The sequence below is a fragment of the Pseudarthrobacter linnaei genome (assembly GCF_055412825.1).
Genome location: NZ_JBVAYX010000013.1, coordinates 1 through 57,671 on the forward strand (window position 1 = coordinate 1; position 57,671 = coordinate 57,671).

Annotated in this window: 50 protein-coding genes and 1 tRNA gene (1 of these 51 running past the window's edge); 35 read left to right on the plus strand and 16 right to left on the minus strand. The window is 67.1% G+C overall.

The features are described from left to right. Positions 1–1,120 (minus strand): IS30 family transposase (locus tag ACZYZ3_RS12555; RefSeq protein ID WP_463964228.1); only part of this gene is annotated, 1,120 nt, incomplete at its 3' end. Between the two features lie 501 nt (positions 1,121–1,621). Between ACZYZ3_RS12555 and ACZYZ3_RS12560 the strand changes: the two genes are divergently transcribed. The 4 genes from ACZYZ3_RS12560 (at position 1,622) to ACZYZ3_RS12575 (ending at position 9,055) form a co-directional block, all read left to right on the plus strand. Then, a complete protein-coding gene (locus ACZYZ3_RS12560; protein ID WP_463964150.1) occupies positions 1,622–2,485 on the plus strand; it encodes an SURF1 family protein in 864 nt (287 codons plus the stop codon). Continuing rightward, positions 2,482–2,994, plus strand: a complete 513-nt coding sequence (locus tag ACZYZ3_RS12565) for a DUF3817 domain-containing protein (RefSeq protein WP_463964151.1) — start codon at positions 2,482–2,484, stop codon at positions 2,992–2,994. The genes ACZYZ3_RS12560 and ACZYZ3_RS12565 overlap by 4 nt, the downstream gene beginning before the upstream one ends. Positions 2,995–3,102: 108 nt before the next feature. After that, entirely contained in the window at positions 3,103–4,692 is a 1,590-nt protein-coding gene (guaA, locus tag ACZYZ3_RS12570; RefSeq protein ID WP_463964152.1) for a glutamine-hydrolyzing GMP synthase, read from the plus strand. Between the two features lie 283 nt (positions 4,693–4,975). Continuing rightward, complete coding sequence (locus tag ACZYZ3_RS12575) at positions 4,976–9,055, plus strand: AAA family ATPase (protein ID WP_463964153.1); 4,080 nt, start codon at positions 4,976–4,978, stop codon at positions 9,053–9,055. A gap of 79 nt (positions 9,056–9,134) precedes the next feature. On the opposite strand, the gene ACZYZ3_RS12580 is transcribed toward ACZYZ3_RS12575, so the two are convergent. From ACZYZ3_RS12580 to ACZYZ3_RS12590, 3 genes are all read right to left on the minus strand, one after another. Continuing rightward, positions 9,135–9,965 carry an RcpC/CpaB family pilus assembly protein gene (locus tag ACZYZ3_RS12580; RefSeq protein ID WP_463964154.1) on the minus strand — a complete coding sequence of 277 codons (831 nt, stop codon included), beginning with the start codon at positions 9,963–9,965 and terminating at the stop codon, positions 9,135–9,137. A gap of 109 nt (positions 9,966–10,074) precedes the next feature. After that, positions 10,075–10,326, minus strand: a complete 252-nt coding sequence (locus ACZYZ3_RS12585) for an FmdB family zinc ribbon protein (RefSeq protein WP_463964155.1) — start codon at positions 10,324–10,326, stop codon at positions 10,075–10,077. Positions 10,327–10,472: 146 nt separating this feature from the next. After that, a complete protein-coding gene (locus ACZYZ3_RS12590; protein ID WP_463964156.1) occupies positions 10,473–11,132 on the minus strand; it encodes a 5-formyltetrahydrofolate cyclo-ligase in 660 nt (219 codons plus the stop codon). A 99-nt stretch (positions 11,133–11,231) separates the two neighbouring features. On the opposite strand from ACZYZ3_RS12590, the gene galU reads away from it, so the two are divergent. The 3 genes from galU (at position 11,232) to ACZYZ3_RS12605 (ending at position 13,878) form a co-directional block, all read left to right on the plus strand. Continuing rightward, complete coding sequence (gene galU / locus ACZYZ3_RS12595; protein ID WP_463964157.1) at positions 11,232–12,149, plus strand: UTP--glucose-1-phosphate uridylyltransferase GalU; 918 nt, start codon at positions 11,232–11,234, stop codon at positions 12,147–12,149. Then, complete coding sequence (locus tag ACZYZ3_RS12600; protein WP_463964158.1) at positions 12,101–12,775, plus strand: GNAT family N-acetyltransferase; 675 nt, start codon at positions 12,101–12,103, stop codon at positions 12,773–12,775. Before galU ends, ACZYZ3_RS12600 begins: the two co-directional genes overlap by 49 nt. Positions 12,776–12,891: 116 nt before the next feature. After that, a complete protein-coding gene (locus ACZYZ3_RS12605) occupies positions 12,892–13,878 on the plus strand; it encodes a hypothetical protein (RefSeq protein ID WP_463964159.1) in 987 nt (328 codons plus the stop codon). Between the two features lie 186 nt (positions 13,879–14,064). Here ACZYZ3_RS12605 and ACZYZ3_RS12610 read toward each other — a convergent pair whose 3' ends face one another. Continuing rightward, the gene (locus tag ACZYZ3_RS12610) at positions 14,065–14,247 is read right to left on the minus strand and encodes a DUF3592 domain-containing protein (protein ID WP_463964160.1); all 183 of its coding nucleotides are present in this window, start codon (positions 14,245–14,247) and stop codon (positions 14,065–14,067) included. A 216-nt stretch (positions 14,248–14,463) separates the two neighbouring features. Continuing rightward, positions 14,464–14,781 carry a hypothetical protein gene (locus ACZYZ3_RS12615; RefSeq protein WP_463964161.1) on the minus strand — a complete coding sequence of 106 codons (318 nt, stop codon included), beginning with the start codon at positions 14,779–14,781 and terminating at the stop codon, positions 14,464–14,466. A gap of 393 nt (positions 14,782–15,174) precedes the next feature. Here ACZYZ3_RS12615 and ACZYZ3_RS12620 point away from each other — a divergent pair. From ACZYZ3_RS12620 to ACZYZ3_RS12630, 3 genes are all read left to right on the plus strand, one after another. Beyond that, positions 15,175–15,247: transfer RNA gene (locus tag ACZYZ3_RS12620), tRNA-Ala, on the plus strand. Positions 15,248–15,469: 222 nt separating this feature from the next. Further along, positions 15,470–16,012, plus strand: coding sequence for a PadR family transcriptional regulator (locus ACZYZ3_RS12625; RefSeq protein ID WP_463964229.1), 543 nt, complete (start codon positions 15,470–15,472; stop codon positions 16,010–16,012). 5 nt (positions 16,013–16,017) lie between these two features. After that, positions 16,018–17,730: an ABC1 kinase family protein gene (locus tag ACZYZ3_RS12630; protein ID WP_463964162.1), complete on the plus strand. Its 1,713-nt coding sequence runs from the start codon at positions 16,018–16,020 to the stop codon at positions 17,728–17,730. Positions 17,731–17,755: 25 nt separating this feature from the next. Here the strand turns inward: ACZYZ3_RS12630 and ACZYZ3_RS12635 are convergent, their stop codons facing one another. Further along, positions 17,756–18,940, minus strand: coding sequence for a metallophosphoesterase family protein (locus ACZYZ3_RS12635; protein WP_463964163.1), 1,185 nt, complete (start codon positions 18,938–18,940; stop codon positions 17,756–17,758). Between the two features lie 193 nt (positions 18,941–19,133). On the opposite strand from ACZYZ3_RS12635, the gene ACZYZ3_RS12640 reads away from it, so the two are divergent. The 4 genes from ACZYZ3_RS12640 to ACZYZ3_RS12655 all read left to right on the plus strand — a co-directional run bounded on the left by ACZYZ3_RS12640 (position 19,134) and on the right by ACZYZ3_RS12655 (position 22,904). After that, entirely contained in the window at positions 19,134–19,601 is a 468-nt protein-coding gene (locus tag ACZYZ3_RS12640; protein ID WP_463964164.1) for a GatB/YqeY domain-containing protein, read from the plus strand. 179 nt (positions 19,602–19,780) lie between these two features. Then, the gene (locus ACZYZ3_RS12645) at positions 19,781–20,884 is read left to right on the plus strand and encodes a methyltransferase (protein ID WP_463964165.1); all 1,104 of its coding nucleotides are present in this window, start codon (positions 19,781–19,783) and stop codon (positions 20,882–20,884) included. A 58-nt stretch (positions 20,885–20,942) separates the two neighbouring features. Continuing rightward, complete coding sequence (locus ACZYZ3_RS12650) at positions 20,943–22,535, plus strand: ABC-F family ATP-binding cassette domain-containing protein (protein ID WP_463964166.1); 1,593 nt, start codon at positions 20,943–20,945, stop codon at positions 22,533–22,535. 54 nt (positions 22,536–22,589) lie between these two features. Next, entirely contained in the window at positions 22,590–22,904 is a 315-nt protein-coding gene (locus tag ACZYZ3_RS12655) for a hypothetical protein (protein WP_463964167.1), read from the plus strand. Positions 22,905–22,923: 19 nt separating this feature from the next. On the opposite strand, the gene ACZYZ3_RS12660 is transcribed toward ACZYZ3_RS12655, so the two are convergent. From ACZYZ3_RS12660 to ACZYZ3_RS12670, 3 genes are all read right to left on the minus strand, one after another. Further along, the gene (locus ACZYZ3_RS12660; protein ID WP_463964168.1) at positions 22,924–24,627 is read right to left on the minus strand and encodes an ABC1 kinase family protein; all 1,704 of its coding nucleotides are present in this window, start codon (positions 24,625–24,627) and stop codon (positions 22,924–22,926) included. Positions 24,628–24,668: 41 nt separating this feature from the next. Beyond that, the gene (gene corA, locus ACZYZ3_RS12665; protein WP_463964169.1) at positions 24,669–25,664 is read right to left on the minus strand and encodes a magnesium/cobalt transporter CorA; all 996 of its coding nucleotides are present in this window, start codon (positions 25,662–25,664) and stop codon (positions 24,669–24,671) included. Between the two features lie 73 nt (positions 25,665–25,737). Further along, positions 25,738–26,235, minus strand: a complete 498-nt coding sequence (locus tag ACZYZ3_RS12670) for an Lrp/AsnC family transcriptional regulator (protein ID WP_463964170.1) — start codon at positions 26,233–26,235, stop codon at positions 25,738–25,740. Positions 26,236–26,410: 175 nt separating this feature from the next. On the opposite strand from ACZYZ3_RS12670, the gene ACZYZ3_RS12675 reads away from it, so the two are divergent. Further along, positions 26,411–27,649, plus strand: coding sequence for an MFS transporter (locus ACZYZ3_RS12675; RefSeq protein ID WP_463964171.1), 1,239 nt, complete (start codon positions 26,411–26,413; stop codon positions 27,647–27,649). A gap of 76 nt (positions 27,650–27,725) precedes the next feature. On the opposite strand, the gene ACZYZ3_RS12680 is transcribed toward ACZYZ3_RS12675, so the two are convergent. After that, positions 27,726–28,232 carry an Lrp/AsnC family transcriptional regulator gene (locus tag ACZYZ3_RS12680; RefSeq protein ID WP_463964172.1) on the minus strand — a complete coding sequence of 169 codons (507 nt, stop codon included), beginning with the start codon at positions 28,230–28,232 and terminating at the stop codon, positions 27,726–27,728. 132 nt (positions 28,233–28,364) lie between these two features. On the opposite strand from ACZYZ3_RS12680, the gene ACZYZ3_RS12685 reads away from it, so the two are divergent. Next, entirely contained in the window at positions 28,365–29,528 is a 1,164-nt protein-coding gene (locus tag ACZYZ3_RS12685) for a trans-sulfuration enzyme family protein (RefSeq protein WP_463964173.1), read from the plus strand. Between the two features lie 46 nt (positions 29,529–29,574). On the opposite strand, the gene ACZYZ3_RS12690 is transcribed toward ACZYZ3_RS12685, so the two are convergent. After that, a complete protein-coding gene (locus tag ACZYZ3_RS12690; protein WP_463964174.1) occupies positions 29,575–30,870 on the minus strand; it encodes an MFS transporter in 1,296 nt (431 codons plus the stop codon). 90 nt (positions 30,871–30,960) lie between these two features. On the opposite strand from ACZYZ3_RS12690, the gene ACZYZ3_RS12695 reads away from it, so the two are divergent. Continuing rightward, positions 30,961–31,944 (plus strand): LysR family transcriptional regulator, encoded by a 984-nt coding sequence (locus ACZYZ3_RS12695; RefSeq protein ID WP_463964175.1) that lies wholly within the window; start codon positions 30,961–30,963, stop codon positions 31,942–31,944. A 204-nt stretch (positions 31,945–32,148) separates the two neighbouring features. On the opposite strand, the gene ACZYZ3_RS12700 is transcribed toward ACZYZ3_RS12695, so the two are convergent. Further along, complete coding sequence (locus ACZYZ3_RS12700; RefSeq protein WP_463964176.1) at positions 32,149–33,207, minus strand: nitronate monooxygenase; 1,059 nt, start codon at positions 33,205–33,207, stop codon at positions 32,149–32,151. Positions 33,208–33,244: 37 nt separating this feature from the next. Between ACZYZ3_RS12700 and ACZYZ3_RS12705 the strand changes: the two genes are divergently transcribed. The 9 genes from ACZYZ3_RS12705 to ACZYZ3_RS12745 all read left to right on the plus strand — a co-directional run bounded on the left by ACZYZ3_RS12705 (position 33,245) and on the right by ACZYZ3_RS12745 (position 42,354). Then, positions 33,245–34,177: an N-acetylglucosamine kinase gene (locus tag ACZYZ3_RS12705; RefSeq protein WP_463964177.1), complete on the plus strand. Its 933-nt coding sequence runs from the start codon at positions 33,245–33,247 to the stop codon at positions 34,175–34,177. 46 nt (positions 34,178–34,223) lie between these two features. Beyond that, positions 34,224–34,676 (plus strand): NUDIX hydrolase, encoded by a 453-nt coding sequence (locus ACZYZ3_RS12710; protein ID WP_463964178.1) that lies wholly within the window; start codon positions 34,224–34,226, stop codon positions 34,674–34,676. A 311-nt stretch (positions 34,677–34,987) separates the two neighbouring features. Beyond that, complete coding sequence (gene rsgA / locus ACZYZ3_RS12715) at positions 34,988–36,142, plus strand: ribosome small subunit-dependent GTPase A (protein ID WP_463964230.1); 1,155 nt, start codon at positions 34,988–34,990, stop codon at positions 36,140–36,142. Between the two features lie 333 nt (positions 36,143–36,475). Further along, positions 36,476–37,570 carry an ATP-binding cassette domain-containing protein gene (locus tag ACZYZ3_RS12720; RefSeq protein WP_463964179.1) on the plus strand — a complete coding sequence of 365 codons (1,095 nt, stop codon included), beginning with the start codon at positions 36,476–36,478 and terminating at the stop codon, positions 37,568–37,570. Continuing rightward, the gene (locus ACZYZ3_RS12725; protein WP_463964180.1) at positions 37,570–38,325 is read left to right on the plus strand and encodes an ABC transporter permease; all 756 of its coding nucleotides are present in this window, start codon (positions 37,570–37,572) and stop codon (positions 38,323–38,325) included. The genes ACZYZ3_RS12720 and ACZYZ3_RS12725 overlap by 1 nt, the downstream gene beginning before the upstream one ends. Next, on the plus strand, positions 38,322–39,065 hold the full coding sequence (locus ACZYZ3_RS12730; RefSeq protein ID WP_463964181.1) for an ABC transporter permease: 744 nt from the start codon (positions 38,322–38,324) through the stop codon (positions 39,063–39,065). The genes ACZYZ3_RS12725 and ACZYZ3_RS12730 overlap by 4 nt, the downstream gene beginning before the upstream one ends. After that, positions 39,062–40,024 (plus strand): ABC transporter substrate-binding protein, encoded by a 963-nt coding sequence (locus ACZYZ3_RS12735; RefSeq protein WP_463964182.1) that lies wholly within the window; start codon positions 39,062–39,064, stop codon positions 40,022–40,024. The genes ACZYZ3_RS12730 and ACZYZ3_RS12735 overlap by 4 nt, the downstream gene beginning before the upstream one ends. A 177-nt stretch (positions 40,025–40,201) precedes the next feature. Next, positions 40,202–41,422: a pyridoxal phosphate-dependent aminotransferase gene (locus ACZYZ3_RS12740; RefSeq protein ID WP_463964183.1), complete on the plus strand. Its 1,221-nt coding sequence runs from the start codon at positions 40,202–40,204 to the stop codon at positions 41,420–41,422. 77 nt (positions 41,423–41,499) lie between these two features. Further along, positions 41,500–42,354, plus strand: coding sequence for a PPK2 family polyphosphate kinase (locus ACZYZ3_RS12745; protein WP_463964184.1), 855 nt, complete (start codon positions 41,500–41,502; stop codon positions 42,352–42,354). Between the two features lie 15 nt (positions 42,355–42,369). On the opposite strand, the gene ACZYZ3_RS12750 is transcribed toward ACZYZ3_RS12745, so the two are convergent. Further along, positions 42,370–42,600, minus strand: a complete 231-nt coding sequence (locus ACZYZ3_RS12750; RefSeq protein WP_307460264.1) for an exodeoxyribonuclease VII small subunit — start codon at positions 42,598–42,600, stop codon at positions 42,370–42,372. 55 nt (positions 42,601–42,655) lie between these two features. Further along, a complete protein-coding gene (gene xseA, locus ACZYZ3_RS12755; protein ID WP_463964185.1) occupies positions 42,656–43,942 on the minus strand; it encodes an exodeoxyribonuclease VII large subunit in 1,287 nt (428 codons plus the stop codon). A 234-nt stretch (positions 43,943–44,176) separates the two neighbouring features. Between xseA and ACZYZ3_RS12760 the strand changes: the two genes are divergently transcribed. Both ACZYZ3_RS12760 and ACZYZ3_RS12765 read left to right on the plus strand, forming a co-directional pair. After that, positions 44,177–45,019: a hypothetical protein gene (locus ACZYZ3_RS12760; protein WP_463964186.1), complete on the plus strand. Its 843-nt coding sequence runs from the start codon at positions 44,177–44,179 to the stop codon at positions 45,017–45,019. Positions 45,020–45,114: 95 nt separating this feature from the next. Further along, on the plus strand, positions 45,115–46,206 hold the full coding sequence (locus ACZYZ3_RS12765) for a 4-hydroxy-3-methylbut-2-enyl diphosphate reductase (RefSeq protein WP_463964187.1): 1,092 nt from the start codon (positions 45,115–45,117) through the stop codon (positions 46,204–46,206). Between the two features lie 40 nt (positions 46,207–46,246). On the opposite strand, the gene ACZYZ3_RS12770 is transcribed toward ACZYZ3_RS12765, so the two are convergent. Beyond that, the gene (locus ACZYZ3_RS12770; RefSeq protein ID WP_463964188.1) at positions 46,247–47,542 is read right to left on the minus strand and encodes a DNA recombination protein RmuC; all 1,296 of its coding nucleotides are present in this window, start codon (positions 47,540–47,542) and stop codon (positions 46,247–46,249) included. A 152-nt stretch (positions 47,543–47,694) separates the two neighbouring features. On the opposite strand from ACZYZ3_RS12770, the gene ychF reads away from it, so the two are divergent. From ychF to ACZYZ3_RS12805, 7 genes are all read left to right on the plus strand, one after another. Then, entirely contained in the window at positions 47,695–48,780 is a 1,086-nt protein-coding gene (gene ychF / locus ACZYZ3_RS12775; protein ID WP_463964189.1) for a redox-regulated ATPase YchF, read from the plus strand. 328 nt (positions 48,781–49,108) lie between these two features. After that, on the plus strand, positions 49,109–49,762 hold the full coding sequence (locus ACZYZ3_RS12780) for an SDR family NAD(P)-dependent oxidoreductase (protein ID WP_463964190.1): 654 nt from the start codon (positions 49,109–49,111) through the stop codon (positions 49,760–49,762). A 439-nt stretch (positions 49,763–50,201) separates the two neighbouring features. After that, complete coding sequence (locus tag ACZYZ3_RS12785) at positions 50,202–51,011, plus strand: hypothetical protein (protein ID WP_463964191.1); 810 nt, start codon at positions 50,202–50,204, stop codon at positions 51,009–51,011. A 519-nt stretch (positions 51,012–51,530) separates the two neighbouring features. Further along, positions 51,531–53,144: a cryptochrome/photolyase family protein gene (locus ACZYZ3_RS12790; protein ID WP_463964192.1), complete on the plus strand. Its 1,614-nt coding sequence runs from the start codon at positions 51,531–51,533 to the stop codon at positions 53,142–53,144. A 367-nt stretch (positions 53,145–53,511) separates the two neighbouring features. Then, positions 53,512–55,293 carry an ABC transporter family substrate-binding protein gene (locus tag ACZYZ3_RS12795; RefSeq protein WP_463964193.1) on the plus strand — a complete coding sequence of 594 codons (1,782 nt, stop codon included), beginning with the start codon at positions 53,512–53,514 and terminating at the stop codon, positions 55,291–55,293. Between the two features lie 180 nt (positions 55,294–55,473). Further along, on the plus strand, positions 55,474–57,015 hold the full coding sequence (locus ACZYZ3_RS12800) for an ABC transporter permease (RefSeq protein ID WP_463964194.1): 1,542 nt from the start codon (positions 55,474–55,476) through the stop codon (positions 57,013–57,015). Continuing rightward, positions 57,012–57,671, plus strand: the 5' portion of a protein-coding gene (locus ACZYZ3_RS12805) for an ABC transporter permease (protein ID WP_463964195.1). It continues 438 nt past the right edge of the window; only the first 660 of its 1,098 coding nucleotides appear in the window; the start codon lies at positions 57,012–57,014; its stop codon lies off the right edge, out of view. The genes ACZYZ3_RS12800 and ACZYZ3_RS12805 overlap by 4 nt, the downstream gene beginning before the upstream one ends.

A 57,671-nucleotide genomic window follows, 5' to 3' on the forward strand; every position in this document is an offset into this window, starting at 1 on the left:
ATTCTCGGGAGTCACCTCTTCGCTGCCGACACCCACCCTTCCGGATCAGCCCTTCCCGGGCCACCTCCATACTCACAGTGTTCTCGTTGGAGCCGCGTTGCCAGGGGCTGGCTGGGTCGCAGAAGTAGACCTGCATGTCGGTGGCCAGGGTGAAGGACTTGTGGGCGGCCATTTCGGCCCCTTGGTCCCAGGTCAGGGAACCTCTCAGGTGGGCCGGCAGGGTAGTCATGGTCTTGATGAGCCCGTCCCGGACGGTTTCGGCGGTGTGGTCCCCGGGTAGGTGGACGAGCATCACGTAGCGGGTGGTGCGTTCGACCAGGGTTCCGATCGCGGACTGGTTGTAGGCGCCGGTGATGAGATCCCCCTCCCAATGGCCGGGCACTGCGCGGTCCTCTATCTCGGGTGGACGCTCGGAGATCATGACCATCGGGTCCACGAACCGGGGGCGGCGTTCCTCCCCGGTGTTGTGGGGTTTTCGGCGGGTCCGGCCGGTGCGCAGGGCTGCCTGTATTTCGCGTTTCAGTCCGCCTCTCGCCTGAACGTAGAGGGCTTGATAGATCGTCTCTGGACTCACACGCATCTCCGGTTGGTCGGGGAACTTTTTGACCAGGGTGTGGCTGATCTGTTCCGGTGACCAGCGTATGAGCAGCTTGGCCTTTACGTAGTCGCGCAGTTCCGACTCGCCAGCGAGCTTGGCGGTTTTGGGTCGTGGCCGCCGGGCAGCGGCTTTCCGATGCGCTCCGTGGGGCAGATAGCCCAGCAGGGCATCGGCATTTCGGCCCAGCTCGCGGCTGATCGTTGAAGCCGAACGGCCAAGGGCGCTGGCGATCGCCCTCATCGATGAACCCGTGGCTTTCAGGTCCGAAATCATCTCCCGCTCCTGCACGCTGAGAAACCGCGGATCGAGGAGCTTCTCCAGTGCCGATACCGATGCCGGAGGGGCGGGGACCGTTCCGGTCGTGTGGGCGGGCGAGGTCATAGTGGTCACACCACGTTTGTAATTGACCAGCCGCCCATCAGGGTAAATGCGTCGGCCGTTGGACTTACGGATCCCGTAATCCCACTCCTCGGCTGTCCTGGGATGCACTCCGGTGGCCACGGCCGCCTCCCGCCGACTCAAGCCCTTATTGCGCAACCGGAAGTACTCATCCCGTCCCCGGTGAGGACCTGCCCCCGGTTTCCCGTGGCTCTTCAGCCCGGCTTTACGCACCCAGCCGGCGCAAGTGGCCTCGTTAAACCCGAGTTCCCTAGCCGCGTCCCGGGTGCCTTTGAGCCGGTCGAACACGACAAAGAACTGATCTTTCTGCTCCGGCGTGTATTTCCTCGGTCCAACAGCTTCTTTCGTTAAAGACGACACGGTCGTTGCAACTCCCAAAAATTCTGGGTGTTGCAACGACCGCTAGAACCCAAGCCCCGCTGCCCCACTCTGGGGGCAGGCCCTTTCGTGTCGACTCCGTCGCCACGTAGGGACCCCGCTGCCCCACTCTGGGGGCAGGCCCTTTCGTGTCGACTCCGTCGCCACGTNCCTTTCGTGTCGACTCCGTCGCCACGTCGGGACCCCGCTGCCCACTCTGTTCACCCCGTTTCGTTGTTCTACACACGGACGAAGTACGGTTAAGGGGTGCTGAAAACTGCCCTCAAACCCCGATGGATCGCCGGACTGGTGTTTGCGATCGTCGTGTCAGGGGTGTTTGTGCTGCTCAGCCAGTGGCAGTTCGGCCGCTCGACCCAGCCTGAGCTGACGGTCTCCGCCACGACCGAGGAACCCAAATCCCTCACCGGGGTGCTCCAGCCCGGCGATTTCTTTCCCGGATCAGTCGCTGACCAGGTCGTCACCGCCACCGGCAGCTACGACCCGCAGAAGCAGGTCCTCGTCCCGGGCCGGCTGAACGACGGCGCCACGGGCTACTGGATCGTTTCGGCCCTGGCCGTGGACGGCGCCGCCGTCCTGACCGGAGCCGGCGCTTCGCCGCTAACCTGGATCCCCGTGGCCCGCGGCTGGGTTGCCGACCCCGCGGACGCACCCGCGCCGCCGTCGGGCACCATTGAACTCACCGGACGGCTGCTGCCCTCCGAAGCCCCGCTGACCGGAACCGACGCCGGCCCCGGCCGGGCCAGCGCCGTCTCCGTCGCGGAGCTCATCAACATCTGGGAAGTCAGCAGCTACCCCGGCTTCGTCGCCGCGAGCTCCGAAGCCGCCGGCGGCAGCGATGTCAGCGCCGCGGCTTCCAGCGGCGAGGTCAAGCCGCTGAATATCGGACCGCAGCCTCCGGCCGAAAAGGTCAACTGGCTGAACCTGTTCTACGCCGCGGAGTGGGTCGTGTTCGCCGGCTTCGCGCTGTTCATCTGGTGGCGCCTGGTGAAAGATGACTACCGCCGCGGACTCGAGGACGCCCTCGACGAGGAGCACGAAGCCGCCGCGCGGGAGCTCCCCGAAGCGGACCCCCACGCACCGCACCCCACCGAAACGAAAGTGCAATCATGATCGAGCCCCAGCCGGCCGTCCAGCCGCAGCAGTCCAACGTCCCGGGAAGCGGACGCGGCAAGAAGCGCCGGTTTGGCGGCACCGAGGCCCAGATCCTTTCGGCGTTGAAGTTCTACAAGGTGCTCGCGTACATGACCGGGGCCATGCTGCTCCTGCTCTGCGCCGAACTGATCGCCCGGTACGCCTTTGGCCAGTACCTTTTCGCCGGCGGCACCAACGCCGTCACCGGTGAGCCGTTCGGCTTCGGCTTCGCCGACGCCGAGCCCCCCGGAGTCGTCGGCGGCGTGAACCTCTCCGTCGCGGTCCTGATCGTGCACGGCTGGATGTACGTCGTGTACCTTATGTCCAACTTCCGCCTGTGGTCCCTGATGCGTTGGCCGTTTGCGAAGATGATCGTCCTGGCGCTCGGCGGCGTCGTGCCTTTCCTGTCTTTCTTCGTGGAGAAGAGCATCCACGCCGAGGTGGAGGCCGAACTGGCCGCGAACCCGCAGGCGCCGCAGCGCTACTGAGCGGACGGCGTTGGGCCCCGTGTGAGTTCGCTTACCCGGCGGCCGTTCCCGGGCCCGCACCGGCCTCTCAATGTGCGGGCGGACGGCGCCGCAAAGTAAGCTAGTACGGTGACTACTCCCTCTGCATCCCAGACGTCCCACAAGCCCGTACTGGTTGTTGACTACGGTGCCCAGTACGCGCAGCTGATCGCCCGCCGCGTCCGGGAAGCGAATGTGTATTCGGAAGTGGTTCCGCATACCTACAGCACCGAGCAGCTCCTGGCCAAGAACCCCGCCGCGATCATCCTCTCCGGCGGCCCCGCGAGCGTCTACGCCGACGGCGCGCCCAGCGTCGGCGCCGAGCTGTTTGAAGCCGGGATCCCGGTCTTCGGCATCTGCTACGGCTTCCAGGCCATGGCCAACGCCCTCGGCGGCAAAGTGGCCCAGACGGGGCTCCGCGAGTACGGAGCCACCGAGACCACCACCATCGGCGAAGGCCGTTCCATCCTGAGCGGCATGCCCCAGCACCAGAGCACCTGGATGAGCCACGGTGATTCGGTGCACGAGGCCCCGGAGGGCTTCGAGGTCCTCGCGACGACGGCCGGAGCCGAAGTCGCGGCCTTCGCCAACGAGGAAAAGCGCCTCTATGGCGTGCAGTGGCACCCGGAGGTGAAGCACTCAGCCTACGGCCAGCAGGTGCTGGAGAACTTCCTGTTCAAGGGCGCGCGGCTGGAACCGAACTGGACCGCAGGCAACATCCTCGAGGAGCAGGTCGACCGGATCCGCGAGCAGGTCGGCGACGCCCGGGTCATCTGCGGCCTCTCCGGCGGCGTTGACTCCGCCGTCGCCGCCGCCCTGGTCCAGCGCGCCGTCGGCGAGCAGCTGACCTGTGTGTTCGTGGACCACGGCCTGCTGCGCGAAGGCGAAGCCGAACAGGTCGAACGCGACTTCGTGGCCGCCACCGGCGTCAAGCTCTACGTTGCCAACGAGCAGGAGCGCTTCCAGTCGGCCCTGGCCGGCGTCAGTGACCCCGAGACCAAGCGCAAGATCATCGGCCGCGAATTCATCCGCGCCTTCGAGGAAGCCGAACTGGCGATCATCGCCGAGGCGGCCGCGCACGGGGAGAAGATCAAGTTCCTCGTGCAGGGCACCCTATACCCCGACGTCGTCGAATCCGGCGGCGGCGAAGGCGCAGCAAACATCAAGAGCCACCACAACGTGGGCGGACTGCCGGAAGACCTGCAGTTCGAACTCGTCGAACCGCTGCGCGCCCTGTTCAAGGACGAGGTCCGCGCCGTCGGCGCCCAGCTGGGCCTGCCGCAGGAAATCGTGGGACGCCAGCCGTTCCCCGGACCGGGCCTCGGCATCCGGATTGTCGGTGAAGTCACCAAGGAGCGGCTGGACCTGCTGCGCAAGGCGGACGCCATCGCGCGGGCGGAACTGACCGCCGCCGGGCTCGACAACGAGGTCTGGCAGATGCCGGTCGTCCTGCTGGCCGATGTCCGCAGCGTCGGCGTCCAGGGCGACGGCCGCACCTACGGCCACCCGATCGTGTTGCGCCCGGTCTCCTCCGAAGACGCCATGACGGCGGACTGGTCGAGGCTGCCCTACGATCTGCTGGCCAGGATCTCCAACCGCATCACCAACGAAGTGGACGGCGTGAACCGCGTCGTGCTTGACGTGACCAGCAAGCCGCCGGGAACCATTGAGTGGGAATAACCTGGTAACGGGTTAGTCGCAATGGCCGGTCTCCTGGGGAGGCCGGCCATTTCCCGTCTGTCGGGGTCTGTCCGGGGCTGCCGGGCGGGACTCCGGCGGCCGCCTTGGGGGCAGGCCGGCGAACCAGTGAATTCGGTCGAATTTGTGTCCCGGCAGTGTTGCGGAGCCTCGCCGGGGCCGGATCCGGGCTACCCTCGAATGCATGCCGGTATTGTTCAGGACGTCCCGCGCGAGCACGGAAAACGTGAGCAAAGTAAACGCGAGTACAGAAAAGAAGGCAGCAGTGTCAGTTGGTCAAGGCCACCCCGAGGGCTCCGAGGAGCTCAGGAAATGGCTGTCCGGGCTCAAGCCCGTCACCGGAGCAGACACCATGCTGCGCTTCACCAAGACGCCTGAGGGCTCCATCGACCTGACCCACGCGCATCCGTCCGGACTGGCGCAGTTGATGGCCGGCCGGCGCACCCGGCTCTCCACCCTGATCCGCGACCACCAGCAGTACGTCGTCGCCGCGAGGGCCTCGCGCAATCTGCGGTCCAAGATCTTCGAACTCGCCAATGACCGCGGGATCGACGCGGGCTACTTCTCGGCCGGCACAGTGGTCTGGACGTCCGCCGTCGGAGGCAAACCCCAGCGTGTGTCTGCCCCGGTCATGCTGGCCTCCATCTCCCTCACCGTTCGCCCGGGCGAGGACGACTACGAACTGCAGCTCACCGAACAGGCCAGGATCAACCCTGCCCTGGTCCGGCACCTGAAGACGACCCACGGGATCGTCTTCGACGTCAACGCCGTCACCCGCATGGCGTACAGCACCGCCCGGTTTGATCCCCAGCCAGTCCTCGACCGCCTAGGCACGCTCATCCAGCCCATCCACGGCGCCGAGGTCGAGCACAACCTCCTGGTCTCCACGTTTGCGGACCTGTCCGGGAGCCTCGAGGATCCTTGGATCAACGAGAACCATCCCCTCGTCGGGGCGCTGGGGCGCGCCGCAGCCGGCGGGACCGTGGAGGTTCCCGAGCTCACGGCCGGGCGCTTCCCGAGCACCGACGAGCGTGACCCCGCCGATGAGCTGCTTCTGCTCGACGCCGACGCCGACCAGCAGTACGTCCTCGACGCCGTCCGCGCCGGTGACTCGCTCGTGGTCAGCAGCCCGCCGGGCACCGGCCAGACCCAGACGGCGATCAACACCATTGGTGCCCTCGTCGATCAGGGCAAGACCGTCCTCGTGGTGGGGGACCGGCGGGCCAGCCTGGGCGAGATCTCCGCAGAGCTGGACACCCTCGGGCTGGACTCCACGCTGTTCCAAATCGCCGGCAACACCACCCCGCTGCAGCTCAAGGGCCAGCTGGTCCGCGCCATCATGCGCAACGAAAAATCCCTTGAGCCACAGCTCAGCAACCTGCACACCACCTTGATCGAGCACCGCCACGCCCTTCGGGACCATGTCGCGTCGCTGCACAATGTCCGCCAGCGCTGGGGCTGCTCGCCCTACGAAGCGATGCAGTCGCTGGCCGGGCTGACTTCGATCCAGCCTGCCCCGGCCACCACGGTGCGGCTCAAGCGCAGCGTGCTGGATAACATCCGCGACCGCGGGGAACTGGCCGGCCGGCTCCACCGCGCCGCGGAACTGGGCAGCTTCAGCCGGTCCTCGACGACAAGCCCCTGGCACGGCGCCCGTCTCCTGACCCGCAAGGAGACCCAGGAGGCCCAGCAGGTGGCCCGCACGGTGGCCGGCAAGCTGCCGGAGCTGCGCGGACTGATGAACGGCGTCGCCGACCACGCCGAAATCCGTCTCGGCCGCACCTTCGCCGAGTGGGGCGACCAGGTTGAGCTTCTCGTTGCGGTCCGCGAAAGCCTCGACAAATTCACCGCCGATATCTTTGACCGCCCGGTCCATGACCTCATCTCCGCCACCGCAGCCTCCTCCTGGCGTCGCGAACGGAACATCGAGATGCCGTCCATGCAGCGGTCCCGCCTGCGCCGGGTGGCTAAGGAATATGTCCGCCCGGGCGTCCACATCGCCGACCTGCACAGCTCCCTGGTCCTCGTCCAGGAGCAGCGGGCCGCGTGGTCCGGCTACGCCACGACACAGCGACACCCGGCGGTCCCGTCCGGCCTCGGCGAGATCATCGCCTTATACCGCGAGCTGGAATCGGAGCTGGCCGAGCTGGGCCGGGCCGTCCGGCACACCGCCGCGGGCGGCGGCCTGCACACCACGCCCTATGAAGAACTGATGGAGCGGCTGGAACGGCTGGTTGCCGACACCGGGACGCTTGAGACGTTGCCGGAGCGGACGCTTCTGGTCGAAAACATGCGCGAGCATGGTCTCGGCGAACTGCTGGCCGACCTTGCCGAGCGTGAGGTGCCGGCCGAGTCGGTCGCCACCGAGCTTGAGCTCGCCTGGTGGCAGTCGGCGCTGGAAGCCATGATCAGCGGGGACGACTACCTGGCCATGTCCGACGGCGACGCCCTGCGCCAGCTCGAGGCCGAATACCGCCTCGCCGATAACGCCCACATCGCCAGCGGCGCGGCGCGGCTGCGCTGGCAGCTGGCCGAACGGTGGCGGGCAGCCATCGCGGAGCACCCGCGCCAGGCGGAGCTGCTGCGCAGCCTGCTCAAGGACGGCCGGGTAACGCTTTCGGCGCTGACCGGGCAGGCCGCGGAACTGCTGCCCATGCTCGTGCCGGTGTGGTCGGTGAGCCCGTATCTCCTGACGGCGGTCCTGCCCGTGGAGCAGAGGTTCGACGCCGTGGTCATCCTCGACGCCGAGGCGACGTCGCTGCAGGCTGTCCTGCCGGCCATCGCCCGCTCCAGCCAGATCATCGCCTTCGGTGACGACCGGATTGCGAGCCCGCGGACCTTCACCGTCAGTGTGGAGCGGCTCGCGGCCGGCGAGAGCTCCCACCAGGGTGTGGAGAGCGCCTACCAGGCTCTGACGGCCGTGTTGCCCACCTGGAGTCTGCGCACGGTGTACCGCGCCGTGGATGAAGATCTTGTGCGGCAGCTGAGCAAGGGGTTTTATGACGGCGGACTGCGCCGCTTGCCCGAAGGCCAGTCCGCGACCGGGCTGGACCGTGCCCTGACGGTGGAATACCTGCCGGACGGCACGGGGCTGCCCAGCGCCGACCAGGACGGTGTCGAATCCGTGGTGGCCGAGGTCAACCGTGCGGTGGAGCTTGTCTTCGAACACGCCCGGCTGCGGCCGCGGACGTCGCTGGCTGTTGTCACCGGCAGCCTCCGGCACGCAGCCCGGATCGGCGAGTCGATCCGGCTGCAGCTGCCGAATTACCCGATGCTGGCCAGCTTCTTCACCGCCGGCGACGAATCCTTCCGCGTGGTGGACCTGGAACGCGCCCAAGGCCTGGTCCGCGACCATGTGATCTTCTCCCCGGGGTACGGACGCACCCCGCACGGGCGGGCCCTCCACAGCCTGGGACCGCTGTCCCTGGACGGAGGGCGGGCCAAATTCGCCCTCGCCATGACGCGGGCACGACGGTCACTGCACGTGCTGAGCTGCTTCCGGCCGGAGGACCTCGACGTAACCCGGCTGAACAACGGCGCAGTGGACTTCTACGAACTGCTGAACCGTGAAATCGCAGGCAACTCCGATCTCGGCAGCCCGGCATCGCGGGCCGCGGCCAGTGAACAGGCCCTGGGGGCCGACCCCCTCGTGGCGGACCTGGGCGACCGCCTGCGGGCCCGGGGTGCCCGGGTCTGGCACCAGTACGACGGCGCGCTGAACATGGTGGCCGCGGCCGACCCGTTGAGCACCCTCGGACTGGACGACGCCGAGATTCCCCGGCCCGTGGCGATTGAGTCCGACGGCACCGAGCAGTACCGCCGCCTGACCGTCCGCGAACGCAGCCGGCTCCGCCCGCAGCTCCTGGAAAGACTCGGCTGGCGCTACATGCCACTATGGACCATAGAGGTCTTCACCGATCCGTCGGCCTGCGCCGACCGCATCGGCGGATATCTTGGCCTGGAAAAGCCGGTCGCGACGCAGCGGAAACCGGCCTCGCCGGGATTCTTCGACGACGACGTCGTGAACCTTGCCGTCAACGAAGAGCACGCCTCGGAGCGGCGGTCCCCGGCCGGACAGCCGGACGGCGCGCATCAGGACAGGACAGATCAGGACAGCAAGGAGGCCGGCGGCATGACCGCGGACGGCGATACCGAGAACCACAGCGATATCCGGAACGACCGCGAAGGCCGGGACACGACCGAACAACCCGCAACTGCGACGGCCGCGGCAGATGTGCTGCCGAACAAGGCCGCCGAAGACGATCCTAGGCGCTGGGGCGACGAGCCAGGCGGCTACGACCACGATTCCTGGCTCGAGGAACAGAAGCCTCCGCACTGGGGCTGAGATCCTTCTCGGCCCGCACCGCAGGGGATTGGGATTCCGCGGGAGCCCCTGCCAGGCGGTCATCTGCCGGGTGGCTCGACTAGCCATGAGGGGCCGCCACAAGCACAAAGAACAGCTTCCCCTGCGTGGAGGCACCGGCGAGCCGACCGGCCTGATCGGCGCCGGCAGCGACGACCAGGAGGCCGTCGGTCTCCCCGGTTGCCAGCCATTGGCCGGCCCCGTTGCCGTGCTCGGATGTCCAGAGCACCGGAACCGCCGCGGCCAGCACCTGGGTAGCTGCCGGCTGGTCAATGCCATTGCCGGTGGTCATCACGACTGTGACGAGCTGCCCGGGGGAGAGCAGTTGGATTGAGGCGGGATCGGCCATCCGGAGCGGCACGGCGGCAGATCCCGGGGGGCTTCCCGCCAGTAGGCCGGGACCGAGCAGCTGGGCGTCAGACAGAAGTTGGCCCTTGCGCAGGGCCACCGCCAGCTGTTTGCCCTGCAGCGACTCGGTGCTGCCGTAGCTGCCGGCCGGCACCAGGCCGCGCGGGACGCTCAACACCGTCAGGTCATCCGGGCCGAGGGTCTCCCCTGCCGGGAGGTCCCGTGCGGCGGCGAAAGCGGAGACCGTGAAGGCCGGGGCCGGCGTCAGCTGCTGGACCGTGAGGCCGGCCGCGACGCACAGCAGCAGCGCAACCCCCAGCCGCCTGTTACGGGCCAGCCACCGGGCCAGCCGCCTGCGGAGAGCCTGCCGAGCCGGTCCTGGCCGGCGACGCGGACTTCCGGAGGTCGACCGGACTGGCCGGCGCCGCCGGGAACCGCCGTTGCGCAGCACCGATAAAGGGTGCCACACGCCACGGAAAAAGGCCCCAAGGCTGGCCTCAGGGACTGCGCCAACGGACGGGACGGGACGGGCGGGGGTGGACATAGCCCGACACTACGCACCGGCTCGGAATCCGGGCAGGCGGTCATTGGGCTATGTGGACAAACAGCCCGAAGGCATCGGGCCGGAGCGGGCCCCGGCCCGCAGACAGTTACTAGCTTGCGGAAGCGGCGGCAGGCGCCGGCGTAGCGGCCGGGGCCGGGGCCGGGGAGACAGTGCTGCCTTTGGCGTCGCGGGAGTCGGTCCGGTAGAACCCGGAACCCTTGAAGACGACGCCGACGCTGTTGAACTTCTTGCGCAGGGTTCCCTGGCACTCGGGGCAGGATGTGAGGGAGCTGTCGGTAAACGACTGCACGGTCTCAAAGGCGTGGCTGCAGTCCTTGCAGGCGTATGCATACGTGGGCACTGGAAATCCTTCTCTGGGACAAACGAGCAGGTCCCGTGCTGTCCGGGGGGTCCGCAGCCGACATGTCCGTCGCCGCGATTCCTCCCTTAGCAGTCGCAGGGCCTGAGTGCCAATTCTATCACCCCTGCGGCGCGTCCTTTCATCGGCTACCGCTGCTGCAGGGGCAGCAGGCCAGCCGGGGTCAGGGCGGCAGCCACCTTCCTATCAAAGGGCTCTGCCGGGATGCTGCCGGCAGGCAGGACCTCGCCTTCGTACACGACGGCGGCGCTCGGCAGGGGCGGCAACACCCCGCCGTCGGACGCCGGAGCCGCGCCGTCGGACGCAGGGGCCGCGGACGGGAGGAGGGCGGCCAACGCCGCCAGAAACTTGTCGTAGTAGCCGCCGCCCTGGCCGATCCGGTTGCCGGAGTGGTCGACGGCGGTAGCCGGCAGGAAGACGCCGTCGGTGTGCTGCATGACGGCAGTGTCGTGGCGTTGCCCCGCGGGCTCCTGGATCGGCGCGTAGCGGCTCCGCGCAAATTCGGATGCCGGTGTCCAGTACACCCAGCTCAGAGCCAGGCCGGGCTCGCAGACCGGCAGCAGCACCTGGTGCCCGGCCTCATGCAGAGCTGTCAGCAGCGGAAGGGTCGGGGGCTCCGACCCCACCCCAAGATAGGCGGCGAAAGTGCCCGGTCTGCCACCGGTAAGGCCGGAAGCCCAGGCAAGTCCGTGCCGGGCAATGCCCCGGCCGGCGCTTTCCAGCAGGGCCGGCGTCAGGGCGGCACGCCGGGCGCGGTGGCTTCCCCGGATGTCTTCCTTCGACGCCATGCCCGTATTACCTCCGCGTCATGCAGTCCGGCCAACAGCGGTTCCCCTGGCGGCTCGAATGATTACCCAATGTTTTGGTCCCTCCGTTAGATTAGTCCAGTGACTACACCCAACGCTCCCGTCCGCAAGGCCGTCATCCCCGCAGCGGGCCTCGGCACCAGATTCCTTCCGGCCACCAAGGCCATGCCCAAGGAAATGCTGCCCGTCGTCGACAAGCCGGCCATCCAGTACGTCGTGGAGGAAGCTGTCAAAGTCGGCCTGAGCGACATCCTGATGATCACCGGCCGCAACAAGCGCGCGCTGGAGGACCACTTTGACCGCGTCCCCACGCTGGAAGCTGCCCTGGAAGCCAAGGGAGACACCGCCAAGCTTGAGTCCATCCAGGCGGCCAGCAATCTTGGCGACATCCACTATGTGCGCCAGGGCGATCCGATGGGTCTGGGCCACGCCGTGCTCCGCGCAAAGCAGCACGTGGGCTATGAGCCGTTTGCGGTCCTGCTGGGCGATGACCTGATCGACGCCCGCGACGACCTGCTGAGCACCATGATCGAGGTGCAGGCGAAGACCGGAGGATCGGTGGTCGCCCTGATCGAGGTTGAGCCCTCTGAGATCAGCGCCTACGGCTGCGCCGACATCGAAGCAATCGGCGGCGAAGAGTACGTCCGCATCAACCAACTCGTTGAGAAACCCGACGTCAAGGACGCGCCGTCGAACCTGGCCATCATTGGCCGCTATGTCCTCCACCCGGCGGTCTTCGAGGTGCTGGAACGCACCGCGCCCGGCCGCGGCGGCGAAATCCAGCTCACCGACGCGCTCCAGGAGCTCGCGGCCGGTGACGGCGAGGGCTACGGCGTGTATGGCGTGGTCTTCCGCGGCCGCCGCTACGACACCGGCGACAAACTCAGCTACCTCAAGGCCTGCGTCCAATTGGCCTGCGACAGCGACGACTTGGGTCCCGGCCTGCGGGAATGGCTCCCGGGTTTCGCCTCGAGCCTGGCCCCCAGCCTGACCAAGTAGCCCCGGTGGGGGGCACCTTCCACTGGCCGGTGACGCTTGAAAGCGGCGACCTCGTGCTGCGCCCGATCCGTTACCGGGACCGCAAGGAATGGACCGAGGTCCGTTCCCGCAACAGCGAGTGGCTGGCCCCCTGGGAAGCGTCCAACCCCGTCCCCGGGGGAGGCCTTCCCGACTACCGCAACATGGTGCGTTCCCTCAAGGCGCAGGCCGCCCAGGCCACGGCCCTGCCGTTTCTGATCACCGAGCGGACCCCGGGCTTCCGGGAGCCCGTCATTGTGGGACAGCTGACGGTCTCCTCCATCGTGTGGGGCTCGGCCATGATGGCCACACTGGGCTACTGGGTGGACAAGGGCCGGGCAGGGCACGGCATCGCGCCGACCGCCGTGGCCCTGGTGACCGACTATTGCTTCCAGACCCTGGGGCTGCATCGGATGGAAATCAACATCCGGCCCGAGAACGGACCCAGCCTCCGGGTGGTCGAGAAGCTCGGCTTCCGTGACGAGGGCTACCGTCCGAGGTTCCTCCACATTAACGGTGAATGGGCCGACCATCGGAGCTTCGCACTGACCTCTGAAGAAGTGCAGGAGGGGCTTTTGTCGCGGTGGCAACGCAGCCGCCCCGCGTAGCCGTCAGACCCTCCCTGACCAGCCCTTACGTCATCAATCCAGTGAATTGACAGTTCCCCAGCGACACACCGGGGACAATGCGGCCCGGGACCCCGCATTGCTCATACGGTTTTGATGTGGATATCCCTCTTAGCAGCTCTGTGATCCTTGTCATTGCTGTTGCGCTCTGGATTGTGTGGGTTGCCCCCTACATGCTCCGGTACGGACGCCACCAACTGCAGCCCGCGGGCGAACTTGCGGCGGACTTCATCGATCTCGAAACAGCAGCCCCCCAAGCCGGGAACGTCATGAAGATGACGGCCCAGCAGGAGAAACCCATGACCAGCACCCAGCGCACCGAGTCCGTCCCGGGAACTACCGGACCCGACGGCGGTCCCAAGACTGCAGCCACCGGTCCGGCGTTCAGAATCCGCTATGGCCGGCTGGCCCTCGCCCTGGCGGGCCTGCTCTCGCTGCTCACCGGCGTCGTCTCGGCGGCCCTGCGAATCTTCGGCCTTGGGTCACCCTGGCTGCCGTTCGCGGCGCTGTTCGGCGCCGTGGCCGCGGTCTTTATGCTCCGATGGCTCGCCGTCCGGGACCGCCGCCGAAAAATGAACGCCGCCTTTCGCTCGGCCATGAGCACACCGGCCCGACCGGCCGAATACGTTCCGGAGCGCGCCCCGCTGCGGGAGCCGGCGGGCGAGCCCCGCGAACGCGCCGAGAGCCCGCTCTTTGACGCCCAGGCCGACGCCGCCGAACGAAAGCCGGCACCCAAACCCCTGACCGTCCAGGAACTCCGCGAGGCGGCGCTCGCGGAAGCCATGGCCTCGGGCGACACCTCCGTCCGTGGCACCGCAGGCATCCGGTCCGCCGAAGGAACCAGCTGGGAACCGGTAGAAGTCCCCAGGCCCACCTATGTGGAGGCACCGAAGGCCGAGCGGGCCGCCCCCGAGCCGCTCGACCTGCCGGAAGCGCCGAAGGCAGTTGGGAAGCCGTCGCTGAAGCAGGGCCTCCCGCAGGCGCCGGCCGGCAGCCTCGGCGCGGATGCCGAGCAGAAGCCCTTGGGCAAGGCCCAGAGTGCCCTGAGCAACCTGGACGACGTGCTGCAGCGACGCCGGGCCTGAGCTTCGTTTTTCCAGCCCCGGGCAGCCAGCAACGGCCGCCCGGGGCTTTTTTGTGCCTTGGCTGCTCAGCCAGCGGCGTTCTTGTCTTTCCTCAGATAGCCAATCAAGAAGCCGACAACCACAAAAATGCCCAACCCGCCGAAGATGGAGGTCAGGACCACCCCTAGCCCGCGAAACCAGACGCCGTCACTTTCGAATCCAAGTACAACCGCGTGGCGCGGGTTTTGCTCCCGGGTCGATGGCGTCATCGAAATCGACAACGGTGCCGCTGGTTTGCGCCCCGCTCCGAGCCAGCTCTTCGTCCACACCGATCAGGTGGCCGCCGACGCCGATCAACACCGGCCCCAGGCAAAGGACAATAACTGTCACCGCCAGGTTCCCCACCCTTGCCAGCGACACCCGCGGTATCGGTCGCCGCTTAACGGCAGCTCTTTTAGATGTCGCGTCCCCATTCTGCCGGACCGGTATCACTATCAAGTCGACGGGAATCCTGCGGACCGGAGGGGAACCGGATTCCAGAGCCTGCCATAGTCACTCTCGGGCCTGGATACTGACGGCTTCTGTGGTTCTGAACAATGCGTAGATTCAGGCTGGAGAAGCCGTGTCCGGTCGAGCCGCCTTGCGCGTGCGTGCTGACCGCAGTGCCAGTGAAGTGGCTCCTCCGGCCAGGAGGAGAACCCCTGGCACGACGGCGAGGAGTGCAGGGCCCGGGGAGGTCCCGGCAGGTGGCGCTTCCAGGGTCCCTGCGATGTCGCCTGGGTGGTAGCTGACCTCGATAGGGTCGCCGATCTTGTACGCGCACGGCTCGGCGCTGGTGCCCGAATTAACGGTGTAGCGGGTGTCGTTGACACTCAGTTCGGCGACGGCTGCGCACAGCCCCTTGCGGGTAATGTTTTGGTCCACAACCGTTCCCTGGGCGGTGATAGTACCGGCGCGGGGAGGTCCGTCGTGGAAGAGAAGGAGCCACAGGAGGCCGGCGATGACGGCGGCTATGGCCAGGGTGGGACCCTAGCGGACCTCGGCGGGGGCAGTGGAGCTCATGGAGGCTCTCTTTCGGCTTTACGGCTCAGGGGTCAGACAAAGAGTATGCGTAGGCCCGGGATCCGGGTGTACGCCCCGGCGGCGTCGGTCACGATCGGAGGCCTCGTCCGCAGCACGAAGAGAATGCGGCCGGTGGCTGACGTGTGCAGGAACGCCACGCCGGTGAGACTTTCAGCGGCTGGCTGGCAAAGAACGCGGATAGTTTGTAGCCTAGGGACACCGGCAACGCCGTTCCTCCGGGACCGGCGTTGCTTCGGGGCTATAGCTCAGTTGGTAGAGCGCTTCGTTCGCATCGAAGAGGTCAGGAGTTCGAATCTCCTTAGCTCCACAATTTTCGAGGGTTTTTGAATCCTTGGGCGCCTGGCTGCGTACGTCAGACGGACGCGCGGCGCCGCGCAACCGTCGGTTGGGATGGGGCCTACTGGCCGCCGGGATCCGCTCGTGTGGCGCCCTGATCCGTCGGCTCCTCCCCCCTCTTGGTTCTCGTGTATATCGGGATGTATCGTTGACTATCGTTGTATGTCGTTCGCGGTTCACAGAGGAGAGCATGATGCGTAATTCATACCCGGCAGGCGGATTTCGCGGCAACAATGTCGACGGCATGTGGCAGGCCGTTGAGGAGCTGCGTTCAAGGTTTGAGAAGCGTTCGGGCACCCGTGCGGGCCGAGGCGAGGTGCGGTCGGCGGTGCTGGCACTGCTCGCGGAGCGGCCGATGCACGGATACCAGATCATCCGTGAAATCGAGGAGCGCAGCGGTGGCAGCTGGAAGCCCAGCGCTGGCTCTGTCTACCCGACACTGCAGCTGCTGGCCGATGAGGGGTTCATCAGTGCCGAGGAAGCCAACGGCCGCAAAATCTATTCCCTGACCGAAGCGGGCCGTGAGGATGTGGCGGGTGCCGATGAGTCAGCTCCCTGGGAGTCCACGGGTCCGGCGTCGGCCGCCGGGTTCGCGGCGCTGCCCAGGGCGGGCGTCGAGCTCGCGCAGGCCGCGTCCCAGGTGGGCCGCACCGGCACGCGGGAGCAGGTGCAGGAGGCCGTGACGGTCCTCGACGACGCACGTCGTCGGCTGTACTCGATCCTCGCCCGGGACTGACGGGGGTGACGTCGGTCCGTCGGGACCGGGCAGAACCGGTACCCGGCGCCCGGGACACCCGTGCCCGTTACCGTCGCATCCTGCGCTTCGCCGGCTGGAATCTCGCGGTGACCTGGTGGTATGAGCTGTTCCTCCCTCGCATCGGGCTGGGCTGGGTTGCCGAGCGCACCAGGGCGAAGCGGATGCGGCGCTTCGCGCAGCGCTTTCATGTGCTCGCGGTGGAACTTGGCGGTCTGATGATCAAAGTCGGTCAGTTCCTGTCCTCCAGGCTCGACGTGCTTCCGCCCGAGATCACCAAGGAACTTGAGGGACTGCAGGACGAGGTGCCCCCGGTGTCGTTCTCCGCGATCCGTAGCCTTGCCGAGGTGGAGCTGGGTGCGCCGCTGGAGACGTTGTTCGCCTCGATCGAGGAGACGCCGATCGCCGCAGCGTCTCTCGGGCAGGCGCACCGGGCGAGGCTTCGTCCGGGCGATGCCGCCGACACCGGGCTCGACAGCGTGGTGCTGAAAGTACAGCGACCGGGCATCGACGCCATTGTCGACGTCGACCTGGCGGCACTGCGCAAAGTGGGCGGCTGGCTCAGCCACGTGCGCCTGGTGTCCGATCGGGCCGACATGCCCGCCCTGGTCGAGGAGTTTGCGCAGACCAGTCTTGAGGAGATCGACTACCTGAATGAGGCGGCGAATTCGGTGCGGTTCGCTGCTGATTTCGCCGACGACGACCGGGTGAGCGTGCCCGACGTCGTCTGGGAGCGCAGCACCCGCCGCGTGCTTACCCTCGAAGATGTCACGGCGATCAAGATCACGGACTCGGAGGCGCTTCTCGCGGCGGGCATCGATCCGGCTCAGGTTGCCCCGGTTTTCGCGTCGGTCATGTTCGACCAGATGTTCACGAACGGCTTCTTTCACGCCGATCCGCACCCGGGCAATATCTTCGTCACGCCGGGTACGGGTTCGCCCACAGAGCGCCCATGGAAGCTGACGTTCATCGACTTCGGCATGATGGGAGAGGTTCCGGCGAGTACGCGCAGCGGCCTGCGGAAGCTGCTTATCGCGGCCGCTTCGCGTGACGGTAAGGGGATGATGACCGCGATCAGCGACGTGGGTGTGCTGGTGCCCTCGGCCGACACTGTCGAACTTGAGCGGGCGCTGACGCACCTCTTCTCCCGGTTTGGCGGGATGGGTTTCGCCGAGCTTCGCGAGGTGGACCCGCGGGAGTTCCTTGACTTTGCGGTCGAGTTCGGTGACGTGGTTCGCTCCTTGCCGTTCCAGTTGCCGGAGAACTTCCTGCTCATTATCCGGGCGATGTCACTGACGTCGGGTGTGTGCAGCACGCTGGACGCCCGGTTCAATCTGTGGGACTCGGTCGAGCCCTATGCGGCGCAGCTGCTGCGCGACGAGCGTGGCAACATCGTGCAGGACGTGGCTCAGCAGGCGTTCGACGCGGCCGGGATGGCCCTGGGCCTGCCGAAACGCCTGGAGGGGCTTCTCACCCGGCTCGAGGACGGTTCACTGTCCGTTGCCAATCCGCGCCTTGAGCGGCAGGTGGCACGGCTTGACCGCACGGCGCAGCGATCGGCCTCGGCACTGATATTCGGCGCCCTGCTCATCGCAGGTTCTGTGGTCCGGGCGGACGACACGGTGCTCGGCAGTGTGCTGATGATCGTGTCGGTGGTTCCTCTGCTGCATGGGCTGTGGGCGGGGCGCAGCGGCCTCTGAGATAGCTGGTGACTCCGGGCCCGGGTCAGCGCTGCGGCGGATTCAGCGGCAGCGGGACCATGGGCTGGTCATTGGCGGCAAGGTCAATGCCGAGATCCTTGGCGAATACGAGCCGCGTGTCCTTGTAGATTCCGGGGTGGTTCTCGTCCAGTTCGAAGACACGCGCACCGCGCAGACGGTTCCGTTCCGGGCCGGGCAGTCCATAGGCACCGAATCCGGTCCCGGGCGCGTAGCCGAGCTGAACACCGTAGTAGTTGCCTACATAGGTGTTGACGTGATCGTGCCCCACGAAGTAACCGGCCACATCCCCCCGTTCCAGGAAGGCATTAAACAGGCCCGAGTTGATGGGTCCAGGGCACTCGTCCTCGTTCCGTTCGCCCACGATGTGGTGCCTCTTGAGCGCACGCGCGTGATCCGCATCAGTTCGCGAGTCGAGGCTGGCGAACCACATATTGCGGTGCTCATGGAGCGCGATATGGCCCCACATGAGGGACGGGATCTTCTTTCCGTACTTCTGCTCAACTGCGATTGACTGATTCCGGTACCACGTGACCTGGTCCATGCGCACCCAGTCCCAGTACGGGTAGCCCTCGAAGTCCTGCCCGTCGATGCTGTCGGGGGCATAGCGGCCGGTGTCCATGAGCCAAAGACCAAAGGCCGGAGTTTTTGACCTGGAGGATTGAACGAGCAGTTGCGAGTTCGAGGTACCGGTGAGTCCCGGCGTCGAGTCGGCGTTCACGTTGAACTCGTACGTCTGCAGGAATTCCAGCATTTTGGCTTCGGTCATTCCCGTCCGCTGCACCGAGTCTTCGTCGTGATTGCCGAAGGTCACGGCCCATGGGATCTGCCGGCGTTCCATGGGCTGGACCACGTGGTTGAGCGCTTGTTTGACCTCCAGTTCGGAGTCGCATCCTCCATTGATGACATCTCCGTTGATGACCACAAAGTCCGGCTTCTCCGCATCAAGGGTCCGGTCCATGAGTTCGATGGTGCGGCGGTCAGTCTGCTCATCGTCCTGGGTGTCGTTGAACTGAACTATTCTGAATGCGCCGTCAGGGCGAAAGGCAAGCGTCGGCTTTGGAGCTTTCGCGCCTGGGACTGCCATGCTCGGGGCTCCGGTAGACGCTGTGATTCCTAACGCCCCAAGCATTCCGGCGGCAGCCAACGCCGCTCGCCTGCTGAGTTTCGGCTGGTGGATACGTGTCGTCATCGCGACCTCTCTACTTCATTGATGCGGCCTCCATGCCGGCCGCCGGCCTGTCGAGACCATACATGGCAGAAGCGTCCAGCCCGGAAACAGGCAGTGAACGCACAGCCCGTCATCGGCGGGGCCAACCACTGGCAGCAGGCCGCAGTGCGAAACCGCTCAGCCCGATATCCTGTCCAGTGAGACGAGGAGAATCATGACCACCCTGAAAGAACGACTGCACGCCGACGTCGTCGGCCACATGAAGGACCGCAACAAGGTCGCACTCACCACGGTGCGCAACGTCCTGGGCGAAATCGAGACCCGCGAGAAGTCCGGCAAGGCCCCGATCGTGCTGGACGACGCCCAGGTGACGTCACTGCTGCAGAAGGAAGCCGCCAAGCGCCGCGACACCGCCCGGATCTACACCGAGGCGGGGGAGGCCGAGCGGGCGGCTGCGGAAATCGCCGAAGCCGAGATTATCGAAGCGTACCTGCCGAAGGCACTGACTGCCGCCGAGGTGGAAGCGATCGTCGACGCGGTGATCGGGGACCTCACGGCCGATGGCACCGAACTGACCATGCGCCAGCTGGGCGCGGTGATGAAGCCGGTGACCGCCAAGGTCGCCGGACGCTTCGACGGCAAGGCCGTCAGCGAGATCGTGCGCAGCCGCATCGCGCACTGACAGGGCGCTCGCCTGTATCCTGAGGGGGTGCGTCCCGCCGCATACGTCAGTCTCCGATCCGCCCCTCGGACTCTGGGATTGGAACTCTTATCGCTACCGCCGCGCCGGACCAGCCCCTGGCCATCCCCGCGCCCTCCCGCACGCCCCCGCAGGCAGCCGCGCCGGATGAGGCTGCCGTCGTGACGTGGGCCGAGGGCGGCCACAGCAGGGCCGCCCGCTGGCGGTCGGCGAACGGAAGACCCGCGCCCGCCCGCGTCGAAGTGGTCGACGACTCCCTCACCGCCGATGAGGCGAACCGGATGGCGTCCCAGGGCACCGCGATGCTCTGGCAGGGCGACTTCCACAATGCGCGGCAGATCCTCAACGCTCTTGATCGGCGGGTGGGATCCGGGAAGAAAAAGGCCGCCCACACCCCGGCCGATGAGTTCTACCGGCACCGCCAGTCCCGCTCGCACCGGGCACGCATTCTCGGCCTGCTGCTGGTTCCGCTGGATCCGGGACCGGTGGTGCCGCTGCGGCGCGCCCCGGACATCCGGCAGGCCGCCGAGGAGGCGTACGGGGACATCGGCGAGCCTTCCGTGGTCTCGCTCCACGAGCTCGTCGGCGCCGTCGGCGCGCACGAATGGCGAAAAAACGGCGTCTACGTGGAGGCCTTGCAGGACCGGATCCACCCGCACTACGGCACGTTCTTCCCGACCCGCAGCGAATACGTCGACCTGGTGGCCGCCGCGCCGCTGCCCTCCGACAAACTGGCGTTCGACGTCGGGACAGGCACCGGAGTGCTCGCTGCCGTGCTCGCCCGCCGGGGCGTCCACCGCGTGGTGGCGACGGACAATGAACCCCGCGCGGTTGCCTGCGCCGGCGAGAATTTCCGGAATCTCGGCGTCCAGGACAGGGCAGAGGCTGTCCTGACCGATATGTTCCCGCCCGGCCGTGCGCCGCTCATCGTGTGTAACCCGCCGTGGATACCGGCCACACCGCATTCATCCCTGGACAGTGCCGTCTACGACCCCGGCAGCCGGATGCTCTTCCGCTTCCTGAACGAGCTCTCCGACCATCTGGAGCCGGGCGGCGAGGGGTGGCTCGTCCTCTCGGACCTGGCCGAACACCTGGGACTGCGATCCCGGGACGACCTGCTGGGCGCCGTCGAGGCCGCCGGGCTGAAGGTGCTGGAACGGTCCGACACCAAGCCAACCCACCCCAAGGCATCCGACCGGAACGATCCTTTGTTCGAGGCCCGGTCGGCCGAAGTCACCTCGCTGTGGCGGCTCGTGCCCCGTTAGTGCCGCGCTCCGCCGTGTGCCCCCGCCGTTCAGACCCTAAATCGAAAGAGAAATACCCATGAGCCTGATCAGGCTGCAAGACGTCAGCGTGCGCTTCGACAACACCCAGATTCTCCGGGAAGCGTTCTTCCGCCTCGAGACAGGTGACCGGGTGGGCCTGATCGGCAAAAACGGGTCCGGCAAGACAACCATCCTCAAACTGGTCCTCGACCAGGTGACGCCGGATACGGGCACGGTCACCCTGGAACTGGGCACCAAGGTGGGCTACTTCTCCCAGTTCTCCGAACTCAACGGGGACGCCACGATTCTTGAAGTCCTTGACGCGCTGTTTACCGAGATCAAGGCGATCGAGGCCGAGCTGGCCGCCATTGACGCCGCCATCGCCGCCGGCCCGGCGGACGCCGAACTCGACCGCCTCATCAGCCGCCAGGCTGAGCTGTTCGAGGACATGGAACGGCTCGACGGCTGGGACTACCCGCGGCGCATCGACACAGTCCTCACCACGCTGGGCTTCGACGAGGCCCACCGGACCTGCGCGATCGACGAGCTGTCCGGCGGCTGGCGCAACCGCGCTGCCCTGGCCAAGATCCTGCTTGAAGGCCCCGACGTGCTGCTGCTCGACGAGCCCACGAACTTCCTGGATGTGGCCGGCGTCGAATGGCTCGAAAGCTGGTTCCGGGACTTCAAAGGCGCCGCGATCATCGTCTCGCACGACCGGAAGTTCCTCGACGCGGTCGTCACCCGGATCATCGAGGTGGAAAACTTCCACCTGCACGAATACCCGGGCAACTTCGGCGAATACGTCGTGCAGAAACAGTTCCGCCTCAAAACCCTGGAACAGCAGTTCGTGCACGAATCCGAGCTCCTGGCCTTCGAAGCGGAGGGGATTTCGGACCGCCGCGAGGCGGCCAAGGCCGCCAGCAGCGGGCTGGGGAACCAGCTGGCCAAAATCAAGAAGTCCCGCACACCCCGGCCGGTCGACCAGATTGTCACCGAGATCTACGGCGGCCTGCACGTCAAGGACGTCCTCTGCCGGGTCGAAGGACTGGGCAAGTCCTACGGCGAAAAGGTGCTGTTCGACGGCCTGAGCTTCGAGATCCGGCGCGGCAACCGGATCGTGGTGCTCGGCTCCAACGGCAGCGGCAAGTCCACGCTCCTGAAGGTGCTGACCGGCGAAGAGCGCGCCGATTCCGGCGAGGTGGCTTGGGCCAAGGGGCCAGGCTTTGTCTCCTACAACCAGATGCTCGAGGACCTCGACGACGCCGACACCGTCTCGCACGCGGTCAACGCGCTGCCGGACAGCCTGGCATTCAGCGCCACGAAGAAGTCCGTCAACAGGTTCCTGGCGATGTTCCAGTTCTCCGAGGCGGACCTCAAGCAGAAAATCGGGAACCTCTCCGGCGGGCAGAAGGCGCGCGTCGCGATGGCGCAGTGCCTGCTGTCCGGTGCGTCGGTCCTGCTGCTGGATGAGCCGACCAACCACCTGGACATGTCCAGCACCCAGGTCATGGAGCGCGCGCTGGTGCACTTCCCCGGCGCCGTCGTGGTGGTCAGCCACGACCGGTTCTTCAGCGAAAAAATCGCCAACCGTCACCTGGTGTTCGGCGCCGACGGCGCGGAGCCGGGCGAAATCGACGTCCGCGCCGCGTAGGTCCGGCCAGCCCCTCCGGACCCCACAACCCCGTTTCCGCGGGATAATGGAATCATGACCGAACAAGACCAGGACCGCGACCCCTGGGAGGAGTTCGACCGGCTCAACCCGGCGGGACCTGACAAGGTGGCGGGCTACCCCGGGGGTCAACCCGTGGGCTTCGGCTTCCGCACGGGCGTCCGCAGCGCGAAGGTGGCCATCGGATTCGCCGTCTATGCCCTGACCCTGGGAACGGTCCTGGTGGTTGTCGGCGCCGTCGTCTTCATCGGCGGGAGCCAGTGGCTGTTGCTCGGGCTGATGGTGCTGATCGAGGCGGTGTTTGTCCTGGCGTTTCGCCGGCTGGTCGCGCAGGCCCGGCGGCGGCGCTGACAGCCCAGGCGAGGTCGTGCTATTTCCGGTGCCGGGAGGTCAGGGCCAGGTAGACCCCCAGCGCGCCGACGCCGCCGATCCCCGCGGTGAAGAGCGTCTTCGGCCAGTTCCGCCACTTCTCCGGCTGGGCGGACACCAGCTCCCCGACGGCGTTGATCAGGGCGGCGGTGATCAGTCCGGCGACGATCCGGTTCCCGGTCTTCTCCGCTTTGTCCATCAGCCGGTCCAGCTCCTCGGCCCGGAAATGAATGTCGATGCCACCGCGCTCCAGGACATCCACCACCCGGCGCATGATCTCCGGCGCCTCCGTCCCGAAGCGCAGGGCTTCCCGGCCGAGCTTCTTCAGCCGGTCCGCCAGAGCCTCGGCGGACAGCGAGCCGAGGATCATCTGCTGCGCGAAGGGTCCGAGCTGCGCAGTCAGCTCGAACCCGGGATCCAGCTGTTTGCCCAGGCCGTCCGCCATCACCAGCATCTTCAGCAGCAGGGCTGTTTCCCGCGGCAGCCGCAGCCGGTATTCGCGCAGCAGGGCCGCCAGTTCCGTCAGTACCGCGACGATCGGGATCTCCGCGAGCGGCCGTCCGGCGTACCGGTCCACGAGCCGCCCCAGGTCCGCCTGCAGTCCGCCGAAGCCGCCGCCCGCCTGCGCCCCGCACAGGCGGACCAGGGCCGTGGTCAGCCGGGCGGCGTCCTGGTCCACGACGGCCACCAGCATCCTCACCAGCTGGTCACGCGTCGAATCGCTGATGTGGCCGACCATCCCGAAGTCGATGACGCCCAGCCGCCCGTCTGCCTCCACGAAGAAGTTTCCCGGATGCGGGTCGGCGTGGAAGAAGCCGTCCTCGAACACCATCTTCAGCAGGACGTTGCAGGCCCGCCGGGCCAGCTCCCCGGCGTCGATCCCTGCCTCCCGCAGCGCGGCCGCGTCGTTGACTTTGATGCCACGGATCCGCTCCAGCGTGAGAACCCGGGCTGTTGTGGTGTCCCAGAAGATCCGGGGGATGTGGACGCGGTCATCGCCCGCGAAGTTCGCGGCGAAGTGCTCCACGTTCCGGGCTTCCTGCAGGTAGTCCAGTTCGGCGCGCAGGGTCTGGGCGAACTCATCGACGAGCGCAGCCAGATGGGCCGCGGCGGCCCGCGTGGAGGCCCGCTCCGCGCGTTTGGCCAGCTCGGCCATGATCTCCAGGTCCTCGCTGATCTGGGCCACGACGCCGGGCCGGCGGACTTTGACCACGACGTCGATGCTCCGGCTGCCGGCGGCCGGGTCACCGGTGACGCCTGATGCGGCGTCCTCCGGGTCCAGGGTGATCCGGCCGCAGTGGACCTGGCCGATGGAGCCGGTGGCGAGGGGGGTGTCATCCAGCGAAGCGAGCAGCCGGTCCGCCGCGGCGCCGAGCTCCTCGGCGATGACGGCGCGGACCTCGGCGGCGGCAATGGGCGGGGACGCGTCCTGGAGCTTCGTGAGCTCGGTGGCGTACTCCGGCGGAAGCACGTCGGTGCGCGTGGACGCAATCTGGCCGAACTTGATATACACGGCGCCCAGGTCTTCGAGGGCGAGCCGGACGCGCACCGGCAGGCTCACGCCCCGCGGCGGACGCCGGCGCTTGGCCGGGGCCCCGTCTGCGGGGCGGAGCCGGTCCAGCCCAAGGGTCCCCAGCGCGAAGCCCAGCCCGTGCCTCGTCAGGGTCTCCACGATGTCCCGGAACCGGTCCCGCCGTGCGCTCATGACGCCAGACTACACGCGGGGCCGCCGAATGGATCCGGTGGTCAAAGCCAGCCCTTCCGCTTGAAAACTCCGTACATCAGGGCGGCGGTGGAGCCCATCAGCCCGATGGCCATCGGGTAGCCGTAGCTCCACTGCAGCTCCGGCATCCCCTCAAAGTTCATGCCGTAGATGCCCGCCACAATGGACGGGGCGAAGAATATGGCCGCCCACGAGGAGATCTTCTTGACCTGCTCATTCTGCTCGGCGCTGGCCTCGTTCTGCCGGTTGGCCGTCAGCGTTCCGTCGAGGGTGAGGGCGTTCTGCAGGAGGTCCCGGAAGGAATCGGCACGGGAGATCAGCCGCTCCACGTGGTCTTCGACGTCGCGGAGGTTGTGCTGGAGCTCGGGTTTCACTTCATATTTCTCGAAGCCGCCCCGGAGCAGCTGCATCATGGCCGGGAGCGGATGGATGGCGCGCTGGAACTGGATGACCTCGCGTGCCAGCTCGTAGATCCGGCGCGAGACGGTGGAGTCACCGCTGAACAGCTGGTCCTCGATCTCGTCGATGTCGTTCTCGAGCCCCCCCACGACCGGGACGTAATCGTCCACCACCTGGTCCATCAGGGCGTAGAGCACAGCCTCGGGGCCGTGGCACAGGAGGTCGGGGCGCCTTTCGAGTTTCCGCCGGACCTGCGCCACCCCGCCGGTTTCGGCGTGCCGGACGGTGACGACGAAGTTCTTTCCGGTGAAAACGTGGAGTTCGCCGAATTCCACGGTTTCCGTCGCATCGAGGTACCGCGCGGGCCGCAACACCGTGAAGAGGATGTCGTCGTAGCGTTCGAGCTTGGGGCGCTGGTGGGCCGAAATGGCGTCTTCCACGGCGAGGCTGTGCAGCCCGAACTCCGCAGCGACGGCGGCCATTTCGTCTTCCGTCGGCCGGTACAGGCCGATCCACGCCATCCCGCCGTGCCGGCTCAGGGTCTCAAAGGTCTGCTCGAGGCTCTGCGGCTCGGCGCTGCGCACGCCGTCAACGTAGACGGCGTTATCGATGATAGTCACGGGCTTATTATCCAGTCTTCTGTGGCCGTGGCCGCGCAGGGCGGGCGCCCCCCGGTGACGGCCGGGCGGACGGTCACGTCGCCTTGGCGGGGCCCAGTGCACTGCCCTGGGCCAGCCGGCTGATCAGCGGTTCGGTGCGGTACGGGATGTGGGTGTGCAGGGCAAGCACGGTCTCGGTCCGGATGACGCCCTTGATCCGCAGAATGGAGCGCAGGGCAGCCTGCAGATTGTGGGTGTCGGTGGCCACCACGCGGCACCACACGTCGCCGCGTCCGGAGATCTCGTGGACTTCAAGAACCTGCGCGATCAGGCGCAGGGCTCCCACCACCCCGTCGAGTTCCCGGTGGTTTACCTCGATCGTCACGAAGGCGACGACGTCGTAGCCCACCGCTTCAAGATCGATCTCGCGGCCGCCGTCGTGCAGCAAACCCGAACGCTGCATGCGCCGGACGCGGGACTGCGCGGTGTTGCGGGCAATGCCCAGTTTTTCGCTGAGGTCGCCGATCTGGATCCGCGGGTCCCGGATCAGTTCCAGCAGGATTTTCAGGTCGGTGGGGTCCAGACTCTTCAAATCGTCACTCCGGTTCACTTGGACGGTAGCTGATTGACTGTTTTGATCAATTTTGCCATGAATTTCAGCTCCCAGGAGCAGCAGTGCAGCATTCTGGGAGTATCGATTCAGTACGGGCTGGCGATTCCCCACCACACGGGGAACACGCGGCCCGCTTCCACGCAAGGGCAAGGTCATGACGGTCTTCAGCGAACTTCGCATGCGCCCCGCCACGGCAGAACGCTGGGGCTGGGACGCTTCCACCACGGCACGGCTGGTGATGGCCGGCGTCGTGATCTTCACGCTGCTGGTCGGCGCGAATCTCGCCACGCCGCTGTACCCGCTGCTGCAGGCCAAACTGGGCATCACAGCCTTCGGCATCACGGTAGCCTTCTCCGCCTATGTCCTGGCGCTGGTGGCCACGCTGATCCTGGCGGGCCACTGGTCGGACCATATCGGCCGCCGGGCCGCGCTGGTCCTCGCGGTGCTCGTGGGACTCGCCGGCGGCTCCGTTTTTGCCACGGCGGACAGCCTGTTCGCGCTGTGTGCCGGCAGGGCGCTGCAGGGCATAGCGGTGGCGCTCGCCACCGGGGCCAGCTCGGCGGCACTGCGGGAGCTGCTGCCCAGCCGCCCCGAGTGGGCCTCGCGGTTCACCCTGCTGGCATCCGCCGGGGGCGTGGCGGCGGGCCCGGCTATCGGGGGAGTGCTCTCGCTGCTGCCCGGGCCCACGACCACGCCGTATTATCTGCATTCGCTGGTTCTGGCCACGCTGCTGGTCCCGCTGTACCTGCTGAAGGCACGTCCGGCCATTACGTCGGTCGCGGGTCCGCAGCCGTTGCGCGTGCTGGCGCCCCGCCGGCCGTCCGTGTCCCGTGAGGCGCGCGGCGCCTTCTGGCTGGCGTCCTCGGTGGGGTTCCTCAGCTTCACCGTGTTCGGCTTCTGCCTCTCCCTGGCGCCCAGTTATTTTGCCCAGATCGTCCACGCCGATTCGCGGCCGCTGATCGGCCTGCTGGCGGGGCTGACCCTCGGGTCCTCCGCGCTCAGCCAGCTCCTCGCCGTGCGGGGACGCTTCGTGGTGCCGATCGGACTGGGCATGCTCGCCGTATCGGTGCTGCTGATCGCCGCGGCCGCCGCCTGGACCAGTCCCTGGGTGCTGATCCTCGCGAGCATCACCGCCGGTCTGGGACAGGGAGTGTCCTTCCGGACCGTCTTCAACGATGTGGCCGGGAAAGTCGAACCTTCCCGCCATGCCCAGATCATCAGCACGGTCTACGTCATCACCTACCTCGGCAGCGCCTTTCCCGTCATCGGGCTGGGGCTCGCCGCCGGCATCGTCGGTCTGCAGACGGCCGTCGCCGGCTTTGTTGTGCTCTGCTCGATCGCCGGGGTCACCCTCGCCGCCATCACGCTGCGCGCGGCGCTGCGCCACGCCTGAGGGTCGTCGGTGGCACTGAAGCGGCGCCGGCACCTGATCCGCCGTCGGTGGCACTGAAGCGACGCCGACACCCTCGCTAATCGGGCAGCGGGCCCTGGTTGCCCTGGATGTGATCGAACACGAGGGTGGTCTCGGTGTGCCCCACCACGGGATCCGTGGCCAGATTGTCCAGCACCCAGTCGCGGAGGTCCTCGGTGGTGGCGACAGCGATGTGCAGCAGATAGTCCACCGAGCCCGAGGTGTGGAAGGTCGAGAGCACGGCCGGGAGCTTCGGGACCCGGGCAGTGAAGCGGTCGATCTGCTCCCGGTCGTGGGCGCGGAGCCTGACGGCGATGAGGGCCTGCACGGAGCGGCCAATCGCGGACAGGCTCAGCTTCGCCTCGAAGCCCTGGATGATCCCTCGCTCGGAGAGCGCCCGGGTGCGCATCAGGGCCGTGGACGGCGCGATGCCGACCAGCTCGGCCAGCTGCTTGTTGGAAATTCGGGCGTCGGCCACGAGTGCAGCGAGCAGGCGCTCGTCGATAGCGTCCAGCGGCTCGCTGGCACCCGCTCCCAGCCGAAGATTCTTCGCACTGCTACTCACGGATCCTCCTTGATGGGTTGTCAGTTCATCATAAACGGCGCATTCCGACACTTCCATTCGCGGGGCCTACAAAACTCCGAATTATTACCAGATACTGGCGGAATTCAACGGTGAATATTCATAAGGAGCAAGGTGCTTTCTCAAGACTCGCTGGCCGTCCACGCCGGCCGTAACGGACTCACTGAACTGGGCGTGCACGCCGTGCCGATTGACTTGTCCACCACGGCGCCCCTGCCCTCCGTGCACGACGGCGGGCTCGCCTATGAGCACATGGCCACCGGTGGCGCCCATGTCGAGGGCCAGAGCACCGTCTACCAGCGGCTCTGGAATCCCACCGTGGCGCGGTTCGAGGAGGGTGTCGCCGTCCTCGAAGACACCCCGGAGGCCGTGGCCTTCGCCACCGGCATGGCGGCGCTCAGCGCGGTGCTGCTCGCCGTCGTCGCCACCGGAAAGAAGCACGTCGTCGCGGTGCGGCCGCTGTACGGCGGCAGCGACTACCTGCTGGCCTCGGGCGTGCTCGGCAACGACGTCACGTTTGCCACCCCGGAGGGCGTGCACGCAGCGCTCCGCCCCGACACGGGCCTGGTGATCCTCGAGACGCCGGCCAACCCGAGCCTGGAACTCGTCGACATCGCCCGCGTGGCAGCCGCTGCGGACGGCGTCCCGGTCCTGGTCGACAACACCTTCGCCAGCCCCATTCTCCAGCGGCCCTATCTGCACGGTGCCGCGATGGTGCTGCACAGCGCCACCAAATTCCTCGGCGGACACGGCGATGCCATGGGCGGCGTGGTGGCCGCAGCTCCCGAGTGGACCACCAGGCTGCGCCAGATCCGGGCCGTCACCGGCGGCATCCTCACGCCCTGGCCCGCCTACCTGCTCCACCGCGGCCTGGCCACACTGCCGGTCCGGGTGCGTGCCCAGCAGGCCAGTGCACAGAAGGTTGCCGTCGCCCTGGCCGGGCACGGCCTCGTCCGGCGCGTCTTCTACCCGGGGCTGCCCGAGTGCGATCCGCATGGGCTGATCGGAACGCAAATGTCCGGTCCCGGCTCGTTGCTCGCCTTCGAGGTGGGCAGCGCCGGGCACGCCGAACGGATCCCGTCCGCCGTCCGCATGATCACGCATGCGGTCTCACTCGGCGGCATCGACACCCTGATCCAGCACCCGGCCGGGCTGACCCACCGGCCGGTTGCCGCCGGTGCCAGGCCGCATGCCAGCCTGCTGCGTGTCTCGGTGGGCCTGGAGGACCCGTCCGACGTCGTGGCCGACCTCGTGCAGGCCATCGAGGCTACCCGCTAATACCCTCCGCGCCTCTTCGCCGCTGGCGCCGGCTGCAGCGTCAGCCTCAGCTGCCGGCGCAGGCCGGTGCCCCGGCCGACCGGCGGGCGGGATGCACGACGGCGGTGACCACCGCCGTCGTGCAGGCCAGCCCGATGACGGTCAGCGCCAGCGCGGTCCAGCCCAGCGACTGGAACACCAGCCCGCCGGCCCAGCCGATGACGCTGGACCCAAGGTAGTAGGCGAGGTTGTAAAGCGATGCCGCCTGGGCCCGGCCGGTTGTGGCGATCACTCCGGTCCAGCCGGCGCCGACGCTGTGCGCCGCAAAAAAGCCCGCAGTGAACAGCAGCAGGCCCGCCATGATGAGTCCCAGCAGTTGGGTCAGTGTCAGGGCCAGGCCCGCCACCATGAGCACCGTCCCCGCAATCAGCACCGTGCGCCGCCCGAACCGCTCCGTCAGTCCGCCGGCCCAGCGGGACGAGACCGTGCCGGAGAGGTAGGCCAGGAAGATCAAGCTGATGACGGTCGCCGGCAGGCTGAAGGGTTCCCCGGAGAGCCGGAAGCCAAGGTAGTTGTAGACAGCGACGAAGCCGCCCATCAGCAGGAACGCCTGGATGTAGAGAGCCAGTAGCCGCGTATTCCGGCCGTGGCCCGCCAAAGTCCGAAGCGCCCCGCTGAAGCCGCCGGCTGCCGCGGCCGTGAAGCCCCGGGCCTGCGGCACCAGGACAACGAAGAGGGCAGCGGCCACGGCGGCCAGGATAGAGACGGCCAGGGCCGCGGCCCGCCATCCCCAAAGTTCGCCGACAAAGCCGGCCAGCAGCCGGCCGGCGAGCCCGCCCAGGGTGGTTCCGGCGACGTACGTTCCGGCAGCCATCGCGGCGTGGGTCCTGTTGACCTCCTCGTTGAGGTAGGCAATGGCGATCGCGGGGATGCCGCCCAGTGCCATGCCTTCGAGCATCCGCAGACCCAGCAGCATCGGGAAGCTCGAAGCAAGCGGGACCAGCAGGCCCAGGACCGTGGCGGCCGAAATGCCCCACATCATGGCCCGGACCCGGCCGATCCGGTCGGCCAGGAAGGACCACGGAAGCACGGTCACAGCCAGCCCGACGGTCGCCAGCGAGATCGTGAGCGCCGCCTCGGCGGCGGTAACCTGCAGCTCCGCCGCCATCATCGGCAGCACTGCCTGGGTCGAGTAGAGCTGCGCAAAGGTGGCGACGCCCGCAAACGCCAGCCCGGCCAGAATCTTCCGGTAGGCCGCGGACCCCTTCGGATGCCCCGGCCAAGCGGCGCGGGTGGCCTCTGCAAGGTCCGGCTGGGCCTGGCCGTGGGCAGCGGGGCGGCGGAGCAGTGGAAGTCGGGGCATCTCCCCAGAATAGGCGTCCGAAAGACATGCTTCCAATGCATGAGTCTCATAGAATACATAGCAAATACGGAACAATCTGGAGGGTGGGCCATGGACGTGGAGCACAAACAGCTGGTCCAGCTGCTGCCGCTGCTGCCCCTGCTGGCCGAACTCGGGCGCACCCAGCACATTACCGCGACCGCCGAAGTGCTGGGGCTGCCCCAGTCGACGGTCAGCCGGGGCATCGCCCGGGCCAGCAGCATTATCGGGACGGAACTGCTGATCCGGGACGGCCGCGGCGTTCGGCTGACCCCCGCCGCGAAGGCGCTCCTTCCGCATATCGAGGCCGCTCTGGGCGAGTTCCAGACCGGGCTGGACCTGGTCCGGCACGAGTCGGAGGTGGTGCGCGGCCGGATCGCGGTGACGTTCCAGCACACCTTCGGCGAGGCGATGCTGCCGCTGCTGATCAGCGCCTTCCGCAGCCGGCATCCCCAGCCTGCCTTCGACCTCAGCCAGGGCGCCCGGGACGGCTGCCTGGCGGAACTGGCCGCCGGCGACGCGGATCTGGCACTGACCGCCCCGGTCGCTGCGCCGAGCCGGCTGATCTCTTCCGCCGCGCTGTACCGGGAACCGCTGCGGCTCGTGGTCCACCACCGGCATCCCCTCGCGAAGCGCCGCAGCGCGGGCCTCGCGGAGATCCGGCAGGACCCCTTCGTGGCGATGGGCGCAGGCTACGGCATGCGCTCGCTGACGGACGCCCTGTTCCGGGAGGCGGGTTTCCGGCCCCGCATCGCCTTCGAGAGCCAGGATTCCCACACGGCCAGGGGACTCGTCTCGGCTGGTCTCGGCGTGAGCATCCTGCCGCCCGGTGGGCCGGCCCCCGGACGCCGCACCCCCGGGCAGTCCGGGGACCTTGGCTGGGTGGAGCTTGCCCTGGATTCAGGCCTGGCCTTCCGGGAGATCGGCCTGGCCTGGCGGGAACGACGCGGGGGAGCGGACACCGAGCCGGACCCGGTGCGGCGGTTCCGGGAGCTGGTGCTCAGCGAAGGCCCGGCACTCCTGGCCGGCTTCGTCCGCGGCCGCTCCGGCACCTGAGCCGGCCCGTGGCCCCGCCGCCTCAGCCGGCCCGTGGCCCCGCCTGAGCCGGCCCGGGGCGCGAGTTCGCCGGAACGGTGCGGGATCGCCGGAAGGTAACCGCGACCCCGCACCGTTCCGGCGACCCCGGCGTGCGGCGGCGTGCGGCGGTGTGTGCAGCGCGGCGGTGTGCAGGGGCGTGCGGCAGCGTGGCGTGCCAGGCCGTCAGTCCAGCAGCCCCGCCATGACCTCCGCGACGGAACCGGCCCGCGCCCGCTGCCAGCCCGTCCCGGCCCAGAGGTTCAGCCGTTCCGCGTCCCCGGCGGCGGCCGCTGCCGTGCGCAGCGGAGCGGTGAGGTGGTGCACGGCGGGGTATGACTCCGGCGCGTCGGGGTGGTCGCGGACAAACTCATTGACCAGCGCCCGGGCGGGCCGACCAGTGAAAGCCCTCGTCGGCCGGGTCTGCGTGAAGTGCGGGCTGGCGAGGGCGTCCTTGTGCAGCTGCCGGGCGCCGCTTTCGTGCGTGCGGAGGAACGCCGTGCCCAGCTGGGCGGCCTGCGCCCCCGCGGCCAGCACCTCCTCCAGCCCCGCCCGGTCCATCACGCCGCCGGCCGCCAGCAGCGGGAGTCCGACGGCGGCCCGCACCCGGGCGAGCAGCTCCGCCGTCGTGCTTGGCTGGCCGTCAGCGCGTCCGGCATCCGGCGAGGCGTCGTGCCCTGCCGCGCCCGGCAAGAACGCCGCGCTGTGGCCGCCGGCGCTCCCATGCTGCACCACCAGCGCATCCACGCCCTGTGCGGCGGCCTCGAGCGCCTCGGCCACCGTCGTGACGGTGGCGAGCACGGCGGAGCCGGACCGCTGCAGCGCCCGGACAACATCGGGTCCGGGCAGCCCGAAGGCAAAGCTGACCAGCTCCACCGGGTCGGCCAGCAACGCGTCGATTTTGCCCTGCCAGTGGTCGTCGTCGTCGAGCCGCAGCGGCGGGACCTCCACGCCGTACCGCAGTGCATCCGCCCGGAGCCGGGCGCGGTAGTCCTCCAACTGCGCCCGCACCCCTGCGGACGGCGGCAGCTGCGTGGGATCGGGAACGAAGACGTTCATCCCGAAACGTGCCCCGGCCGCTCGGGCGCTGCGGATCTCCGCCTGCATGGCATCCACGCCCTTATAGCCGGCGGCCAGGAAGCCCAGACCGCCGGCGTCAAACACGGCCGCCACGAAGGCGGGAGTGGAGGTTCCGCCGGCCATCGGGGCGGCAACAATGCGGGTACCAAAGATGTCGTGCGGCATGGCTCACTCCTTGGAGAGGATTCAGTAGGCTGTTCCGGTGACTCATTCTGACATCCCGCCAGCGGCGGAGCCCGTTGCCCCGACCGCACCCGCCGCCGTGATCGGGCTCGACATCGGCGGGACCAAGACCCGCGGCGTCCGCTTCGAGGACGGTACCGCCGTGGCCGACGAATCGGTGGGCAGCTCCAATGTCCAGAACGTCAGCCGCGAGGAGGCGGCCCTGCACCTCGCGGAGCTCTTCGCCCGGATCGGCGGCGGAGCGGTCGCCCAGGTCTACGCGGGAGCTGGCGGCGTCGATACCGACGAGGACGCAGCCGCGCTCGCTGCCCTGATCGCGCCGCACGTGCCGGACGCCCGGATCACAGTGGTCCACGATTCGCGGCTCCTGCTGGCGGCCGGCGGCGCTAGCACCGGCGTCGCCGTCATCGGAGGAACGGGCTCGGCCGCCTGGGGCCGGAACCGCCGCGGTGAGGAGGCCCGCGCCGGCGGCTGGGGCTATCTGCTCGGCGACGAAGGAAGCGGCTACTGGCTGGGCCGCGAGGCGGTCCGCCACAGCCTGCGACGGATGAACCAGGGGCTGGAACCCGACGAGCTCACCACCGCCCTGCTGGCCTCCTGCGGCGTGGATGACCCCAACAAGCTGATCGCGCTCTTCCACTCACCGGACACCGGACGCCGGTACTGGGCCGAGAGAGCCCGGCTCGTGGTCGACGCGGCCGCCGCCGGCCACGCCGCCAGCCAGGAACTCGTCGACCAGGCCGGACGGGACCTGGCGGCCCTGGCGCTTCAGACGGTCCGAAAGCTCGGCGTCGACGGCCCGGTGATCCTGGGCAGCGGCCTGGGCATGAACGTCCCCCGCCTGCAGGAATCGTTCCGCGCCGCCCTGGCTGCCGAGGGGATCACCGATGTCCGCGTCCTGGAGCAGGACCCTGTCTTTGGTGTGCTCCAGCTCGTGGCCGAGCAGGGCTGACCCGGCCGGTCAGGCGACTGCGCCGGCAGGGAACTACGCTGGAGGGATGAGCCTGAACTTCGATACCCGACCTGCTGCCTACGCGGTCATCATCCGCGACGGTGCCATCCTCCTGGCGTACTGGAAGCAGGGCGGCAAGGAAGGCTGGACACTGCCGGGCGGCGGCCTGGACCTGGCTGAGCACCCCGTCGATGGTTGCCGCCGGGAAATCTACGAGGAAACCGGCTATCGCGCGGAGGTCGGCGCCATGCTGGGGATCGACGTCGGCCACTGGCCCGCGGAGATCCGGATCGACGGCGGCGAACGGGACTTCCAGTCCCTCCGGCTCATCTACGAAGCAACGATTACCGGCGGGGTACTGCGGCACGAGGTGGACGGCAGCACCACCCACGCGGACTGGATCCCGCTGGAGGACGTACCCAGGCTTAACAAGGTCTCGCTCGTCGACGCCGCGCTCCGGCTCCACCGCGAACGGCCGCTGAACGGCCGACTCTCCTGAACGGACAACATTCCCGACAGATTCCTAGCCAGGCCCGGGGCGTCCGGCTATTCTAAAACCGGCAGAACAGCCGAAAGCGAGAACGGGGAGGTGGAGACGATGACTGCAACAGTCCGGTGCGCACTGCGCGCCAACATCAGCCAGGCCATCGTTCCTGCCCCGGCCATCAGCACCCACTAGCCGCCACCGCTGCCAGGTTCCACCCGCGGCGCGGCGCGGCACGTGCACCGGGGCCCATCAAAGGGTTTTCGTTGAGTACTTCTCCCGCACGTCCGGGCGCGTCCTGCGCCGCCGAGCCCAGCCCCAAAACCATCCCCAACAACCTCCCCGCGGGCCCGGCAGGGTACGGCTTCACCGCCGCCGTCGCCGAACGGTTCGCGGCCCATCCCGTGCCCGGCGGCACCGGGGCGGGCCGGGCCATCCGAGTGGACCGCAACCTGGTCCTGGTTGCCACGCACGACACGACCCTCCATTTGCCGTATCCCAGCACCGGGGAGCTGCCCGCCACCGGCGACTGGGTCTGGCTCGGATCCAATACCGCGGCGGAGCCCGCCATCGCGGGGATCCTGCCGCGGCACTCGGAACTGAGCCGCAAACGCGCCTTTGATGCCTCCTCGGAGGCGCAGGTCCTCGGCGCCAACATGGACATCGTCGGCGTCGTGGTGCCCGTGGACCGGCCGCTCACCCACAACCGGCTCGAACGCACCCTCGTCGCCGCCTGGGACTCGGGAGCCACCCCGCTGGTGATCATCACCAAGGCGGACCTCGCCGACGTCGCGGACGACGTCGTCGGCAAGGTGATCCTCCAGGCCGCGGGCGTCGCAGTGGTCACCACCTCCGCGGAACACCGCGACGGCCTCGACGAACTGCTGGGCCACCTCCCGCCCGGCGGCACCCTCGTGCTGCTGGGTCCCTCCGGGGCCGGCAAATCCACCCTCATCAACGCCCTCGCCGGCGAGGCGGTCCAGGAAACGGGGGAAGTCCGGGCCGGCGACGGCAAGGGCAAACACACCACGACCTCCCGCGAACTCGTACCCCTGCCCGGAGGCGCCGTCCTGATGGATACCCCCGGGGTGCGCGGCTTCGGGCTGTTCGACGCCGACAGCGGGATGGCGGAGATGTTCGGCGACCTCGAGGAACTTTTCGCGCAGTGCCGGTTCTCGGACTGCGCCCACGGCCGCGAGCCCGGCTGCGCCGTGCAGGCCGCGCTCACGGACGGGTCCCTCGATAACCGCCGCTGGGAGAGCTACCTGAAACTCCAGCGCGAACTCGCTGCCCTGGCCCGACGGCACGATGCGGCCGCCCGCCGCGCCTACGCCCGGGAATGGCACCAGCAGATTTCGGCTGCGGGCAAGAGCCAGCGCGCGGCAGAACGGGACAGCTACGAGGCCGCTGCCAGCGACGGTGCGAAGCGCGGCCGGCAGGGCCGGGGCGGGTCCAAAGGGGGCGGCCGGCGGACCCGCTGACCGGTCGCGGAGTGCCAAGAAGCAACGCGGGGTCACTTGCGGCCCATTCCGCCCGCTGCAACGGGCGCTAAGTGACCCCGCGTTGCAGGCTGGGTACCGGCGCGGGGGGTGGAATGGGCGCGGCGGGCAAGTTTTTCCGCGCGGCACCCATCCAAAATCGCCCGCCCTACGAATCATTACGTCAGCCACGGCACCCCCGCCGTTATCCCTGACATTGTCAGCCGCGCTGGTTAGGCTGAGTTCTACCTGCTTTACAGCCCAAAATCAGCGTGTCTATGATCAGTTGGCTGGACCGTCCGTTGTTGCCGCCAACAGAAAAGGTAAGCCCCGGAAATGGCTGAAGCCATGATCGAGTTCCAGAACGTCACCAAGCGTTACCAGGGCGGCCAGCCCGCCGTCGACGGCCTGACCATGTCCGTCGACAAGGGCGCCATCACGGTCTTCGTCGGACCCTCGGGCTGCGGCAAGACCACCTCGCTGCGGATGATCAACCGCATGGTCGAACCGACCTCCGGGACCATCACCTTGGACGGCCAGGACGTCACCGCGGTGCCGGCGGCGAAGCTGCGCCGGTCCATGGGCTACGTCATGCAGTCCTCCGGGCTGATGCCGCACCGTTCCGTACTGGACAACATCGCCACCGTTCCCCGGCTCAACGGCGTCCCCAAGGCCGAGGCGCGGAAGCGTGCGCAGGAACTGCTCGACGTCGTCGGGCTGGCGTCCGCCCTGGGCAGGCGGTACCCCTCGCAGCTGTCCGGCGGCCAGCAGCAGCGCGTCGGAGTGGCCCGGGCGCTCGCCGCCGACCCTCCCGTGCTGCTCATGGACGAACCCTTCAGCGCCGTGGACCCCGTGGTCCGCGATGAACTGCAGCAGGAACTCCTCCGGCTCCAGCGCGATCTGGCCAAAACCATCGTCTTCGTCACCCACGACATTGACGAGGCCACCGTCCTCGGCGACAAGGTGGCAGTCTTCGGACTTGGCGGCCAGCTGGCGCAATATGCCACGCCGGAGGAAATCCTGCGCGCCCCGGCCAACGATTTCGTGGCGTCTTTCGTGGGCCGGGACCGAGGCTTCCGGCACCTGGCCTTCAGCCCGTCCGACGGCGTCACAGTGCACCCGGCCCAGACGATCACCCCCGGTGAACTCGACCGTGCCGGCAACGCCTCGGGCGGGTGGCAGCTGGTGGTCGACGAAAACCTGCGTCCGCTGGGCTGGTCGGTCCCGGGCAAGGGCACGGCGACTGTTCCCGGCGGATCCCTCTTCCGGAAGGGCGACACGCTCCGCCGTGCCCTCGATGCGGCGCTGTCATCGCCCTCCGGTCTCGGGGTCGTCGTTGACACGGACGGCCGCGTGGCCGGGGTCATCACCGCCGGGGAAGTCCTCGCCGTCATCGAGTCGGACCGCCATGTCCGCGAGGGCGCACGCTGATGGAGTGGTTCCTGGCCAACAGTGAGCAGGTCTTCAGCCTCGCCGGCCAGCACCTTGTGCTGGCCATCCTGCCGATGGTGTTCGGGGTGCTCATCGCCGTCCCGCTGGCCCAGTTCGCGCGGCAGAACCGCGGACTCCGGTCCGTGGTCCTCACGGCGTCCTCCCTGCTCTACACCATCCCGTCCCTGGCACTGTTCATCATCCTGCCGACCGTTCTCGGAACCCGGATACTGGACCCCGTCAACGTGGTCGTGGCCCTGACCATCTACGCCGTCGCCCTCCTGGTGCGCGCCACCCTGGACGCCTTCGACTCGGTGGACGAGGACCTCCGGCAGGCCGCCGTCGCCATGGGGTTCAAACCCCTCGCAAGGTTCCTGCAGATCGATCTGCCGTTGTCCCTGCCGGTGCTGTTCGCCGGGCTGCGAGTGGTCTCGGTCAGCAACATCTCACTGGTCAGCGTCGCGGCGCTGCTCGGCATCGGCAACCTCGGAATGCTGTTCACCTCCGGCCTGCAGCGTGACTTCATCACCGAAGTGGTGGTGGGCATCATCGCCATCCTCATCCTCGCGCTGCTGATGGACGCCGTACTGGTCCTCCTCGAGCGGCTGCTGACCCCCTGGACCCGCGCCGCGGCAGCCCCCGGCACGGGCGCCAGCGCCGGCACCGGCACCGGCAAGTCCGGCCAGGCCAAGTCCGGCCCCGCCGCCGCGGCACTGCGGCTGTCCGACGCGCAGACCACGGGGGGTGCTTCATGAGCGTCGTCAACGACACGTTCGCCTGGCTCGCCGATCCGGAGCAGTGGTCCGGCAGCGCCGGAATCCCCGCACGGCTGGCCGAGCACCTGCTCTACGCCGGGCTGGTGATGCTGATCGCCACGGCCATTGCCGTACCGATCGGCCTGTATGTGGGGCACACCGGCCGCGGGCGGGTCGCCGCCGTGGCCGTCGCCGGAGCCCTCCGGGCCCTGCCCACCCTCGGCCTGCTCACCCTCTTCGTGCTGCTGGCCGGCATCGGGCTGCTGCCGCCGATCTGGGCCCTGGTGATCCTGACGGTACCGCCGCTGCTCGCCGGCACCTATGCCGGGATCGCCAGCGTGGACCGGAATGTCGTGGACGCAGCGCGGTCCATGGGCATGACGGAGTTCCAGGTGCTGTTCCGCGCCGAGTTTCCCACCGCCCTGCCCGTGATGTACGGCGGGTTCCGGACCGGTGTGCTCCAGGCCATTGCCACCGTCTCGGTGGTGGCCTACATCAATCTCGGCGGCCTCGGCCGGTACCTGTTCGACGGTCTTGTGCTCTCGGACTTCCCCCAAATGCTGGGCGGGTCCCTGCTCATCGCCGGACTGGCCATCGCCGTCGACCTTGTCCTTGCCCTTATCCAGAGGTTGTTCCTGTCCCAGGGAGCCTCAATCAAGCCAAACCGGAGCCAGCAGGCTGCGGTTGATCGTACAGACCCCGTACCCGCGGGGACTGTTGTTCAAGGAGGTACGTCATGAAGGAAACCCGCCAACGAGCACTCGGCAGGCGCACATTCGGCGGCCTGGCCGCCGGCGTAGGCCTGGCCATGGCACTGTCTGCCTGTGGAGGCTCGTCCGATCCGCTCTCTACGTCCCCCGCCACCGGCGGTGCCGCCTCCGGGGCGGGCTCGGCCCTCGTGATCGGTTCCGCCGACTTCACCGAGAGCCAGATCATCGCCGAGGTCTACGCCGGCGCGCTGAACGGAGCCGGCATCACCGCGAGCACCAAGCCCAACATCGGTTCCCGCGAGGTCTACTTCAAGGCCGTCCAGGACGGGTCGGTGGACATCATCCCCGACTACAGCGGCAACCTGCTGCTGCATGTCAGCAAGGACGCCACGGAGGTCTCGGCGGAGGACATCTATAAGGCGCTGCCGGGCAAGCTGCCCGAGGGGCTGGCGGTGCTGGAGGCCTCCAAGGCCGAGGACAAGGACGCGATGGTCGTCACGAAAGCCACCGCGGAGAAGTACCAGCTGAAGTCGATCGAGGACCTCGCCAAGGTCTGCAGCGAAATCGTCGTGGGCGCCCCGGCGACCTTCGCCGAGCGCGCGTACGGGCTCCCGGGCCTGGAGAAGAACTACGGCTGCGTGCCCAAGAAGCTGGAGCCGTTCAGCGACGGCGGCGGGGCCGTCACGCTCAAGGCCCTGCTCTCGGACCAGGTCCAGGTGGCCGACATCTACACCACCACCCCCTCCATCGCTGACAACGACCTGGTGGTGCTGGCGGACCCGAAGAACAACTTCATCGCCCAGCAGGTCCTCCCGCTGTACAACACGGCCAAGATGACGGACAAGGCGAAGGAAACTCTGAACGCCGTGTCCAGGATCCTCACCACCGAGGACCTGATCAACCTCAACCGCGCGGTCAGCGGCAGCCAGAAACAGAACCCCAAGGACGCTGCCGCGGCCTGGCTCAAGGAAAAGGGCCTGGTCCAGTAAGCGGCCCGTCCCGACCGCTCTGACGCACGACGGCGGCTGCCGGGCTCCTCCGTTCACGGGGGAGCCCGGCAGCCGCCGAAACTTTTTCTTCCAGGGCTGTGCCGCCTGTGACGGCCTGACACCCCCTGTGAGACAGATCTCGGCGGAAGAACATCCTCCATATGGCATATTTGATGGATGGCAGAATACAAGCAGTCCACCAAGCTTCATAATGTCCTTTACGACATCCGTGGACCGATCCTTCAGGCCGCCCAGCAGATGGAGGCAGAGGGTCACCGCATCCTCAAACTGAACATCGGGAACCCGGCCCCGTTCGGGTTTGAAGCGCCGGACGCGATTCTGGTGGACATGATCCGCCACCTGCCGCATGCGCAGGGCTACAGCGATTCCCGCGGCATTTTCTCCGCCCGGACCGCCGTGTCGCAGTACTACCAGACCCGAGGGATCCAGAACATCCACGTGGATGACATCTACCTGGGCAACGGCGTCAGCGAGCTCATCACGATGTCCCTCATGGCGCTGCTGGATGACGGCGACGAAGTCCTGATCCCCACCCCCGACTACCCGCTGTGGACCGCCTCGGTCGCCCTGGCCGGCGGCCGTCCCGTGCACTACCTGTGCGACGAGGACTCGGGCTGGCAGCCGGACCTGGAGGACCTCGAAGCGAAGATCACGCCGCGCACCAAGGGCATCGTGGTGATCAACCCGAACAACCCCACCGGCGCCGTCTATCCGGAAGACACTCTTAAGAAGATCGTTGCCCTGGCGGAGAAACACGGCCTGGTTCTCTTCGCCGACGAGATCTACGAGAAGATCCTCTATGAGGACGCGGTCCACGTGAACATGGCCAGCCTCACCGGCGACGACGTCCTGTGCCTGACGTTCAGCGGCCTGTCCAAGGCATACCGCGTGTGCGGCTACCGGGCCGGGTGGATGGCCATTTCCGGGCCGAAGAAGGATGCCGCGGACTACCTCGAGGGCATCAACCTGCTGGCGAACATGCGCCTGTGCGCCAACGTTCCGGCCCAGCACGCGATCCAGACGGCGCTCGGCGGGTACCAGAGCATCAACGACCTCATCCTGCCGGGCGGGCGACTGCTCGAGCAGCGGAACAAGGCCTACGACATGCTCAACGCGATTCCCGGGGTCAGCACCCAGCAGGCCCGGGGCGCCATGTACCTCTTCCCGAAGCTCGATCCCGAGGTTTACCGCATCCGCGACGACGAGAAGTTCGTTCTGGACCTGCTGCGCGAGCAGAAGATCCTGGTCTCCCACGGCCGGGCCTTCAACTGGGTCCGCCCGGACCACTTCCGCATGGTCACCCTCCCGCTGGTGAAGGACCTGGAGGAGGCAATCAACCGCATGGCGGACTTCCTGAGCCGGTACAAGGGGAACTAGCCTAAGCTCAGCAGCGCGGCGCGGGCGGTTGTCCGGCGGTCCGCACGGAGGCAGCCAGAACCGGAAAGAGGCAAGCGATGCCAGACGTTGTGAGATTCAAGGAGCGCCCCTCTGACACCCTGAAGGTGGGCAAAGGCTTCAACCTGTTGGACGCGGACCCGGACTCCACCCCGGGCTACCCGGGGGACAAGAACGACGGCGAGGTACTGCTCGCCGACCTGGATGACAACCTCGCCCAGTTGCAGGAGCAGCTATTCGCCGAATCGCGCTTCGGCGGCACCAAACGCATCCTGCTGATCCTGCAGGCCATGGATACGGCTGGCAAGGGCGGGATCGTCACACACGTCATGGGCGCCATGAACCCGCATGGCGTCCAGATGAAGTCTTTCAAGGCGCCCACCCCGGAAGAAAAGTCCTACGACTTCCTGTGGCGGATCGAGAAGGAAGTGCCGGCTGCCGGGATGGTGAGCGTCTTTGACCGGTCCCATTACGAGGATGTCCTGATCCACCGCGTCCACCGCTGGGCAGATCCGAAGGAACTCGAACGCCGGTACAACGCGATCAACGAATTCGAGGCCAGGCAGACTTCCGCCGGCACCAAAATCGTCAAGGTTATGCTCCACATCAGCCGGGATGAGCAGAAGGAACGGCTGCTCGCGCGTCTGGATGAGCCTGCGAAGCTCTGGAAATACAGCAGCAATGACCTGAAGGAGCGAGCGTTCTGGAGCGACTACATGGACGCCTACCAGAGGGCATTCGAGAAGACGGGCACCGAGCATGCCCCATGGCACGTGGTCCCGGCCAACAAAAAGTGGTACGCCCGGATCGCCGTCCAGCAGCTGCTGCTTGACGCGCTGGACGGTCTCAAGCTGCGGTGGCCGGTGCCGGACCTTGACGTCGCGTTGGAACGGGAACTGGTCGAGCGTTCCTAACCCGGCGGGCGCGGGCTAGCCGGCCTGGGCCGGCTGGTCGCGGGCCGCGGCCAGGCGCTTGCGGGCACCTTCAAGCCACTGTTCGCAGCGCTTGGCGAGCGCCTCGCCGCGTTCCCACAGCGCCAGCGACTCCTCAAGACTCGCACCGCCGGTTTCGAGCCTGGTGACGATGCCGACGAGCTGCTCGCGGGCCTCCTCGTAGCTGAGGCCCTCGATGTCGGCGTTGGGCTTAGTTTCTGCTGTCATGGCGTGCTGCTCCTTGCTGTGTCCCGCAGGACGGGTCGTTCGGATGGGTGGTCTATCAGTTGTCGGCGGGTTCCTGGCCACCGGTCGATTCCGCGGTGAACCGGCCTCCGGCCACCCGGACGGTCAGCGGGGTCCCCGACGGCGTCTGGTCAGGGTGCCGCACAACGTCCCGGCGGGTGCCGGGAGTTGTGCCCCCGCCGGCGAGCTGCACGACGGCGTATCCCCGGTCCAGGGTCTTCTGCGGCGAGAGTGCCCGGACCTGGGCCTTGAGGTGGACCAGCTGGTCGGCGGACCGGACGACGGCGGTCGTGACCGCCGCCTGGGAGCGGCCCTTAAGCCGTTCGACGTCGTCGTGGCGGAGGCTGACCATGACCTCGGGGGATGCCAGCACCGGCCGGGAGCGCAGCGAAGCCAGACGGTCCGTCTCACGTTCCACCAACCGGGTAACACCACGCCGGAGCTGGTCGCGGGCCTGGCGGACGCGGGCGAGCTCTTCGACAACGTCCGGGACGATCCGCTTGGCGGCGTCCGTCGGTGTGGAGGCGCGCAGATCCGCGACATCGTCAAGGATCGGCCGGTCCGCCTCGTGGCCGATCGCACTGACGACCGGGGTGGACGCGTCCGACACGGCCCGGATGAGTTCCTCGTTGCTGAAAGGCAGCAGATCCTCCAGTGCGCCGCCGCCGCGGGCGATGACTATCACATCCACCTCGGGATGCGCATCCAGCTCGCTCAGCGCGGCGATGACCTGCGCGACGGCGGTGTTGCCCTGGACGGCCACTTCGCGGATTTCGAATTCGACGGCGGGCCAGCGCAGCGCCGCGTTGCGCAGCACGTCCTTCTTGGCGTCCGAGTCACGGCCGGTAATCAGGCCGACCCGGTGGGGGAGCAGGGGGAGGCGCTTCTTGCGGGCGTCGGAGAACAACCCTTCCGCGGCGAGGGCATGGCGCAGGCGCTCGATCCTGGCGAGGAGGTCCCCGAGGCCCACCGGCCGGATGTCCTTCACGGACATGTTCAGCCTGCCCGTCTTGAGCCAGAATTCGGCCTTAATCAGGGCCACCACCCGGGAGCCGCGCTCCAGCGGGATGTCCTGGCGGTCCAGCACCTTGGTCCAGACGGAGGCAGGGAGGGAGATCTCTGCATCGATGTCCCGCAGCGTTAGGTAGGCATTCGTGCCCCGCCGGTTCAGTTCGATGACCTGGCCTTCGACCCAGGCGGAGGGGGCGCGGTCAATGTGCATCTTGAGTTTCTGGGACAGCAGCTGCAGCGGCCAGGGGTTGTCCGGGCTGGTTTCCGCCGCCGTGGCAGGAACCGTTGTGGCGGCTGCGGCCTCCTCAGACATGCCCGTGTCCCGGGGCGGGAATGGCCTGGTGCATATGCGTCGGTGTCCTTTGCCGGGGCGGGGCTGCCAGCAGGTGCGACCCCGGCGACTGCGCGTCAGGAAAGGCCACCGGCCGACAACTCGAACTTGTCGGTTTCAACTCTATCCATAGCTCTAGCATCGGGGGCCGACTTTATCGTTCCGCAGGCCGCCCCCGTAGGATGGGCACTACCCACCAACCGACTAGGAATTCTCGTGCGCACTTTTGTCTCGGCCGTAGCGGTACTCATCGGCCTTGTCCTGGCGGCGGCCGCCGTTCCGGCCATGTGGGTGGACCGGAATATCGTCCAGCAGGACGGCTTCGTGGCGTTCACCGCGCCGCTCGGCAGGGACCCTGTGTTCCAGGAGCGGCTGGCCGCGGCCGCCGTCGGCAGCCTGGGCGCGGAACGGATACCGGCAGCGCTCAGCGGACTGGTCACTCCGATCCTGGAAAGCGCGGCCCGGTCGCTGACAGGCATGCCCGGCTACCCCGAGGCCTGGACCGAAACACTGCGCAAAAGCCACCAGCTGAACGTCACCGACCCCAGCGCACCGCCCGCCGAGGCCGGCACGGCCACGTCGCTGACCCTGGACCTCGCGCCCCTGGTCGGTTTGCTGGCGAAGCAGCTGGCGGAAGCAACGACCCTACCGCTGGAGGCGCCGGAGCAGCTGCTGATCACGATCGGGCAGCCCGAGCACCGGCAGCTCCTCGACCGCGTATCCGCTTTCGCGCCGATGGGCTACGCCCTGGCCGTCGGCGCCCTCCTCGCCTTCGCGCTCGCCTTTGTGGCCGCCCGGCGGCGCTGGACCGTCCTGGCCGGCATCGGGCTCGGAGCCCTGGCGCTGGCCGGCGCCTGGAAACTGGCCGCCGACGCCGTCGGGGATGCCGTGACAGCAACAAGCAGCGGCAACGCGGTCGCGGAGATCTTCAAGAGCGAATTCGTTGCGGCCGCCAGCTCGAGCTTCGGACAGTGGACCCTGATGGCCGCCGTGGCCGGCGGCGTCCTGCTGGCAGCTGGACTCGTGGCGCGCGTCCTCGGCGGGCGCCGCCGCGCCTGAGCGTCCGGCGCCGACTGGCTGGCGCCGAGCGCCCGGCGCCGACTGGCTGGGACCTGCCAGATCGGCAGCCCGTCCAACACCGGTAGCATTGGGGCATGACCTCCACTGCTGTTTCCATTCCGATGCCAACCGTTCCGCGCCGGCGGCGTACGCCGGAAGAAGTCCTGGCCGCAGCCCCCGTGGCCGGCGCGAAAAAGGTCCTGCTCGCGGCCCCGCGCGGCTACTGCGCCGGCGTCGACCGTGCGGTCATTGCGGTGGAAAAAGCGTTGGAGCATTACGGCCCGCCGGTCTACGTGCGCAAACAGATCGTCCACAACGTGCATGTCGTCAGCTCCCTGGAGGAAAAAGGCGCCATTTTCGTTGACGAGACCGACGAGGTCCCCCAGGGCGCCCTGGTGATCTTCTCCGCCCACGGCGTCTCACCCGCCGTAGTCCAGTCCGCCGAGGACCGTGGACTGCGGACCATCGACGCCACCTGCCCCCTCGTGACGAAGGTGCATAAAGAGGCGGTGCGCTTCGCGAAGGACGACTTCGACATCCTGCTGATCGGCCATGACGGCCATGAGGAAGTCGAAGGGACCGCGGGCGAGGCCCCTGAGCACATCCAGATCATTAACGGCCCGCACGAGGTCGACAAGGTCACGGTCCGGGACCCGGAGAAGGTTATCTGGCTCTCCCAGACCACCCTTAGCGTGGACGAAACCATGGAGACGGTCCGCCTGCTCAAGGAGCGGTTTCCCACCCTGCAGGACCCGCCCAGCGACGACATCTGCTACGCGACCACCAACCGCCAGGTGGCCATCAAGAAGATCTCACCCCAGGCCGAGCTCGTGATTGTGGTCGGATCGGCCAACTCCTCGAACTCCGTCCGGCTCGTGGAAGTGGCGCTGGAGTACGGCGCGAAGGCCTCGTACCGCGTGGACTTCGCCAATGAGGTGGACGAGTCCTGGTTCGAGGGCGTGGCGACCGTCGGTGTGACCTCGGGCGCCTCGGTCCCGGAGGTCCTGGTCAAGGACGTCCTGCGCCTGCTGGCCGACTACGGCTACGGCGCGGTCGAGGAAGTCGTCACGGCCGAAGAGGACCTGCTCTTCTCGCTGCCGAAGGAGCTCCGGGCCACCCTGAAGCAGGCCGGCGATGTCACCCGCGCCCTCGGGGGCCGCGGGACACGGCCTGCCCAGACCTCCTAGGCGGGGGCGCAGAACGTCCGTCCCACGCGCAACGTCAGCCCTAGGCGGCGGACTCCTGGTCCTCTTCGTGTGATTCGCTCGGGGCTGCATCGGCTGCCCGCCCGGACCCAAGTTCCGACCCGCTCCCGGGCTGGAGTTCCGGGGCAGCCACGGATCGCGGCGTCACCTCGACGGCCGCGGGGGTGGCCAGCCCGGTCGCATCCAGCGCATTGAGCTTCCGCGCCGTCGGCAGCACCCGGGCCTCCAGCGTGCCCACCATCGAGTTGTAGCGGTCCACCGACGTCTTGAGTGAGGCGCCGAGCTTCGTGACGTTCTCGCCGAGCGTCCCCATCCGCTCATACAGCTGGTGGGCCAGTTCGAAGAGCTCGCGCGCGCTGTCCGTGAGGACGTCCTGGCGCCAGGTGAACGCGACGGACTTCAGGACCGCCAGCAGGGTGGAGGGCGAGGCCAGCACCACGTTCCTGGACAGGGCGTAGTCCAGCAGTGCCGGGTCCGCCGAGAGCGCGGCCGCCAGAATCGATTCGGCCGGCAGGAAGCAAACCACCAGCTCCGGGGAGTTGCCCGGGATGTCCCAGTATTTCTTGTTGCTCAGGGCATCCACATGGGCCTTCAGGGCCTTGGCATGGGCCAGCAGATGGGCCTGCGCTCCGCTCAGCGACTGCGCGTGCTGCAGCCCCGGGGCGGACGCTCCGAGTTCCTGCGCCGCAAGATAGGCCGCGAGCGGCACCTTGGCGTCGACCACGAGCTGTTTTTGGCCGGGAAGCTGCACGACAAGATCAGGCCGGATGCCGCTCTCCGTCCCGGCGCCGTGCTGCTGACCGCTGTGAACCTGTTCGTGGAAATCGACGTGGCGCAGCATCCCCGCGGCCTCGACCACCCGGCGCAACTGGACTTCCCCCCACTGGCCGCGGGCGCTGTTGGAGCGCAGCGCGGACTCCAGCGCATGGGTTGAGCGCAGCAGCTGTTCGTCGGACAACCGGGCTTCCTGCAGCTGTTGGGCCAGCTGTCCGTACTGCTCAAGGCGGTCGCGCTCCAGCAGCGACACCTGATGCTGTACCGCGGTGAGCTTCTCCGCCACCGGCGCCAGGGCCCGCAGCACGCTGCCGTCCTGGTTGCGGGACTCGCCAAGGTCCCGGTTCTGGGCCGCCAGCAGGCGCCTCTCGGCGTCGGCCGCGGCGAACTGCGCGCTGACCTCGGAGAGCCTGGCCGACACGGCGTCGAAATCCTGTTCCACCGCGAGGGTGCGGCGCCGGATCAGCAGAAAGACCACGGCGGCGCCGGCGACCGCGCCGACGAGCAGCATGAGCAGGGCAAGAATCAGTGCAAAAGCGTCCATGTCTTCACTGTGGCATGCCCCTCCGACAGTTTCCCGCCGACGGCCCGGCCGGCGGGAGCAAGCCGCACTGCCGGCGGCGAACCCGTCGGCGAACCAGCCGCCAAACCAGTTGTCGCAGGGGAGCCCGGCCGCAGCAGGTAGAATTAGTCCTCGTGGCTCTTACTATCGGCATCGTCGGACTGCCCAACGTCGGCAAATCAACTCTTTTCAACGCACTGACCCGTAACCAGGTGCTCGCAGCGAACTATCCGTTCGCCACGATCGAGCCGAACGTCGGTGTGGTCAGCCTGCCGGACCCGCGGCTTGCCAAGCTGGCCGCCGTCTTCGGATCGCAGCGCCTGATGCCCGCCCCGGTGTCCTTCGTCGACATCGCCGGGATCGTCAAGGGCGCGTCCGAGGGCGAAGGCCTGGGCAATAAGTTCCTCGCCAACATCCGCGAAGCCGAGGCCATCGCCCAGGTTGTCCGCGTCTTCGATGACCCCGACGTGATCCACGTCGACGGCAAGGTGGATCCCCGCTCGGACATGGAGATCATCAACACCGAACTGATCCTGGCCGACCTGCAGACCATCGAAAACGCCGTTCCCCGGATCGAAAAAGAAGTCAAGATCAAGAAGCGGGACGCCGCCGAGCTTGCTGCCATCAAGTCCGCCCAGGCTGTGCTCGAACGCGGCGACACCATCTTCGCCTCGGTCAAGCGCGACAAGCTGGAGATGGAGCACCTCAGGGAGCTCAGCCTCCTGACGGCCAAGCCCATCATCTACGTCTTCAACGCGGACGAGGGCATCCTGGGCAGTGCGGAGAAGCAGGCGGAACTGCGCGCCATGGTGGCCCCGGCGGACGCCATTTTCCTTGATGCCAAGCTCGAATCGGACCTCGTCGAACTGGACGAGGAAGAGGCCCGCGAAATGCTGGAGATGAACGGCCAGGACGAATCCGGCCTGGACCAGCTGGCCCGCGTCGGCTTCCACACCCTCGGCCTGCAGACCTACCTGACCGCAGGACCCAAGGAAACCCGCGCCTGGACCATCCACCAGGGCGATACGGCCCCGCAGGCGGCCGGCGTCATCCACTCCGATTTCCAGCGCGGTTTCATCAAGGCCGAGGTGGTTTCGTTTGACGATCTCATCGAAGCCGGGTCCATGGCGGAGGCGAAGTCCCGCGGCAAGGTGCGGATCGAAGGCAAGGAATACGTCATGGCCGACGGCGACGTGGTGGAGTTTAGGTTTAACGTATAGCTCAAAGAATTTCTGCGACGGCCCCATCTGCGTCGGCACATGGGGCCGTTTCTGTTTGTGCGGTTTAAGCATCCGTGGGTTCTGTGTGCTTATTGCGGGTGTGCGTCGGTGCCGCGGATGCCCGCAAATTGCAGTACCAAAGGGTGCGCGGACGCGTGGCATGACATACATTCTTCCAACTCACGAGGCTGCGGCACGAAACCTGGGGCGCTTCACCCCGGGGGTGCGCGTGAAGCTTGCTTCACTGCCTGGGGAATACCGCAGCCGTCCAACCCCAGCGAACCGACTCGGGCTGGGCTACCTGCCGCACGTGATTTAAGATCTACCCATGACGAATCTTCAGGGTGCGGTTGTTCTGGTAGTCGGCGCCACCGGCGGGCTAGGCTCGCGGATCGCCGATCAACTGGAGAGTAACGGCGCCATTGTTGCCCGGTCGTCAAAGTCTGCTGGGCACGATCTACGCGCACCCTCTGTGATTCGGGAGGTGCTGGATGCCACGACTGCGCAGCACGGACGTCTCGACGGGCTTGTGGTTGCGTCCGGGGTCGTCGCCTTCGGCGCCGCTTCAGACCTTGAACCCGCCACGGTGGACGAACTGTTCGCTGTGAACACGACCAGTGCGATCCAGCTCATTACCCAGAGCCAGCCCTACCTCGCGGCCTCGGCACATGACGGCCGGGAGCCCTTCGTGGTAACACTGAGCGGCGTTGTCGCGGAGACACCCGTCGCCGGTCTGGCAGCATACTCGGCGTCGAAAGCTGGGCTCGCGGCCTTCGTTGTCGCAGCGGCGCGCGAGTATCGTCGCGCAGGCATCCGACTCGTGGATGCCCGCCCAGGCCACACTGGCACCGCGCTGTCCGAGCACCCGATCGCCGGGTCAGCGCCGCGATTCGGGGCGACGCTGGATCCAGACCTCGTTGCAGCGCGGATCATCACCGCGATCGTCGATGGCGAGAAGGATCTGCCCAGCACCGCCTTCTAGGCGCGGCCGAGATGATGAAACTGAGCGCTGTATGCCTGTATGCCTGCATGGTCGAAACAACGACGCTAAATAGAGCCCGCTGGCGCCACGTTTGTTAGTTGAGAGGACATCGCTTGAGCGATTGGCCGAGGCCAACAGGCTCGGGCTCCGAGCAAAAGATATTCGGTTACGGTGGAGTCTAGGTTTAACGTCTAGTTCCAGCCCCTGCAGCATTTCGGCCCCGCCCCGGTTCTTCCGCGGCGGGGCTTTGCTATACCTCCAGGACAGGAGCAGCGGTGCTGAGCTCGCCTTTCGCCCACGCCAGCGCAAACCGCGACCGCGCAGAGGCGATCTTGGCTGCCGTGGATGCGGTTTGCCCTGCCCTACCCTTGTATCCATGGGGGGTATTGCTGTGCTGAAGAAAATTGACCAGTGGGACGTGCGGGTCTTTTACGCCGGGATGATTGCCCTGATGCTGGCGGTGTTCGTGTGGTTCGCCGGTGACCGTCTCCTTGAGGCATCAGTGTTCCTTTCGGTAGGGGCGGTCTACGCATTTCTCGTGGTTCGCGTCGTCTCACGATCATTCCGGGCGTTCACGGTGATGCTCTGGACGTTCCTCCTGAACTACTGGACGTTGATCTCGCTCGACGTCGATGGTGCCCTGGACATCCCCGCGGCGGGGCCGTGGTTCATAGGGTTCATCGTCGGCGGAATCGCCGGCGGATACGTCTGGTCGGGACCGGGTGCCGCGTCAGAGCGGACGCAAACCCGCCCGCGCCGGCCCGACGCCGACGGCAAGTTCTCCGGCGGGTGGCGCCTGGCACTGATCAATGGAGTGTGCGCGCTGGTGCTGTTCGGCATCGGGACAGCCCAATTGGTCCTCCTGTCACCGACGGCGCCTGCTGCTGCAGTGCTTGTTGTCGCTGTCATCGCAGGCTGGGCGTTGTTCCGCTTCCCGCTGCCGCTGCAAATTAGAAACGGCCTCCTTATCCCTGGCCTACCCGTTGTGTGGTTTGCCTTGGCGTTCGTGGGTGGCGCCACCGACCAGATGGCCCTTCCGCATGCGTCGGCTTATGGCGCCCTCGCCGGCATTTTGATAGGCGGACGGTACTGGAGCGGCCCCCGGTTGGGCGAGCCCCGGCCGCCCTTCAATGGCCCGGGACGGCGGCGCCGGCGACGGAAACGTCGGCCGAAGCAGCAGAAGCAAACACCGAAGCGCGAAAAACCAGCTGCAGCCACCGCCCGTGAGAAGCAAGCCAAGGAGCGTTGAATCTGTCGGGGGCAAGTCTTCTCCGCGATTGCAGAGGTCGGCACCGTGGCCCGGGCCGAAGACGACGCATCGCGGATAATGGCTGCCGACCGGCTGGAGGTCACAGATAGGAGCGCTCTCCGTGAAGCCGCGGCAAGTGCCCTCACTGTATATGGCGGGGCAGGGTCCTTCTCCGGCGTCGGGACCGCCGAGTCGCATCACACCGTCACTAATCTGGCTGTGGCTGATGAACGCGTACTCGGTCGGGGGGAGCCTCGCAGGGCCGTTCAATCGGAGCAGCGCGGCGAATAGACTGCCGACGGATCTGAGAGCGGCAGCGAGGAACTGGTCGCGAAGCAACCGCAGAGGTTATTCAGCTGCGTAACGTAGTGGAGTTCCGCCTCAACGTCTAGTGCCTGGAAGTGACGGCTGTGAAGTTCAGCTTCAACATCTAGTGTGTGAGGTTTGCGGGCGCCGCCCGGCGCCCGCGCCGATGAGCGTGATACTCCCGACCCGGGGCGGCCCCTCTATCGTTAGGGTATGAAGTCCGGCCCGCGTGTCCGCCTCGTTTTGCCGCATCAGCTCTTCGATCAGCATCTTGAAGTGGCCAGCGACACCGTGTTCGTGCTCATCGAGCATGATCTTCTTTTTCGCCAGTACGCGTTCCATTCCCACAAGCTGGTCCTGCATCGCGCTTCGTTGACCCGCTTCGCCCGTCGCCTGGGCGAGCACGGCTACGAGGTTGCAGTCCTCAGAAGCGACGCCGAGCATAGCTCCCATGATCAACTCGCCGAATTCGTCCGGAACCGCGACCCGGTGCAGGTGACCTGGTTCGACGTCGTCGATGACTGGCTCGAGCAGGATCTGTTCGCGGGGCTCGCCGACGGCGGCTATCTGATGCGCCAGGAAGACGTGCTGGAGACACCGAACTTCCTCACTGACCGTGAGCAGATCGATGACTGGTTTTCACACAATGGTTCCCGCATGCAGGACTTCTATGTGTGGCAACGCCGCCGACTCAACATCCTTCTCGACAAGGGGGAACCCCTCGGCGGGAGGTGGTCCTTCGATGCCGAAAACCGCAAGAAGCTTCCCCGCGGGTACACTCCCCACGTCGTAGGCCGATTCGCGCGCCATCCCGTCCTCCAGCGCGAGGGGACCTTCGATATCGAAGCGCTGATGGGGGACCCCGCAGGGGTTGGTGACGAAGTGCCTCACGAGGTCGACCTCGCGATCGCATGGGTCAGTGCGGAGTTCCCGGACGCTCCGGGGGACCCACACCTGTTCGCCTGGCCTACGAGCGGCGACGAGGCCCGTAAGCATCTGCAGGAATTCGTACGCGAACGCCTGGACGAGTTCGGACCCTACGAGGACGCGATTTCCACGGCGCATCCGTTCATCGCTCACGGCCTGCTGGCCGCCGCGCTAAACATCGGACTCCTAGATCCGCGGGAGGTCGTTCGGACGGTACTCGACGGTGCCGGACACAACACCCCGCTCGCCTCCGTAGAGGGGTTTGTGCGGCAGGTGATCGGCTGGCGGGAATACATGCGCGCCACCTACCGGACAAGCGGCCGCCAAATGCGCACCTCGAACCGGCTCGACCACCAGAACGCACTCGGGGACGGATGGTGGGACGCGACCACCGGATTGGCGCCCGTGGACATGGTCATCTCGCGCGTGCTCGCCACCGGGTATGCCCACCACATCGAGCGGCTCATGGTGCTCGGCAACGCAATGTCCCTGCTGCGAATCCATCCCGATCGGGTCTACGAATGGTTTATGGAGCTGTTCATCGACGCGTACGACTGGGTGATGGTCCCCAATGTCTATGCGATGAGCCAGTTCGCTGCGGGGGAGGAGATCACCACAAAGCCCTATGTATCCGGCAGCAACTACCTGCGCAAGATGTCAGACCTGCCTGCTGGACAATGGATGCCGGATTGGGATGGTCTGTACTGGACGTTCATCTCGGATCACCGTGCGGTCCTGGGAGTAAACCCGCGCATGCGTATGGTCGTCGCCCAGCTTGAAAACATGGACCCGAACACGAGGGACGACCATCGACGCCGCGCTGCGGCGCTTCTCGACGCCGGGCACGAAACGACACTGCTGAGAACGACGCCGACGGGCGGAAAGACGCGTGAATCGTGAAAGTGTCCAGGACGGCGACGCCGTGGGGTTCCGCCTCAACGTGTGACGGTTGATGAACTCATCAAGTAATTAAGGATTAACTCGAAAAGCCCCGATGTGAGAATCGGGGCTTTTCCTGTGCCCGGAAACATTAGCGCCGGGGGTGCGGGACGTCAATGGATCATGAAGAATTCGACCCGTGAAAGGCCGGCCAATGTTGCAGCTCTGTAACGAACTTTACAGTCGGTCAACTTTCTTCGCCCGGCGCTGAATTTCGGGTTTACGCTACATCCCATGTGAGACGGACCACACTGCCGCTGGGAGTGTGGACGTCTGCCCGGCGCCCACGGCCTCGGTCTCATCCACACCACAGAAACAAGGAGGCGGAATGCGCTTCGGTCGTATTTCCAAAGCAGTGGGCGTGGCAGCAGCAGCTGCCCTCGCCCTCAGCGCCTGCGCAGGCAACAGCGGCGGGACAACCCCGACCACTGCTGCGGCAGCAAGCAAATCAGGCGGATCTGCAACAGTCGTCGAGGTGAACGCGTTCAACACGTTCAACCCCAACACGGCTGACGGCAACGTAGACATTAACTCGAAGATCAGCTACGCCACCCACTCGGGCTTCTTCTACATCGACAACAAGCTGAATGTCGTGCGGAACGAGAAGTTCGGCAAGATGGAGAAGACCTCAGACGATCCGCTGACGGTAAAATACACGATCAACGACGGCGTGAAGTGGTCGGACGGCACGCCCGTTACCACGGCCGATCTCCTGCTGCAGTGGGCCGCGTTCTCCGGGTACTACAACGATGCCGACGCAGAGGCGAAGACCGGAACGTCCTACTTCTCCTACGCCGGCGACCCCACCGGCATCGCCCTGTCGGACTTCCCGGAGCTCAGTGACGACGGAAAGTCCATGACGGTCAAGTACTCCAAGCCGTTCTCCGACTGGGAAATCGCGCTCGGCGGCCCCGGCATCGACATCCCGGCCCACGTTCTCGCCAAAAAGGCCGGACTCGCGGACGCCAAGGCCTTCGTTGACCTCGTCAAGGGCATGCCCCGCGGCGACGCGAAGGCTCCCCAGCCGGCCAACGCGCAGCTCCAGGCCATGGCGGAGATGTGGAACACCGGCTTCGACTCCAAGACCCTGCCGGCGGACCCGAGCCTCTACCTCTCCAATGGCCCCTACATCGTCAAGGGTGTCAACCAGGACCAGTCCCTGACCATGGTCAAGAACAAGGACTACAACTGGGGTCCGGAAGCCAAGCTGGACGAAATCACCGTCCGCTACATCGGCTCCGCACCCGCCCAGGTGCAGGCGCTCAAGAACGGCGAAGCCGACATCATTGCACCGCAGGCTTCGGCTGACACGGTGGAGCAGCTCAAGGCCCTCGAAAGCCAGGGCGTCACGGTCGAGGTCGGAAACCAGCTTTCCTACGACCACATCGACCTCAACTTCAGCGGCGTCTTTGCCGAGAAGAATGTCCGCGAAGCGTTCATGAAGAGCGTCCCGCGCAAGGACATCGTCGACAAGATCGTCAAGAAGCTGGACCCGGAGGCCAAGCCGCTTGACTCGCAGCTGTTCGTGCCGGACCAGGCCCTCTACGCCGACTCCGTCAAGGCCAACGGCTCGTCCGCCTACCAGGATGTTGACATCGAAGGGGCTAAGAAGCTCCTCGCCGATGCCACGCCGGAAGTCCGCATCATGTACAACAAGGACAACCCCAACCGTGCGGACATGTTCGCCCTGATCAGCGAGTCCGCCACCAAGGCAGGCTTCAAGATCGTCGACGGCGGCCTCGGCAAGTCGGACTGGGGCAAGGCCCTCGGCGACGGCAGCTACGATGCCACCATCTTCGGCTGGATCAACTCGGGTGTCGGCGTCTCCGGCGTTCCGCAGATCTTCAAGACCGGTAACGACTCCAACTTCAACCTGTTCAGCGATCCGGAAGCCGACAAGCTGATGAACGAACTGATTGTCACCACCGACAAGGGCAAGCAGGATGAGCTGATCAAGCAGATCGACCAGAAGATCTGGGCTTCTTCCTACGGCCTGCCCCTGTTCCAGTCCGTAGGCGTGGACGCGTACAGCGACCGCATCACCGGCGTGAAGTACATGCCGAACCAGACCGGTGTCTGGTGGAACTTCTGGGAGTGGGCACAGAAGTAGCCGACGACCGCAAGTGACATTTGCTAGCTAAAGGCGTCGGGACCGGGCAATATGGTCCCGGCGCCTTTCTAGCGACACCCCCTAACGATGGCGGGCCCTCGCCCGTCATCCGCGGGGAAAAGGCCAAACTCTGCGACCGGTCCGGGCAACCCCTGGCCCCGAATACCGAGGTTCTTTCCCATGGTGACCTACATAGTCCGGCGGCTCATCACTGCCGCCCTCATACTTCTCGGCGCATCCTTCCTGGTGTATCTCCTGACAGCGGCGTCAGGCGATCCCCTGGAAGAATTCCGCGCCATCAGCGCCCCCAATAAACAGCAGCTCATGGACGCACGCATCGAGCTGCTGCAGCTGGACACACCCGCACCCATCCGGTATTTCCACTGGCTCGGCGGTGCGGCACAGTGCCTCATCCCGTTCGCCAACTCCTGCGACCTGGGCAAGAACATCGCGGGCCAGCCCATCACCGATGCGCTGGGACACGCACTGGTGCAGACCCTGACCCTGGTCACCGGGGCCACCGTGCTGGCGATTCTGATCGGCATCACGCTGGGCATCATCACCGCCCTGCGCCAGTACAGCACGCTGGACTACGGCGTGACCTTCATGGCCTTCCTCTTCTTTTCCCTCCCGATCTTCTGGGTCGCGGTACTCCTGAAGGAGTACGGCGCCATCGGGTTCAACAACTTCCTCCGGAATCCCGAGATTCCCATCCCGGCAGCCCTCGCCATCGGCGTTGTCATCGGTGTCCTGACGGCCGTGACCGTCGGCGGCGAGATGAAACGCCGGCTGCTCATCGGCGGCGTCGCCTTTCTGTTCGCGGCCGGCGTGCTGATGTACTTCTCCGCCACCGAGTGGTTCAAGACCCCGGGACTGGGTCCGGTGGTCATCGCTATCGCCGGCGTCGGCATTGCGTTCGCCGTGACCCTGCTGTCGGCGGGACTTAAGAACCGCAAGGCGCTGCAGTCGGCGCTGATCGCAGTCGGGGTCGGGCTGGTGGTCTACTTTGTCATCCAGCCGCTGCTCAATGAAGCGACCGTTGTGATGATCGTGCTCCTCGCGGTCGCCGCGGTCCTCGTCGGGCTGGGCATCGGCTTCCTGATGGGCGGCTACGACCGCGGACAGTCCATGCGGGCCGCCGCGCTCACCTCCTTCCTGGTCGGATTCCTCATCCTGCTGGACCGCTACATGCAGGCGTGGCCCACGTACTTCAACAACAGCCGCGTCCGGGGCCGCCCCATCGCCACGATCGGCGCCAGCACCCCGAACATTGAGGGCGATTTCTGGATCCTGAGCCTGGACTCCTTCACGCACCTGATCCTGCCGACCATGGCGCTGATCCTGATTTCGCTGGCCGGTTACACCCGCTTCACCCGGGCCTCGATGCTGGAAATCATGAACATGGACTACATCCGGACCGCCCGCGCCAAGGGCCTGTCCGAACGGACCGTCGTCATGCGCCACGCCTTCCGCAACGCGCTGATCCCGATTGCCACCATCGTGGCCTTCGACATCGGCGGGCTGATCGGCGGCGCCGTCATCACCGAAACGGTCTTCTCCGTCCGCGGGATGGGCTTCCTGTTCCTGGACGGCATCTCGCACACTGACCCCAACCCCGTGATGGGCGTCTTCATCTGTGTCGCCATCACAGCCATGGGCTTCAACCTCATTGCGGACCTCGCGTACTCCGCACTTGATCCGCGCGTAAGGGTAAAAGCATGAGCCAGCCAAGTCAGCAGGACGAAATCATGGCCGAAGAAGCCGGGCTGCCGCCGGTCGGCGTTGAGCCCATCCTTGAAGCCAAGGGCCTGAGCCAGGGCCAGATCGTCCGGAAGCGGTTCCTGGGCCACTCCGGAGCCATCATCGGGCTCGTCGTGTTCGCCATCATTTTTGTCACGGCCTTCACCTCTGTCGGCTACTGGGGAATCCCCGGCTGGTGGAAGTACACCCACGACCAGGTCACCCCCCTGGTCAACGACGGGGTGCCCACAGCCTCGCTGTGGCCGCTGGCCTGGGGCGAACACCCCTTCGGCCAGGACCGGATCGGCCGCGACCTCTTCGCCATGACGATGCGCGGCGCCCAGCAGTCCATCACCGTTATGTTGGTGATCGGGCTGATCGCCGGCCTGGTCGGCGTCGTGGTCGGGGCCCTGTCCGGCTACTTCCGTGGCTGGACGGAAGCGATTCTGATGCGCCTCACCGACGTCATCATCATCATTCCGGCGCTGCTGCTCGCCGCCGTGATGGCACAGATGGCCGGCAGGCGGGATTCCGGCAGCTGGTTTGCCTCCTTCGCCAGCAGCAACGGCATCCTGGCGCTGGGTATCTTCCTCGGCCTGATCACCTGGGTGGGGCTTGCCCGGCTGATGCGTGGGGAA

Excerpts from the sequence above, each read along its gene's own strand:
- ACZYZ3_RS12710 (WP_463964178.1), top strand. The coding sequence starts at position 34,224 with ATGAGCCTGAACTTCGATACCCGACCTGCTGCCTACGCGGTCATCATC.
- ACZYZ3_RS12590 (WP_463964156.1), bottom strand. The coding sequence starts at position 11,132 with ATGGCGTCGAAGGAAGACATCCGGGGAAGCCACCGCGCCCGGCGTGCC.
- ACZYZ3_RS12650 (WP_463964166.1), top strand. The coding sequence starts at position 20,943 with ATGAGCCTGATCAGGCTGCAAGACGTCAGCGTGCGCTTCGACAACACC.
- ACZYZ3_RS12655 (WP_463964167.1), top strand. The coding sequence starts at position 22,590 with ATGACCGAACAAGACCAGGACCGCGACCCCTGGGAGGAGTTCGACCGG.
- ACZYZ3_RS12750 (WP_307460264.1), bottom strand. The coding sequence starts at position 42,600 with ATGACAGCAGAAACTAAGCCCAACGCCGACATCGAGGGCCTCAGCTAC.
- ACZYZ3_RS12735 (WP_463964182.1), top strand. The coding sequence starts at position 39,062 with ATGAAGGAAACCCGCCAACGAGCACTCGGCAGGCGCACATTCGGCGGC.
- ACZYZ3_RS12695 (WP_463964175.1), top strand. The coding sequence starts at position 30,961 with ATGGACGTGGAGCACAAACAGCTGGTCCAGCTGCTGCCGCTGCTGCCC.
- ACZYZ3_RS12660 (WP_463964168.1), bottom strand. The coding sequence starts at position 24,627 with ATGAGCGCACGGCGGGACCGGTTCCGGGACATCGTGGAGACCCTGACG.
- ACZYZ3_RS12745 (WP_463964184.1), top strand. The coding sequence starts at position 41,500 with ATGCCAGACGTTGTGAGATTCAAGGAGCGCCCCTCTGACACCCTGAAG.
- xseA (WP_463964185.1), bottom strand. The coding sequence starts at position 43,942 with ATGTCTGAGGAGGCCGCAGCCGCCACAACGGTTCCTGCCACGGCGGCG.
- ACZYZ3_RS12600 (WP_463964158.1), top strand. The coding sequence starts at position 12,101 with ATGGCTCCCGGGTTTCGCCTCGAGCCTGGCCCCCAGCCTGACCAAGTA.
- ACZYZ3_RS12795 (WP_463964193.1), top strand. The coding sequence starts at position 53,512 with ATGCGCTTCGGTCGTATTTCCAAAGCAGTGGGCGTGGCAGCAGCAGCT.
- ACZYZ3_RS12675 (WP_463964171.1), top strand. The coding sequence starts at position 26,411 with ATGACGGTCTTCAGCGAACTTCGCATGCGCCCCGCCACGGCAGAACGC.
- ACZYZ3_RS12580 (WP_463964154.1), bottom strand. The coding sequence starts at position 9,965 with ATGTCCACCCCCGCCCGTCCCGTCCCGTCCGTTGGCGCAGTCCCTGAG.
- ACZYZ3_RS12625 (WP_463964229.1), top strand. The coding sequence starts at position 15,470 with ATGCGTAATTCATACCCGGCAGGCGGATTTCGCGGCAACAATGTCGAC.
- ACZYZ3_RS12780 (WP_463964190.1), top strand. The coding sequence starts at position 49,109 with ATGACGAATCTTCAGGGTGCGGTTGTTCTGGTAGTCGGCGCCACCGGC.
- ACZYZ3_RS12565 (WP_463964151.1), top strand. The coding sequence starts at position 2,482 with ATGATCGAGCCCCAGCCGGCCGTCCAGCCGCAGCAGTCCAACGTCCCG.
- ACZYZ3_RS12700 (WP_463964176.1), bottom strand. The coding sequence starts at position 33,207 with ATGCCGCACGACATCTTTGGTACCCGCATTGTTGCCGCCCCGATGGCC.
- ACZYZ3_RS12690 (WP_463964174.1), bottom strand. The coding sequence starts at position 30,870 with ATGCCCCGACTTCCACTGCTCCGCCGCCCCGCTGCCCACGGCCAGGCC.
- ACZYZ3_RS12635 (WP_463964163.1), bottom strand. The coding sequence starts at position 18,940 with ATGACGACACGTATCCACCAGCCGAAACTCAGCAGGCGAGCGGCGTTG.
- ACZYZ3_RS12790 (WP_463964192.1), top strand. The coding sequence starts at position 51,531 with ATGAAGTCCGGCCCGCGTGTCCGCCTCGTTTTGCCGCATCAGCTCTTC.
- ACZYZ3_RS12785 (WP_463964191.1), top strand. The coding sequence starts at position 50,202 with ATGATTGCCCTGATGCTGGCGGTGTTCGTGTGGTTCGCCGGTGACCGT.
- ACZYZ3_RS12730 (WP_463964181.1), top strand. The coding sequence starts at position 38,322 with ATGAGCGTCGTCAACGACACGTTCGCCTGGCTCGCCGATCCGGAGCAG.
- ACZYZ3_RS12725 (WP_463964180.1), top strand. The coding sequence starts at position 37,570 with ATGGAGTGGTTCCTGGCCAACAGTGAGCAGGTCTTCAGCCTCGCCGGC.
- ACZYZ3_RS12640 (WP_463964164.1), top strand. The coding sequence starts at position 19,134 with ATGACCACCCTGAAAGAACGACTGCACGCCGACGTCGTCGGCCACATG.
- ACZYZ3_RS12770 (WP_463964188.1), bottom strand. The coding sequence starts at position 47,542 with ATGGACGCTTTTGCACTGATTCTTGCCCTGCTCATGCTGCTCGTCGGC.
- ACZYZ3_RS12740 (WP_463964183.1), top strand. The coding sequence starts at position 40,202 with ATGGCAGAATACAAGCAGTCCACCAAGCTTCATAATGTCCTTTACGAC.
- ACZYZ3_RS12800 (WP_463964194.1), top strand. The coding sequence starts at position 55,474 with ATGGTGACCTACATAGTCCGGCGGCTCATCACTGCCGCCCTCATACTT.
- ACZYZ3_RS12720 (WP_463964179.1), top strand. The coding sequence starts at position 36,476 with ATGGCTGAAGCCATGATCGAGTTCCAGAACGTCACCAAGCGTTACCAG.
- ACZYZ3_RS12765 (WP_463964187.1), top strand. The coding sequence starts at position 45,115 with ATGACCTCCACTGCTGTTTCCATTCCGATGCCAACCGTTCCGCGCCGG.